Annotated in this window: 57 protein-coding genes and 1 pseudogene (2 of these 58 cut by a window edge); 30 read left to right on the forward strand and 28 right to left on the reverse strand. The window is 70.3% G+C overall.

Annotated elements, in window-relative coordinates; translation table 11 throughout:
• Positions 1–159: the final stretch of a hemolysin family protein gene (locus ACFYXH_RS26055; RefSeq protein WP_389567453.1), read on the forward strand. The gene continues 1,179 nt to the left of window position 1, outside the view; the window shows 159 of its 1,338 coding nt (coding positions 1,180–1,338); its start codon lies off the left edge, out of view; its stop codon occupies positions 157–159.
• Positions 156–1,169: a hemolysin family protein gene (locus ACFYXH_RS26060; protein WP_389567456.1), complete on the forward strand. Its 1,014-nt coding sequence runs from the start codon at positions 156–158 to the stop codon at positions 1,167–1,169. The genes ACFYXH_RS26055 and ACFYXH_RS26060 overlap by 4 nt, the downstream gene beginning before the upstream one ends.
• Here the strand turns inward: ACFYXH_RS26060 and ACFYXH_RS26065 are convergent.
• Entirely contained in the window at positions 1,166–1,417 is a 252-nt protein-coding gene (locus tag ACFYXH_RS26065) for a holin (RefSeq protein WP_327322066.1), read from the reverse strand. The genes ACFYXH_RS26060 and ACFYXH_RS26065 overlap by 4 nt on opposite strands.
• Before the next feature lie 50 nt (positions 1,418–1,467).
• Positions 1,468–2,472, reverse strand: a complete 1,005-nt coding sequence (locus ACFYXH_RS26070) for a maleylpyruvate isomerase family mycothiol-dependent enzyme (RefSeq protein ID WP_389567459.1) — start codon at positions 2,470–2,472, stop codon at positions 1,468–1,470.
• 58 nt (positions 2,473–2,530) lie between these two features.
• Between ACFYXH_RS26070 and ACFYXH_RS26075 the strand changes: the two genes are divergently transcribed.
• From ACFYXH_RS26075 to mug, 3 genes are read left to right on the forward strand one after another with little or no spacing between them, the layout of a single operon-like run.
• Complete coding sequence (locus ACFYXH_RS26075) at positions 2,531–3,310, forward strand: SGNH/GDSL hydrolase family protein (protein ID WP_389567462.1); 780 nt, start codon at positions 2,531–2,533, stop codon at positions 3,308–3,310.
• A 59-nt stretch (positions 3,311–3,369) separates the two neighbouring features.
• Positions 3,370–4,812, forward strand: coding sequence for an adenylosuccinate lyase (gene purB, locus ACFYXH_RS26080; RefSeq protein WP_389567465.1), 1,443 nt, complete (start codon positions 3,370–3,372; stop codon positions 4,810–4,812).
• Positions 4,809–5,348 (forward strand): G/U mismatch-specific DNA glycosylase, encoded by a 540-nt coding sequence (mug, locus tag ACFYXH_RS26085; RefSeq protein WP_389567745.1) that lies wholly within the window; start codon positions 4,809–4,811, stop codon positions 5,346–5,348. Before purB ends, mug begins: the two co-directional genes overlap by 4 nt.
• Here the strand turns inward: mug and ACFYXH_RS26090 are convergent.
• On the reverse strand, positions 5,345–5,776 hold the full coding sequence (locus ACFYXH_RS26090) for a hypothetical protein (protein WP_389567468.1): 432 nt from the start codon (positions 5,774–5,776) through the stop codon (positions 5,345–5,347). The genes mug and ACFYXH_RS26090 overlap by 4 nt on opposite strands.
• A 209-nt stretch (positions 5,777–5,985) precedes the next feature.
• On the opposite strand from ACFYXH_RS26090, the gene ACFYXH_RS26095 reads away from it, so the two are divergent.
• Positions 5,986–7,275 carry an ATP-binding protein gene (locus ACFYXH_RS26095; RefSeq protein ID WP_389567471.1) on the forward strand — a complete coding sequence of 430 codons (1,290 nt, stop codon included), beginning with the start codon at positions 5,986–5,988 and terminating at the stop codon, positions 7,273–7,275.
• A 91-nt stretch (positions 7,276–7,366) separates the two neighbouring features.
• On the forward strand, positions 7,367–8,524 hold the full coding sequence (locus ACFYXH_RS26100) for an ROK family protein (RefSeq protein ID WP_362685570.1): 1,158 nt from the start codon (positions 7,367–7,369) through the stop codon (positions 8,522–8,524).
• A gap of 87 nt (positions 8,525–8,611) precedes the next feature.
• On the opposite strand, the gene ACFYXH_RS26105 is transcribed toward ACFYXH_RS26100, so the two are convergent.
• Positions 8,612–9,376 carry a GntR family transcriptional regulator gene (locus ACFYXH_RS26105; protein WP_327322072.1) on the reverse strand — a complete coding sequence of 255 codons (765 nt, stop codon included), beginning with the start codon at positions 9,374–9,376 and terminating at the stop codon, positions 8,612–8,614.
• Between the two features lie 249 nt (positions 9,377–9,625).
• The gene (locus ACFYXH_RS26110) at positions 9,626–10,510 is read right to left on the reverse strand and encodes an RNA polymerase sigma-70 factor (protein ID WP_389567477.1); all 885 of its coding nucleotides are present in this window, start codon (positions 10,508–10,510) and stop codon (positions 9,626–9,628) included.
• A 170-nt stretch (positions 10,511–10,680) separates the two neighbouring features.
• Between ACFYXH_RS26110 and ACFYXH_RS26115 the strand changes: the two genes are divergently transcribed.
• On the forward strand, positions 10,681–11,511 hold the full coding sequence (locus tag ACFYXH_RS26115) for an alpha/beta fold hydrolase (protein WP_389567480.1): 831 nt from the start codon (positions 10,681–10,683) through the stop codon (positions 11,509–11,511).
• A gap of 36 nt (positions 11,512–11,547) precedes the next feature.
• Here the strand turns inward: ACFYXH_RS26115 and ACFYXH_RS26120 are convergent.
• Positions 11,548–12,387: pseudogene (locus ACFYXH_RS26120) on the reverse strand (DMT family transporter); the annotation flags it as partial.
• A 47-nt stretch (positions 12,388–12,434) separates the two neighbouring features.
• Between ACFYXH_RS26120 and ACFYXH_RS26125 the strand changes: the two are divergent.
• The 5 genes from ACFYXH_RS26125 (at position 12,435) to ACFYXH_RS26145 (ending at position 18,169) form a co-directional block, all read left to right on the forward strand.
• Positions 12,435–13,889, forward strand: coding sequence for a PLP-dependent aminotransferase family protein (locus ACFYXH_RS26125; protein WP_389567483.1), 1,455 nt, complete (start codon positions 12,435–12,437; stop codon positions 13,887–13,889).
• 161 nt (positions 13,890–14,050) lie between these two features.
• A complete protein-coding gene (locus tag ACFYXH_RS26130; protein ID WP_389567486.1) occupies positions 14,051–15,628 on the forward strand; it encodes an alkaline phosphatase D family protein in 1,578 nt (525 codons plus the stop codon).
• 56 nt (positions 15,629–15,684) lie between these two features.
• Positions 15,685–16,107 carry a hypothetical protein gene (locus tag ACFYXH_RS26135; protein WP_389567489.1) on the forward strand — a complete coding sequence of 141 codons (423 nt, stop codon included), beginning with the start codon at positions 15,685–15,687 and terminating at the stop codon, positions 16,105–16,107.
• The gene (locus ACFYXH_RS26140; RefSeq protein WP_389567492.1) at positions 16,104–16,460 is read left to right on the forward strand and encodes a winged helix-turn-helix domain-containing protein; all 357 of its coding nucleotides are present in this window, start codon (positions 16,104–16,106) and stop codon (positions 16,458–16,460) included. The genes ACFYXH_RS26135 and ACFYXH_RS26140 overlap by 4 nt, the downstream gene beginning before the upstream one ends.
• Positions 16,461–16,768: 308 nt before the next feature.
• On the forward strand, positions 16,769–18,169 hold the full coding sequence (locus tag ACFYXH_RS26145; RefSeq protein WP_389567495.1) for a GNAT family N-acetyltransferase: 1,401 nt from the start codon (positions 16,769–16,771) through the stop codon (positions 18,167–18,169).
• Here ACFYXH_RS26145 and ACFYXH_RS26150 read toward each other — a convergent pair.
• Positions 18,105–19,304, reverse strand: a complete 1,200-nt coding sequence (locus tag ACFYXH_RS26150) for a trans-sulfuration enzyme family protein (protein WP_389567498.1) — start codon at positions 19,302–19,304, stop codon at positions 18,105–18,107. The genes ACFYXH_RS26145 and ACFYXH_RS26150 overlap by 65 nt on opposite strands.
• Positions 19,305–19,363: 59 nt before the next feature.
• Here ACFYXH_RS26150 and ACFYXH_RS26155 point away from each other — a divergent pair, with 59 nt between their 5' ends.
• Positions 19,364–19,858: an Lrp/AsnC family transcriptional regulator gene (locus tag ACFYXH_RS26155; protein ID WP_389567500.1), complete on the forward strand. Its 495-nt coding sequence runs from the start codon at positions 19,364–19,366 to the stop codon at positions 19,856–19,858.
• A 70-nt stretch (positions 19,859–19,928) separates the two neighbouring features.
• The gene (locus ACFYXH_RS26160; RefSeq protein WP_389567503.1) at positions 19,929–21,611 is read left to right on the forward strand and encodes a DUF885 domain-containing protein; all 1,683 of its coding nucleotides are present in this window, start codon (positions 19,929–19,931) and stop codon (positions 21,609–21,611) included.
• A gap of 446 nt (positions 21,612–22,057) precedes the next feature.
• On the opposite strand, the gene ACFYXH_RS26165 is transcribed toward ACFYXH_RS26160, so the two are convergent.
• Complete coding sequence (locus tag ACFYXH_RS26165) at positions 22,058–22,540, reverse strand: rhodanese-like domain-containing protein (protein WP_389567506.1); 483 nt, start codon at positions 22,538–22,540, stop codon at positions 22,058–22,060.
• 94 nt (positions 22,541–22,634) lie between these two features.
• Between ACFYXH_RS26165 and ACFYXH_RS26170 the strand changes: the two genes are divergently transcribed.
• Positions 22,635–23,081, forward strand: coding sequence for an Lrp/AsnC family transcriptional regulator (locus ACFYXH_RS26170; RefSeq protein WP_389567509.1), 447 nt, complete (start codon positions 22,635–22,637; stop codon positions 23,079–23,081).
• On the opposite strand, the gene ACFYXH_RS26175 is transcribed toward ACFYXH_RS26170, so the two are convergent.
• The 3 genes from ACFYXH_RS26175 to ACFYXH_RS26185 are packed head-to-tail and all read right to left on the reverse strand — an operon-like array spanning position 23,071 to position 28,157.
• Positions 23,071–26,325: an AAA family ATPase gene (locus ACFYXH_RS26175; protein ID WP_389567511.1), complete on the reverse strand. Its 3,255-nt coding sequence runs from the start codon at positions 26,323–26,325 to the stop codon at positions 23,071–23,073. The two genes, ACFYXH_RS26170 and ACFYXH_RS26175, sit on opposite strands and share 11 nt — an antisense overlap.
• Positions 26,322–27,488, reverse strand: coding sequence for an exonuclease SbcCD subunit D (locus ACFYXH_RS26180; RefSeq protein ID WP_389567514.1), 1,167 nt, complete (start codon positions 27,486–27,488; stop codon positions 26,322–26,324). The genes ACFYXH_RS26175 and ACFYXH_RS26180 overlap by 4 nt, the downstream gene beginning before the upstream one ends.
• Before the next feature lie 42 nt (positions 27,489–27,530).
• Complete coding sequence (locus tag ACFYXH_RS26185; protein WP_389567516.1) at positions 27,531–28,157, reverse strand: YigZ family protein; 627 nt, start codon at positions 28,155–28,157, stop codon at positions 27,531–27,533.
• Between the two features lie 62 nt (positions 28,158–28,219).
• Between ACFYXH_RS26185 and ACFYXH_RS26190 the strand changes: the two genes are divergently transcribed.
• Positions 28,220–28,627, forward strand: coding sequence for a CoA-binding protein (locus ACFYXH_RS26190; protein ID WP_389567519.1), 408 nt, complete (start codon positions 28,220–28,222; stop codon positions 28,625–28,627).
• Positions 28,516–29,286, forward strand: coding sequence for an aminoglycoside N(3)-acetyltransferase (locus tag ACFYXH_RS26195; protein WP_389567748.1), 771 nt, complete (start codon positions 28,516–28,518; stop codon positions 29,284–29,286). The genes ACFYXH_RS26190 and ACFYXH_RS26195 overlap by 112 nt, the downstream gene beginning before the upstream one ends.
• Before the next feature lie 19 nt (positions 29,287–29,305).
• Here ACFYXH_RS26195 and ACFYXH_RS26200 read toward each other — a convergent pair whose 3' ends face one another.
• Together ACFYXH_RS26200 and ACFYXH_RS26205 are read right to left on the reverse strand one after the other, a co-directional pair.
• Positions 29,306–29,869 (reverse strand): YbaK/EbsC family protein, encoded by a 564-nt coding sequence (locus tag ACFYXH_RS26200; protein WP_389567522.1) that lies wholly within the window; start codon positions 29,867–29,869, stop codon positions 29,306–29,308.
• A 44-nt stretch (positions 29,870–29,913) separates the two neighbouring features.
• Positions 29,914–30,486, reverse strand: a complete 573-nt coding sequence (locus ACFYXH_RS26205) for a helix-turn-helix domain-containing protein (protein WP_389567525.1) — start codon at positions 30,484–30,486, stop codon at positions 29,914–29,916.
• A gap of 93 nt (positions 30,487–30,579) precedes the next feature.
• On the opposite strand from ACFYXH_RS26205, the gene ACFYXH_RS26210 reads away from it, so the two are divergent.
• Entirely contained in the window at positions 30,580–31,446 is an 867-nt protein-coding gene (locus ACFYXH_RS26210; protein WP_327322091.1) for a DMT family transporter, read from the forward strand.
• Positions 31,447–31,454: 8 nt separating this feature from the next.
• Here the strand turns inward: ACFYXH_RS26210 and ACFYXH_RS26215 are convergent, their stop codons facing one another.
• On the reverse strand, positions 31,455–32,195 hold the full coding sequence (locus ACFYXH_RS26215) for an acyltransferase (protein ID WP_389567529.1): 741 nt from the start codon (positions 32,193–32,195) through the stop codon (positions 31,455–31,457).
• Between the two features lie 221 nt (positions 32,196–32,416).
• Between ACFYXH_RS26215 and ACFYXH_RS26220 the strand changes: the two genes are divergently transcribed.
• Positions 32,417–32,947: a gamma carbonic anhydrase family protein gene (locus tag ACFYXH_RS26220; RefSeq protein WP_389567532.1), complete on the forward strand. Its 531-nt coding sequence runs from the start codon at positions 32,417–32,419 to the stop codon at positions 32,945–32,947.
• Between the two features lie 22 nt (positions 32,948–32,969).
• Here ACFYXH_RS26220 and ACFYXH_RS26225 read toward each other — a convergent pair whose 3' ends face one another.
• Positions 32,970–33,632: a DedA family protein gene (locus ACFYXH_RS26225; RefSeq protein WP_389567535.1), complete on the reverse strand. Its 663-nt coding sequence runs from the start codon at positions 33,630–33,632 to the stop codon at positions 32,970–32,972.
• Positions 33,633–33,727: 95 nt separating this feature from the next.
• Positions 33,728–34,165 carry a DUF4442 domain-containing protein gene (locus ACFYXH_RS26230; protein ID WP_327328217.1) on the reverse strand — a complete coding sequence of 146 codons (438 nt, stop codon included), beginning with the start codon at positions 34,163–34,165 and terminating at the stop codon, positions 33,728–33,730.
• A 110-nt stretch (positions 34,166–34,275) separates the two neighbouring features.
• On the opposite strand from ACFYXH_RS26230, the gene ACFYXH_RS26235 reads away from it, so the two are divergent.
• Entirely contained in the window at positions 34,276–35,289 is a 1,014-nt protein-coding gene (locus tag ACFYXH_RS26235) for a hypothetical protein (RefSeq protein WP_389567538.1), read from the forward strand.
• A gap of 672 nt (positions 35,290–35,961) precedes the next feature.
• On the opposite strand, the gene ACFYXH_RS26240 is transcribed toward ACFYXH_RS26235, so the two are convergent.
• From ACFYXH_RS26240 to tuf, 5 genes are all read right to left on the reverse strand, one after another.
• Positions 35,962–36,189, reverse strand: a complete 228-nt coding sequence (locus ACFYXH_RS26240; protein WP_389567541.1) for a hypothetical protein — start codon at positions 36,187–36,189, stop codon at positions 35,962–35,964.
• A 21-nt stretch (positions 36,190–36,210) separates the two neighbouring features.
• Positions 36,211–37,140 (reverse strand): trypsin-like serine peptidase, encoded by a 930-nt coding sequence (locus tag ACFYXH_RS26245; protein WP_389567544.1) that lies wholly within the window; start codon positions 37,138–37,140, stop codon positions 36,211–36,213.
• A gap of 656 nt (positions 37,141–37,796) precedes the next feature.
• Positions 37,797–38,642, reverse strand: coding sequence for a spermidine synthase (locus ACFYXH_RS26250; RefSeq protein ID WP_389567547.1), 846 nt, complete (start codon positions 38,640–38,642; stop codon positions 37,797–37,799).
• 4 nt (positions 38,643–38,646) lie between these two features.
• Positions 38,647–39,486, reverse strand: coding sequence for a patatin-like phospholipase family protein (locus ACFYXH_RS26255; RefSeq protein WP_389567549.1), 840 nt, complete (start codon positions 39,484–39,486; stop codon positions 38,647–38,649).
• Positions 39,487–39,551: 65 nt separating this feature from the next.
• Entirely contained in the window at positions 39,552–40,721 is a 1,170-nt protein-coding gene (gene tuf / locus ACFYXH_RS26260) for an elongation factor Tu (protein WP_389567552.1), read from the reverse strand.
• Positions 40,722–41,257: 536 nt separating this feature from the next.
• Here tuf and ACFYXH_RS26265 point away from each other — a divergent pair.
• The 5 genes from ACFYXH_RS26265 to ACFYXH_RS26285 all read left to right on the forward strand — a co-directional run bounded on the left by ACFYXH_RS26265 (position 41,258) and on the right by ACFYXH_RS26285 (position 44,739).
• Positions 41,258–42,037 carry a TVP38/TMEM64 family protein gene (locus ACFYXH_RS26265; RefSeq protein WP_389567555.1) on the forward strand — a complete coding sequence of 260 codons (780 nt, stop codon included), beginning with the start codon at positions 41,258–41,260 and terminating at the stop codon, positions 42,035–42,037.
• A 139-nt stretch (positions 42,038–42,176) separates the two neighbouring features.
• Entirely contained in the window at positions 42,177–43,052 is an 876-nt protein-coding gene (locus ACFYXH_RS26270) for an undecaprenyl-diphosphate phosphatase (protein WP_389567558.1), read from the forward strand.
• A gap of 54 nt (positions 43,053–43,106) precedes the next feature.
• Positions 43,107–43,280 (forward strand): hypothetical protein, encoded by a 174-nt coding sequence (locus tag ACFYXH_RS26275; RefSeq protein ID WP_389567560.1) that lies wholly within the window; start codon positions 43,107–43,109, stop codon positions 43,278–43,280.
• 57 nt (positions 43,281–43,337) lie between these two features.
• Positions 43,338–43,553: a hypothetical protein gene (locus ACFYXH_RS26280; RefSeq protein ID WP_385311026.1), complete on the forward strand. Its 216-nt coding sequence runs from the start codon at positions 43,338–43,340 to the stop codon at positions 43,551–43,553.
• A gap of 28 nt (positions 43,554–43,581) precedes the next feature.
• Entirely contained in the window at positions 43,582–44,739 is a 1,158-nt protein-coding gene (locus ACFYXH_RS26285) for a methyltransferase (protein WP_389567563.1), read from the forward strand.
• An 18-nt stretch (positions 44,740–44,757) separates the two neighbouring features.
• Here ACFYXH_RS26285 and ACFYXH_RS26290 read toward each other — a convergent pair whose 3' ends face one another.
• Positions 44,758–45,372: a flavin reductase family protein gene (locus ACFYXH_RS26290; RefSeq protein ID WP_389567566.1), complete on the reverse strand. Its 615-nt coding sequence runs from the start codon at positions 45,370–45,372 to the stop codon at positions 44,758–44,760.
• A 145-nt stretch (positions 45,373–45,517) separates the two neighbouring features.
• On the opposite strand from ACFYXH_RS26290, the gene ACFYXH_RS26295 reads away from it, so the two are divergent.
• A complete protein-coding gene (locus tag ACFYXH_RS26295) occupies positions 45,518–45,976 on the forward strand; it encodes a nuclear transport factor 2 family protein (RefSeq protein WP_327322130.1) in 459 nt (152 codons plus the stop codon).
• A gap of 94 nt (positions 45,977–46,070) precedes the next feature.
• The gene (lnt, locus tag ACFYXH_RS26300; RefSeq protein WP_389567569.1) at positions 46,071–47,708 is read left to right on the forward strand and encodes an apolipoprotein N-acyltransferase; all 1,638 of its coding nucleotides are present in this window, start codon (positions 46,071–46,073) and stop codon (positions 47,706–47,708) included.
• Here lnt and ACFYXH_RS26305 read toward each other — a convergent pair.
• Positions 47,632–48,537, reverse strand: coding sequence for a Gfo/Idh/MocA family protein (locus ACFYXH_RS26305; RefSeq protein WP_389567572.1), 906 nt, complete (start codon positions 48,535–48,537; stop codon positions 47,632–47,634). The genes lnt and ACFYXH_RS26305 overlap by 77 nt on opposite strands.
• On the reverse strand, positions 48,534–49,769 hold the full coding sequence (locus ACFYXH_RS26310) for an FAD-dependent monooxygenase (RefSeq protein WP_389567575.1): 1,236 nt from the start codon (positions 49,767–49,769) through the stop codon (positions 48,534–48,536). Before ACFYXH_RS26310 ends, ACFYXH_RS26305 begins: the two co-directional genes overlap by 4 nt.
• A 114-nt stretch (positions 49,770–49,883) precedes the next feature.
• Between ACFYXH_RS26310 and ACFYXH_RS26315 the strand changes: the two genes are divergently transcribed.
• Together ACFYXH_RS26315 and ACFYXH_RS26320 are read left to right on the forward strand one after the other, a co-directional pair.
• Complete coding sequence (locus ACFYXH_RS26315; RefSeq protein ID WP_389567577.1) at positions 49,884–50,477, forward strand: TetR/AcrR family transcriptional regulator; 594 nt, start codon at positions 49,884–49,886, stop codon at positions 50,475–50,477.
• 40 nt (positions 50,478–50,517) lie between these two features.
• The gene (locus tag ACFYXH_RS26320) at positions 50,518–51,027 is read left to right on the forward strand and encodes a DinB family protein (protein ID WP_389567579.1); all 510 of its coding nucleotides are present in this window, start codon (positions 50,518–50,520) and stop codon (positions 51,025–51,027) included.
• Between the two features lie 551 nt (positions 51,028–51,578).
• Here the strand turns inward: ACFYXH_RS26320 and ACFYXH_RS26325 are convergent.
• The 4 genes from ACFYXH_RS26325 to ACFYXH_RS26340 all read right to left on the reverse strand — a co-directional run.
• On the reverse strand, positions 51,579–52,052 hold the full coding sequence (locus ACFYXH_RS26325) for a hypothetical protein (protein WP_389567581.1): 474 nt from the start codon (positions 52,050–52,052) through the stop codon (positions 51,579–51,581).
• A 149-nt stretch (positions 52,053–52,201) separates the two neighbouring features.
• Complete coding sequence (locus ACFYXH_RS26330; RefSeq protein WP_389567583.1) at positions 52,202–52,885, reverse strand: uracil-DNA glycosylase; 684 nt, start codon at positions 52,883–52,885, stop codon at positions 52,202–52,204.
• Positions 52,886–52,953: 68 nt separating this feature from the next.
• Positions 52,954–54,534: an ABC transporter substrate-binding protein gene (locus ACFYXH_RS26335; protein ID WP_389567586.1), complete on the reverse strand. Its 1,581-nt coding sequence runs from the start codon at positions 54,532–54,534 to the stop codon at positions 52,954–52,956.
• 127 nt (positions 54,535–54,661) lie between these two features.
• On the reverse strand, positions 54,662–55,027 hold the end of the coding sequence (locus tag ACFYXH_RS26340) for an SDR family oxidoreductase (protein ID WP_389567588.1). The gene runs 396 nt beyond the window's last position; only the last 366 of its 762 coding nucleotides appear in the window; the start codon falls outside the window, past its right edge — the gene reads right to left on this strand; the stop codon is at positions 54,662–54,664.

Raw genomic sequence — 55,027 nt, forward strand, 5'->3', positions numbered from 1 at the left:
ATCGCCACCGAGCTGGGGCGCATCCCCGCCGAGGGCGACCGGATCGATCTGGAGGGCTGGCGGCTCGACGTCGTCGACGCCTCCGGGCGGCGGGCAGCACGCGTGCTGCTGCACGCGCCGCTCCCGTCGGCCGACGGGACAGAGGAGGCCGGACGATGACCGCGATCCAGCTCCTCATCGGCCTGCTGACCCTGGTGGTCAACGCCTTCTTCGTCGGCGCCGAGTTCGCCCTGATCTCGGTGCGCCGCAGCCAGATCGAGCCGGCGGCAGAGTCCGGGGACCGGCGGGCGCGCAGCGTCATCTGGGGCCTGGAGCATGTCTCGGCGCTGCTGGCGGCGGCCCAGCTCGGCATCACGCTCTGCACCCTGGTGCTCGGCATCGTCGCCGAGCCCGCCATCGCGAATCTGCTGGAGCCGGTGTTCAACGCGGTGGGTGTGCCGCACGGCCTGGTCCACCCCATCTCATTCGTGATCGCGCTGACCGTGGCGACGTATCTGCACATGCTCCTGGGCGAGATGGTGCCGAAGAACATCGCACTGGCCGAGCCCACGCGGTCCGCGCTGCTGCTCGGCCCGCCGCTGGTCACGCTGGCCCGGACACTGCGCCCGGTGATCTTCACCATCAACGCCTTCGCCAACGGTCTGCTGAAGCTGCTGCGGGTCGAGGCCAAGGGCGAGGTGGCCGCCACCTACTCGGACGCCGAGCTGGCACGGCTGGTGCGCGACGCCGGCGATGCCGGGCTGCTCGACGACCGCTCGGCCGAACGGCTGCGCGATGCGCTGGAGCTGGGGCGCAGGCCGGTGCGGGACGTCGTGGTACCGGTGGAGCAGGTGGTGTACGCCCGGGTCGGGACCACGCCCGAGCAGCTGGAGCGGCTGGCGGCGGAGTCCGGGTTCTCCCGTTTCCCTGTGGTGGACTCGAACAACCGGATCCTCGGCTATCTCCATGTGAAGGACGCGCTGGACGCGACGCCGCGCGACCAGCCGTTTCCGGTCACGGCGATGCGTCCGATCGCGCGGGTGCGGGCGACGACGCCGCTCGACGATGTGCTGACCGCGATGCGGCGCAGCCGTACCCACCTGGCGGCCGTCGTGGACGACAACGGCACACCCGTGGGGCTGGTGACGATGGAGGACGTACTGCGCGAGCTGGTCGGCCGGCCTCGCTAGCGCGCCTCTGTGGCCTTGACGGCCCGCTCCGTGGTCTCGGTGAGACCCGGGCCGGGCCGTCCTGCTGTGGCGGCGCCGATCGCGGTGAGGACAGCGAGGAGGGTGGCCAGCCCCGCGGTGGCGAGGGCGGCGAGCCAGTCGACGTCGAAGAGGTTCGTCGCACCGGCCGTCAGGACGGCGACAAGGGACTGGGCGAAGGTGCGGACGGCGCGTTCCGCCGTGGCCTTCCAGAAGTCTGCAGTGAACATGCTCTGGACATACTGCGGAACGCACCGTGCCGACAGCCCTCGCGTCAGATCTAGAGCGCGGTCGCGCCCAGCCAGGCGTCCAGAACCGCTCGATCGCCCAAGACACCAAAGCGCTCGTCGTCCGCGCGGAGGCGCCCGTGGACGAGCAGCAGAAGATCGTCCGCCGCCGCCTCGACGCCGACGGCGGCCTCCGCCGCGTTCTTCGTCCAGCCGAAACCGGCCTGCCCGAAGGTGATCGTCCAGCTGGCGCCGGTGTCCGTGGCCGACAGCCGGACCGAGCCGTCCGCCAGGACGCCGACGGGCCCGGCGAGCCAGGAGAAGTACGGCAGATTCTCCAGGAACTCTTCTATGCCGTCGGCCGCCGTGCCCGCCGGGATGCGAGGTTCGAGGCCCAGGGCCAGTTCGGCGTCGGCGAGATGGACGACGGCCTCGAAGTGCAGCCGGCGCGGGAAGAAGCGCACACGCTGGTCGGCGCCGTGGGACCACATCGGCGTCTCGGGATCGACGGTACGCAGAGTGCGCAGCGTGGCCTCGGCGCTGCGGGCCAGCCACTGCGGGTAAGCCTTCGGGTCGTCGGGAAGCTCGAGTGGCACATCCCGCGACCAGACGCGCTCGGCGGCGCGGGTCCGTACGAGATGTTCCATCCAGCGGTGCGTGGTGCCGTGGTGCCTGACGAGGTCGGCGAAGGTCCAGCCGGGGCAGCTGGGCACGGGCGTGGCGGGGTCCACGTCCCGTACGGTCTCGACGAACCGGCGCACCAGCTGTTCGATGGCGTCGCAGTACAGCTCGTGCTGATCGTCGTCGAGGCCGAATCCCTCGGGTATCCGCAGCAGATCCTCCCGCCAGGCCCCGTCGGGCTGCCGCGCTGCCGCGCGGCGCAGGAGTGCGGAGAGGGCACGGCGGTCGGCGGGCGAGAGCCGGTCGAGCAGATACCCGGTCGTCTCCAGCCATTTCACCGCGGTGTCCGGGTCGAGCACATCCTCGTCGCAGGTGTCGATCGTGGTCACAACGTCGGCCAGCGCCTCGGCCAGCGCGTTCAGCAGCGCGTCACTCACGGGGCTCCCTCCTGGTACGGAACCGGGGGACCTTACCGCGCGGTAGGATCACTCCGCCATGGAGATGAATGCCAACTACACCAGTTTTGTCGCGATAGGCGATTCCTTTACCGAGGGCATGTCCGACCTGTTGCCCGACGGCTCGTACCGTGGCTGGGCGGATCTCCTCGCGGGCCGGCTTGCGGCACGCGGCCCTGGTTTCCGCTACGCGAATCTCGCCGTGCGCGGAAAGCTCATCGGGCAGATCGTCGACGAGCAGGTCGACGTGGCGGCCGCGATGCAGGCGGACGTGGTCACGCTGGTGGGCGGGCTCAATGACACGCTGCGGCCCAAGTACGACATGGGACGGGTGCACGGGCTCCTGGAGGAGGCCGTGGAGAAGCTCGCGCCGTCCTGCAAGCAGCTGGTGCTGATGCGCAGCCCCGGCCGCAACGGGCCGGTGATGGAACGGTTCCGCCCCCGCATGGAGGAGCTGTTCACGTACGTCGACGAGCTGGCCGCCCGGCACGGTGCGCTGGTGGTGGATCTGTACGGGTCCGAGGTGCTCGGCGATCAGCGGCTGTGGGACGTGGACCGGCTGCATCTGACGGCCGAGGGGCACCGGCGGGTCGCCGAGGCCGTCTGGCAGAAGCTGGGCCTGGAGGCGGAGGACGACTGGCAGGCTCTGCTGCCGCCCGTGGTGCGGACCGGCTGGGCCTCGCGGCGGGTCGGCGATCTTCGGTTCGCGCGCCAGTACTTGGGGCCGTGGATCGGGCGGCGGCTGACAGGGCGCTCCTCGGGTGACGGCCGGCCGGCGAAGCGGCCCGAGCTGCTGCCGTACGAGCCGCCGCTCTCGTAGCAACCTACAACCGGGACCGCGGCGCTGGCCTGCAGAAACCGCCAGTAGAATCTGGTTACGTGACTGCTGTGTCTGCGAAGCCTCGCATCCCCAATGTCCTGGCCGGCCGCTATGCCTCTGCGGAGCTGGCCGTCCTGTGGTCCCCCGAGCAGAAGGTGAAACTGGAGCGTCAGCTCTGGCTCGCGGTGCTGCGCGCCCAGAAGGACCTCGGCATCGAGGTGCCCGAGGCCGCGCTCGCCGACTACGAGCGTGTGCTCGACCAGGTCGACCTGGCGTCGATCGCCGAGCGCGAGAAGGTCACCCGCCACGATGTGAAGGCGCGGATCGAGGAGTTCAACGCGCTCGCGGGCCATGAGCAGGTCCACAAGGGCATGACCTCCCGCGATCTGACCGAGAACGTCGAGCAGCTGCAGATCCGGCTCTCGCTCGAGCTGATGCGCGACCGCACCGTCGCGGTGCTGGCGCGCCTGGGCAAGCTTGCCGGTGAGTACGCCGAGCTGGTCATGGCCGGGCGCTCGCACAATGTCGCCGCGCAGGCCACGACGCTCGGAAAGCGCTTCGCGACCGCGGCCGACGAGCTGCTGGTGGCGTACGGACGGCTCGAGGACCTGCTCGGCCGCTACCCGCTGCGCGGCATCAAGGGCCCGGTCGGCACCGCGCAGGACATGCTCGACCTGCTGGGCGGGGACGCCGCGAAGCTCGCGGAGCTCGAGCAGCGCATCGCCGGGCATCTGGGCTTCGCCCACGCCTTCACCTCGGTCGGCCAGGTCTACCCCCGCTCGCTCGACTACGACGTCGTCTCCGCACTGGTGCAGCTGGCCGCCGCGCCGTCCTCCATCGCCAAGACGATCCGGCTGATGGCCGGGCACGAGCTGGTCACCGAGGGCTTCAAGCCCGGCCAGGTCGGCTCCTCCGCGATGCCGCACAAGATGAACACCCGCTCCTGCGAGCGCGTCAACGGCCTGATGGTCATCCTGCGCGGCTACGCGTCGATGACGGGCGAGCTGGCGGGCGACCAGTGGAACGAGGGCGACGTCTCCTGCTCGGTGGTGCGCCGGGTGGCGCTGCCCGACGCGTTCTTCGCCTTCGACGGGCTGCTGGAGACGTTCCTGACGGTGCTCGACGAGTTCGGCGCGTTCCCCGCCGTCATCGCCCGTGAGCTGGACCGGTACCTCCCGTTCCTCGCCACGACCAAGGTCCTGATGGCCGCGGTGCGGGCCGGGGTGGGCCGCGAGGTGGCACACGAGGCCATCAAGGAGAACGCGGTCGCCTCGGCGCTGGCGATGCGCGAGCAGGGCGCCGAGCGCAACGAGCTGCTCGACAAGCTCGCCGCTGACGAGCGGATCCCGCTGGACCGCGCGCAGCTGGACGATTTGATGGCCGACAAGCTGTCGTTCACCGGCGCGGCCGGCAATCAGGTGACGGCGGTGGTCTCCCGTATCGAGGAGATCGTCAAGCAGCACCCGGAGGCCGCCGGTTACACCCCGGGGTCGATCCTCTGACCCCCGACGAGCTCGAGGCCGCCCGCGACCGCATCGTTCCGGATGTGGTCGCGGGCGGCCTGTCCGTGCTCTTCTGCGGCATCAACCCCGGCCTGATGACGGCGGCGACGGGCCATCACTTCGCCCGGCCCGGCAACCGGTTCTGGCCGGTGCTGCATCTGTCGGGGTTCACGCCGTATCAGTTCAGGCCCGCGGAGCAGGAGAAGCTGCTCGACCACCGTCTCGGCATCACCAATGTCGTCGCGCGGGCAACGGCGCGCGCCGACGAGCTGAGCGACGAGGAGTTCCGCGAGGGCGGGCGGCTGCTCACCGCCAAGGTGGAGCGGCTGCGGCCGCGGTGGCTGGCGGTCGTCGGCGTCACGGCCTACCGCACGGCTTTCGGCGACAAGAAGGCACAGATCGGGCGGCAGGAGCGCACTATCGGTGGGACGAGGATCTGGGCGCTGCCCAACCCGAGCGGGCTCAATGCCCACTGGACCGCGCAGACGATGGCCGAGGAGTTCGGCAGGCTGCGGTCTGCCGCCGAGGCATCCTAGAGCGGATCTGTCGCGGTCACGACCGCCAGCAGTTGAGTCTCGGAGGCGCCTATCGCGATCCAGCGGTCGTCGATCCGCCACAGATGCAGATACGACAGCAGCGCACTCAGCCGGAGCCACGGTTCCGGCACATCCTCGTCCGCGTCGGCGCGCAACCCAGTACCGGTGAGACTGAAGTAGTCGGGCTCGCCCCAGCGTTGCGTGAGCGCGTCCAGCAAGGCCTCGTGTTCGGCCGCGCGCTGCTCCGCGTCCGTCTCCGCGTCCGTCTCCCCATCCGCGTCGCTGTCCGCGCCCTGTCCGACATGCCCGTTCAGCTCCGCGATATGGAATCCCGGACCTTCGGTGCCGACGTCCGACGGGCCGGGCTCCGCGGGGAACCCCCGGGAGCGCAGCAAGTCGATCGTGTCGAGGTGCTGTGCCGTGGTCATGCCTCCAGTAAACCGGCAGGCACTGACAACTGGCAGTCCGTCAGGCCGCCGCAACGGGCCTACGGCGCAGGATCCGGCCACCAACGGGTGCGGCCCCGGCCAGAGACGGAACGTCGAGTTTCCCGCCCGGGTTTGTGCACAGTGGCGCAGGACCCGCCGCATCATCGCCCCTAGCCTCACCGGAACAGCACGAACGAGGGGCGGTACCGATGAACTGGCTCATCCACGACTACCGCGAGAGCGATCTCGCGGCAGTGGTCCACCTGATCGACACCACGGCCGAACTCGGCCAGGAGTCCGTCTTCTCACTCGCCGAATGCATCGGTGCGCTCACCTCCCGGCAGCCCGCCGTCGTCGCCGTTCACCAGGGCGTCCCCATCGGGGCGGCGCTCGCCTGTGTGGCCGGTGAGCGTGCCTGGGTGATGCGCATCGCCATTTCCTCGGCCTGGCGCGGCCGTGGACTGGCCAGCGCACTCCTGGTGGAGCTGGAGCGGCGGCTCGTCGCCGCCCGGGTGGGCCGTATCGCCTATGTGCTGCCCGAGGAGGAGCTCCTCGGCGAGGGGCTGCTCAACGCGGGCTACACGCGGCAGCCCGCCGTGGCCTACTTCGAGAAGGTGGAGCCGCTGCACGGCCCCGCAGCCAGTCTGCTGGAGGACCTCGGCGGACGGTTCCTGCCGAACGACCTGTGGGCCAAGGTGGCCGGCATGGAGGCGGAGAAGGACCTGATCGAGCGACGCGTCGTCCTGCCGCTGGCGGAGCCGGAGCGAGCCGCGCGGCACGGGGTGCGGCCGCCGCGGGCCATCGCGCTGTTCGGTCCGCCCGGGACCGGGAAGACCACGTTCGCCCGGGGCATCGCCTCCAAGCTCGGCTGGCCGTTCGTGGAACTGCTGCCTTCCCGGCTGGCCGACGAGGGCAATCTCGCGGCGGCGCTGCGCAGCGCGTTCGCACGGATCGCGGAGCTCGAGCGGGTGCTCGTCTTCATCGACGAGGTCGAGGAGATCGCACCGGTCCGCACGGAGCCCGCACAGCCCGGCGGGATGCACGGTGTGACCAATGAACTGCTCAAGCTCATACCGGGCTTCCGGGAACGGGACGAGCGTCTGCTGGTGTGCGCCACCAACTCCATCCGCACCCTCGACCCGGCCTTCCTGCGGCCCGGCAGGTTCGACTATCTGATCCCGATCGGCACCCCGGACGAGGCGGCGCGGGCGGCGATCTGGTCCCGGTACACGGACGGCCGGTCCGACGTGGATGTGACGGTACTGGTGGCGGCGACCGACCTGTTCACTCCGGCGGACATCGAGCATGCGGCCCGGATCGCCGCCCAGTGCGCGTTCGAGCGGGATCTGGAGACGATCGGCAGGGGTACGGGCGATCAACGGGCGCTCGGCGCGAGCACAAAGGACTATCTGGCGGCCATCGCCCAGTGCCGGCCGACCGTGACGCCCGCGATGATCGAGCAGTTCGGCGCCGACATCAGCGCCCACGCCCGGTTCTGAGGCGAGTCAGCCGCCCCGTACACCACTCGCCGCCTCTGCTGTCAACGAGTACGATCCGGCCAGACACGTGCTCGGGCTGGGAGGACACACGGTGGGGCGGCTGACCGGCGGAGATCCGTCGCTGCTGCGGCGAATCAACTCCGCGGTGGTACTCCATGCACTGCGGGGCGCTGACTGCCCCACGCTCACAGATCTGACCCGCATCACAGGCCTTTCCCGGCCAACGGTCGAAGGTGTCGTCGAGGGCCTCATGGAGACCGGACTGGTCGTCGAGAGCGTCCTCGAGGAGGGTGGCGCGCGCCGTCAGGGACGTCCGGCCCGGCGGTTCAGGTTCCGCGCCGAGGCCGGTCATCTGCTGGGCGTCGAAATCGGATCGCACCGGGTGGCGGCACTGCTGTCGGGTCTGGACGGGCGCGTCATCGGCGCCGGGTCCCGGGATGTGTCCGAGACGGCCTCCGAGGACGAACGGCTGGAACGGGTGCGGCTGGTCGTCGCCGATGTACTGCGGCGCGCCGGTGTCGCGCGCAGCAGCCTGCGCGCGGTCGGGGTCGGCTCCCCGGGCATCGTGGAGGCCGACGGCACCGTACGGCTGGGGACCGCGCTGCCGGGCTGGACCGGCCTGGCGCTGGGCGAGCGGCTGCGCAGGTCGTTCCGCTGTCCGGTGCTGGTGGAGAACGACGCCAATGCCGCCGCGGTCGCCGAGCACTGGAAGGGAGCCGCGACCGAGTCCGACGACATCGTCTTCGTGCTGGCGGGGCTCAGCCCGGGCGCCGGTTCGCTGATCGGCGGACGGCTGCACCGCGGCTTCGGCGGCGCGGCCGGCGAGATCGGGGCGCTGCATCTGCTGGGCCGCGAAGTGACCCCGGAGAAGCTCCTGTCCACGACGGACGAGCCGCTGCATCCCCTCGACGAGCAGGCCGTGGCCGATGTCTTCGCCCTGGCCAAGCGGGGCGATTCCCGCGCGCAGGCCGCGGTCCAGCGGTTCATCCAGCGTCTGGTGCACGATGTGGCGGCGCTGGTGCTGGCGCTCGATCCGGAGCTGGTGGTGATCGGCGGCTGGGCGGCCGGACTCGACGGCGTACTCGATCCACTGCGCGACGAGCTGTCCCGCTACTGTCTGCGCCCGCCGCGGGTGACGCTCTCACTGCTCGGCGAGGCGGCCGTGGCGACCGGCGCACTGCGCCTGGCGCTGGACCATGTCGAGGAGCAGCTCTTCGCCGTCGAGGGAACGGTGACGGCCCGCCGCTGAGCGCGAACTCGGGCGACGGGCCGTATGAAGACGGGCGTACGAAGCGACGGGCCGTATGAAGCAACGGGCCGTATGCAGAGGTGAGACTCAGGAAGCGCGGCGTTCCTGCTCGTGGTGGCTGATCTCCAGATCGCCGGAGTCCCCGAAGGTGAGCCGGCAGGTGTCGGCCCGGTAAGTGGCCACCGAGACGGCCGCGGTCCTGCCCTCGGAGAAGTAGCGGGTGGTGACGACCAGGACGGGCGCGCCCGGCAGCCGGTCGAGCTCCTTGGCGTCGTCGGCGCGCGCCGAGCCCAGTTCCACCGCGCGGTCCTGGCCCTCGAGCTCGAGGCGCTGGAGTTCACGCAGTACGCCACGGGCGCGGGCGGGTCCGGACGGCGCGTCGATCGCCGAGAGCTCGGGCACGGACGAGACCGGCACATACAGCAGCTCGGCCGCGACGGACTGGCCACGGCTGACGCGCAGCCTGCGCACCGTGTACGTCTCTTCGCCGGTGTCCGTCTCGAGCAGACGCGCCACCGCCTGGGGCGGCACCACTGTCGTGCAGTCGACGGACTGCCAGGCGTCCTGGCCGGTGCTGGGCCAGGCGGGCTCGGTGGTGGAGACGTCGACGCCCATGCGCGGCGGTGCGACGGTCGTGCCGACGCCCCGGCGTCGCTGCAACCGGCCTTCCAGCTCGAGCTGTTCGAGCGCCTGCCGGAGTGTGGCGCGGGCGACTCCGAAGCGAGCGGCGAGATCACGCTCGTTCGGAAGGATCTCACCGACCTCGAAGTCCGAGTCGAGCGCTTCGCCGAGCACGGTCTTGAGGTGCCAGTACTTAGGCTCCGGCACTGTTTCCAGCTGCGTGGTCCCCACCCTGATCCTCCGCAATCGCTGTGTCAGCAGCGGCTATTCCGCGCCCTTGTTTATTAAAGGTTCCTGCACTATCCCTGCGACCATAGGACGGCGCACCCCCTTGGTCAAGACCAATCCTGCGCCGGTTACGCAGTGGAACGAACCGGATTCGCAGAGCGTTCACAGGGTGTTCGTCGCCCTGTGAAACGCAGGCAGCACAAGACCCCGCGTCCGATACGGACACGGGGTCTGACGTGCGACGCGACGGTTCTACGCAGAAACGAGCGAGACGAGTTTGTCAGGGTTGCGCTGGATGTAGACGCATTGGATCCGTCCGTCCAGAACTTCCAACTGGAGGACGGTGTCCGGCTTTCCGGCGGACAGGACGAGAAGCGCCGGGCCTCCGTTGAGCTCGACGAAGCGGAGCTCCATGTCCTGGATCGGTTGCTGCGCGACGGCGAAGAGGAAGCGTCCGACCTTGTCCACGCTCTGCATGACGCGCAGCGGTGCCTTGGACTTGCCGCCGCTGTCGCCGACCAGCCGCACATCGGGCGCCAGCAGGGACAGCAGCGCCTTCAGATCACCGCCTGACGCGGCGTCCAGGAAGCGCTCGGTGAGATCGCGGCGTTCGGTGGGGTCGACGTCGTAGCGGGGCTTGCGCTCCTCGACATGCTTACGCGCCCGGCCGGCGAGCTGCCGTACCGCCGCCTCGGTCCGGTCGAGGGTGGTCGCAATCTCGCCGTAAGGGAATCCGAAGGCCTCGCGCAGCACGAAGACCGCGCGCTCCAGCGGCGACAGCGCCTCCAGGACGACCAGGACGGCAAGTGATACGGATTCGGCGAGGACGGCCCGCTCGGCGGTGTCGGGGACCGTGTACCCGAAGTCGGTGGCGATCGGCTCCGGCAGCCAGGGGCCGACGTACGCCTCCCGCCGCGACCGGACGTGCCGCAGCCGGTCGATGGCGAGGCGGGTGGTGATCCTCACGAGATAGCCGCGTGGCTCCAGGACGTCGCCGCGCCCCTCGGCCGACCAGCGCAGCCAGGCCTCCTGCACCACATCCTCGGCGTCGGCCACCCGGCCGAGCATGCGGTACGCCACGCCGGTCAGAACGGGCCGGTGCTCTTCGAATACGTCAGTCACGATGTCTGCTGCCACCCGTCCATCCCAACCGACCTCGCACCGGCTGTCCAGGCAGTTCAGGTGCGTCGCACGGCACAGTCCCCGGTCGGCCCCGCCTGCCCACTTGAACTCGAAGCTACTGAGCGGTAATTGTTACTGACGGGCTGTCTAAAACAGGCGACCGGGCGACAACAGGGAGCAGCAGCATGGCCGCAGAGATCTCGTTCTCCATCAAGTCCCCCCGGGGCAGCCGCACGCTGTCCGTCGCGTACGAGCGTGCCGGGGCGGGTGAGCCGCTGCTGCTGCTCCACGGCATCGGGCACCACTGGCAGGCCTGGGAGCCGGTGCTGGGGATCCTGGCGGCCGAACGCGATGTCATCGCCGTCGACCTGCCCGGCTTCGGCACCTCCCCGGCACTGCCCGACGGCGTGTCCTACGATCTCACCACCGTGGGCTCGGTGCTCGGCTCGCTCTGCGAGGAGCTGAAGATCGAGCGTCCGCATGTCGTGGGAAACTCCCTCGGCGGGCTGCTCGCCCTGGAGTTGGGGCGCGAGAAGCTCGTACGGTCGGTGACGGCGCTCTCGCCCGCCGGCTTCTGGACCGAGGCGGAGCGGCGCTACGCCTTCACGACGCTGCGCGCGATGCGGCTCGGCGCACGGTCGATGCCGCTGCCGCTGATCGAGCGGCTGTCCCGGACGGCCGCCGGGCGGGCGGCGCTGACCAGCAGCATCTATGCCCGGCCCGGCCGGCGCTCACCCGAGGCGGCCGTCGCCGAGACTCTCGCGCTCCGCGACGCCACCGGCTTTCATCAGACACTCGCCGCCGGCCGCTACGTCCTGTTCACCGACGATGTGCCCGACGTGCCGGTCACCATCGGCTGGGGAACGAAGGACCGGCTGCTGCTGCGCCGCCAGGGCATCAGGGCCAAGCAGGCCATCCCGGGGGCGCGGCTCGTGCGGCTGCCCGGCTGCGGCCATGTCCCCATGAACGACGACCCCGCGCTCGTCGCGCGCGTCATCCTGGACGGCAGCCGCTGACCGCCCCCTGAACACGCCCGAGCCGAGCGCAGCGCCCGCTCCGACCAGCACACCGCCCGCCGCCTGGGCCGGGCCGAACGTCCCCGTACCGACCAGGGGCGCGGTCAGCGCGGCGGATACGGGGATCAGTCCGGAGAAGAGCGTGGCGCGTTCGGTGCCGATGCGCTGCACGCCCATGTACCACCAGACAAAGCCGACGACGGTGACGACGGCCGCCTGCCACAGCAGCGCCAGGGTCTCCGCCTGAGTGGGCGTGCGCAGAAAGCCCGAGCCGTCGAGGACGAGGCCGAAGACCGTGGACTCGACGGCAGCGATGCCACAGACGGTGGCGGTGAGCAGTTTGGGACCGAGCGTTCGCAGCACGGGTCCGGCCAGCACGGCGAAGCCGACCTCGCCGGCCAGCGCGCCTACCGACCAGGCGATTCCGGCCGGTCCTGTACGGCCCCACCCCTGGACGGCGAAGGCGCCGGCCGCGACGAACAGGGCTCCGTACAGCACGGGGCGAGCGGGCCGACGGCCGTCCAGGAGCGGTACGAGTACGGCGACGATGACGGGGGCGCAGCCGACGAACACACCGGGAACGGCGGGTTCCGAGGTGCGTTCCGCCGCCAGGATCGCCAGGTTGAAACCGACCATGCCGACGGCGGCGAGCAGAGCGAGCCGTCCCCACTGCGGCAGGCGGAGGGCACGCAGCGGCAACACGCCCGCCCGGCCGCCGAGCAACGGCAGCAGGAGCAGGCAGGCGAGGGCGTAGCGCAGCGCCTGGCCACCCGCGTAGGGATAGTCGCCAAGGATGCTGTTGGCGGTGAAGGAGGCGCCGACGAGGAGGTAGGCCAAGGTGACGAGAAGCGCCGCGCGCAGGGAGTTCACTTTCATAGGGGCGACGCTAGGCAGCGATGCGGTCCGGTTTAAGGTCCACTTTCATGACGCCATCGGGGACCAATCCGGCGACGGGCGAGCCGTCCCGAGGTGACTCGTGGAACGCCGCCTGGGAACTGCTGCTGCCCGCGGCCGCCGCTCCGGCCCGGCAGCGCGGACGCGCTTTGCAGTCGGCGCTGCGCGAGGCGGTCAGGTCGGGACGGCTGGGCGCGGGAACGCGGCTGCCCTCCAGCCGTGAGCTCGCCACCGATCTGGGCGTCTCGCGCGGTCTGGTCACCGAGGCCTACGAGCAGCTGACGGCGGAGGGCTACCTGCGCAGCGGCCGGGGCGCCGGAACCTGGGTCGGGGGCGCGGCGCGGCCCGCCGTGCGCGGGGTGGGGGACCTGGCGCCACGCGCTCCCGGCGCGCGCGTGGACTTCCGCCCCGGGACGCCCGATCTCTCGCTCTTCCCGCGCGCCGCGTGGGCCGCCGCGCACAAGTCCGTGCTCGCGCGGCTGCCGCATCGCGCGCTGGGCTATCCCGATCCGCGCGGGCTGCCGGAGCTGCGCACCGCGCTGGCCTCGTTGCTCACCCGGCGGCGCGGCGTCGTCGCCGATCCGGAATGCCTGGTGGTGTGTTCGGGCGTGGCGCAGGCGATGACGCTGCTCGGTTTCGTACTGCATGGGCACGGACTGCGGACGGTGGGGGTCGAGGACCCCGGGAGCCACGAGCACGGAGCGCTGTTCTCTGCGGCCGGTCTGGACATGACCGCGTTGCCGCTCGACGGCGAAGGGCTGGCGACCGGGCCGCTCCAGGGCTCCGGTGTACGTGCGGTGGTGACGACACCTGCCCACCAGTTCCCGACCGGAATCGCCTACTCCGCGCAGCGTCGCACCGAACTCCTCGATTGGGCGCGCGCCGTGGACGGTCTGATCGTGGAGGACGACTACGACGGCGACTTCCGCTACGACCGGGCTCCCGTCGGCGCGCTGCAGGGTCTCGACCCGGAGCGCGTCGCGTACACCGGGTCGGTGAGCAAGTCGCTCGCACCGGGGCTGCGGCTGGGCTGGCTGCTCGTACCCTCCCGTCTGGCGGACGAGGTCGTCGAACGCAAACGCACCATGGATCTCGGCAACCCGGCCCTGGACCAGGCGCTCCTTGCCGACTTCATCGACCACGGCGGTTACGACCGGCAGCTCCGTCGCTGCCAGCGTGCCTACCGGGAGCGGCGCGACGCGCTCGTCGGCGCCCTCACGGACCACTTCCCCGGCACCGAGGTCAGCGGTATCGCCGCCGGTCTGCACATCATCGCGCGGCTGCCCGAGCGGTACGGCCCCGAGCCGCGATTCCTGGACTCGGCGGCACGGTCCGGGGTGGCGGTACGCCCGCTGGCCGACTACATGGCGGCCGACGAGGGGGACGCCGGAGTGCGGCTGGTCCTCGGGTACGCGCATCTGGCGCCGACCGACATCGAGCGCGGCGTGCGGCTGATGGCGGAGGCGGTGCGGAAGGCGCTGTGAAGTGCCTCGGGCTGTGAAGTGCCTCGGTCCTGCGGGGCCGTTGGACTGTCCTCGTACGCCGCGCAGGGCCGGTTGTTCACCCGGGGTTCGCGTGGCGGCCGCAGCCGGGCAGTAGGCATGGCACGGCACACCGGCCCGAGCCCTGCCCTGGAGGCACAGCGATGTCACACAGCCCGCGGATACCCTCCCCCGACCGCCGTTCCGTTCTGCGCGGCACGGTCGCCGCCTCGGCGGCACTGGCTCTGCCCGCGATGGGAGCGGCGCCTGCGCTCGCGCTGTCCGGCCGCCCGCGCGCCGCATGGGGTGTGCAGACCGGCGATGTGACCTCCTCGTCCGGTCTGGTGTGGGTCCGCTCCGACCGGCCCGCCAGGATGATCGTGGAGACGTCCGCGACTGAGTCCTTCCGGCACACGCACAGATGGCACGGTCCGCTGGTCGAGGCCGACACGGACTTCACGGGACGGACCGCGCTGCGCGGACTGCCCGCCGGTGAGCAGGTGCACTACCGGGTCACGCTCGCCGACCCGGAAGACCCCCGCCGCACCGGGGAGCCGGTCTACGGGACCTTCCGTACGGCGCCCGCCAAGCGCCGTGAAGGAGTGCGCTTTCTGTGGTCGGGCGATATCGCGGGGCAGGGCTGGGGCATCAACCCGGACATCGGCGGCTATCGCGCATACGACGAGATGCGCCGTCTCGACCCGGATTTCTTCCTCTGCAGTGGGGACACGATCTACGCGGACGGCGTGATCGAGCCGAGCGTGACGCTGCCGGACGGCCGGATCTGGCGGAACATCACCACCGAGGAGAAGTCCAAGGTGGCGCAGACGCTGGCGGATTTCCGCGGGAACTTCCGCTACAACCTGCTCGACGAGAACGTCCGGCGCTTCAACGCGCAAGTGCCCACGGTCGTGCAGTGGGACGACCACGAGGTGCGCAACAACTGGTACCCGGGCCAGATCCTCGACGACCCGCGCTACACCGAGAAGAACGTGGATGTGCTGGCGGAGCGCTCGAGCCGTGCCTTCAGCGAGTACTTCCCCGTCTCGACGCTCGCCGCCCCCGGGCGCGACGGCCGTGTGCACCGGGTGGTGCGCTACGGACCGCTGCTCGATGTGTTCGTCCTCGACATGCGCTCGTACCGCAATGCCAACTCCCCCGGCCGGCAGCCCGACGACGCACAGGGCATCCTCGGCGCCGAGCAGCTCGCCTGGCTCAAGCGTGAGCTGTCGCGGTCGCGCGCGGTGTGGAAGGTGATCGCCTCGGACATGCCGCTCGGGCTGGTCGTGGCGGACGGGACGGCGAACTTCGAGGCCGTCGCACAGGGGGATCCGGGAGCGCCGCTCGGGCGTGAGCTGCAGATCGCCGAGCTGCTGCGGTACATCAAGCAGCGCCGGATCACGGGCACTGTGTGGCTCACCGCGGATGTGCACTACACCTCGGCGCAGCACTACGACCCGTCGCGGGCGGCTTTCAAGGACTTCGCGCCCTTCTGGGAGTTCGTCTCGGGGCCGCTGGCCGCCGGCGGCTTCCCGGCCAACGCGCTCGACGCCACCTTCGGTCCTGAGCGGGTCTTCGTCCGGGCGCCGGAGCGGGCCAATGTCTCGCCGATGGAGTCGCCGCAGTACTTCGGCGAGGTCGACATCGACGGCGGCAGTGGTGAGTTGACGGTCCGGCTGCGGGCAGAGGGCGGAACGGTCCTGTTCAGCAAGGTGCTTCAGCCCGGGCGTGTGGGGCAGTAGGACACGCGCCCAGCACTTACTTGCCACTTTGGAAAGTAAGTGCCATTCTCACAAGTATGAGTGAACAGACGGATGCCGCGGCGGCGTTGAAGCGCGCGAACCTCGCGGAGAGCGCCACACGCCGCCGCGGCAGCGGTTGGTACGCGCGGTATCTCGTCGTCTTCGCCGCCGGTCAACTGGTACTGGTACCGATGGCGGTGCTGTGGCAAGGGCGGTCCGCGGCACTCGTCTTCGCGGTCATCAATGCCGTGCTCGTCGGGGGGCTCAGCATGTACGCAGCCCGGCAGCGCGTCATCCGCCGGGGGTTCGGCGCCCGGCACGGCGCGCTGATCGGCTCCTGGGCGGTGGCCTACTCCCTCACCGTCGCGCTCAGCGTCTCCGCCTTCGAGGGCAGCGTGGTCTTCGCGGTGATCGGAGCCCTGTGGTGCGCGCTGCCGCCGGCGGTCGGTGCCTGGCAGGAGACACGGCGGTCGGCATGACGAAGAGAACGCAGCGGACCGGGAACGACGGGAAGGCCGAGAACGCCGGGAAGGAGACGGGTACGCATCCGCGCCACGCGCTCGCCCCGCTGCTCACCTCGCCCGTCCGGCTGTCGATCGTGGCGGCCCTGGCACCGCTGGACAAGGCCGAGTTCGGGTTTGTGCGCGACCTGGTCGAGGTCACCGACTCAGCACTGTCCAAGCAGGTCGCGGCTCTCGAGGAAGCCGGCTGGGTCGGGGTGGACAAGGGCAGGGTGGGGCGGCGGGCGCGGACCTGGCTGTCTCTGACGAACGAGGGACGCGCCGTATACCGGCGGCATCTGGAGGCGCTACGGGCCATAGCCGGCTCCTGACCGATCGCCCCGGCCCAAGGAGGTGGCGGCAGACTGCGCCGAGCGCTGCGGCGCGGCGGTCACGACGACAGCGGGGCCGGCCGGCGGCGGAACGGCAGAGATACTTGGGCTCTCGGCCCTCGCCGGTCGCGGTGGCTCATCCCAGCTGGTCACCGGCGCATCCCAGCTGGTGGCCGCGTTGCGACAGGGAAGCGATCACTCCACGCCAGGAACGGCGAAAATCAGCCTATAGCCGTCCAGATTGATGCTTAACCCGTCAGTCACAAAGCGTTCGTGATCACGCAACACCGTTCGGTCACAGTGATGGCATGACAGATGTGACTTCTGCGAAGAGTGCCCGCCGCCCACACCACTGGCGGCGGGATCTCGTCGAACTGGCAGCCATGTTCACCGCCGTCGCGGTCGCCGACGCCATCGCGAACATGATCGGGCACGGGCCGGACGGCCCGTTCCTGCTCATCGCCTCAGCCGTGGCCCTCGTCGCCACGGCCGCTTTCCACACATGGTGGGCACGACACCACAGTCATGCCCCTCCGGCGGACAGCATCGACGTCACCGGAGATGCCGGGATGGCGGTGTCCTCCGCGACCGGGGCCGCGGCACGGGGCGAGCTGTACGAGACGGCGCTGTGGCGGATGCGGACCACTGTGCGGGACACACCCGGCAGCCTGGCCGCGTTGTGCATCGCCCTCGCACAGCACCGGGTCGACATCCTCACCCTCCAGACCCATCCGCTGGCCGAGGGCACGGTGGACGAGTTTCTGCTGCGCGCCCCCGCGTCCCTGCAGGCGCAGCAGCTCACCCGGGAGATCTCCGGGGCGGGCGGCAGCAACACCTGGATCGAGCGGGCCGACGCCCACGATCTCGTCGACACCCCCACCCGGGTGCTGGGCCTCGCCACCCGTACCGCCCTTGACGCGGCCGAACTGCCGCTGGCACTGCGCCAGTTGCTCGGCCGCTGCACGATCCACTCGCTGCCCCCGGTCTCGCTGACGGGCCGGCCCACCGGAGAGATCCCGCCGGTGGAAGGCGTGCTGGAGGAGACGGTGATGCGGCTGCGCGACCCGAACGGTGGAGCCATCACCGTCGAACGGCCCTATCTTCCGTTCACGCCCACCGAGTTCGCGCGGGCCCGCGCCCTGGTGGAACTGGACGCGCGCCTCGGCCCCCGTATCCCGCGCAGCCAGGACGTCCTCACCCTCCCCGAGGGCAACGAGATCACCGTGCGCCGCGTCGACCAGGGCGACGTCGAAGCCGCCGTGGCCATGCACGACCGCTGCTCCGAGCGCACCCTGAGCATGCGCTACCACGGCCCGGTCGGCGACGCCGACCGCTACCTCAACCACCTGCTCAGCCCGCGTTTCGGCCGCACCCTCGCCGTCCAGACCGCCTCTGGCCGTCTCGTCGCCCTCGGACATCTCCTCTGGGACGGGGACGAGACCGAGGTCGCGCTGCTCGTCGAGGACGAATGGCAGGGCCGCGGCATCGGCTCGGAGCTGCTCGGCCGACTGGTCACCCTCGCTGTCGAGGCGGGCTGCGGAAACGTCTACGCCGTCACCCGTTCCTCCAACACCGCGATGGTGGCAGCCATGCGCGCCCTGAACCTGCCGCTCGACTACCAGATCGAGGAGGGCACGCTGGTCATCACCGCCCGACTTGACGCGACTCCCGTACGCGCGCTGTTTCCGTACGAACAGGCTGAGCGCTGAGGGCCTCGGTCAGATCACGCCATAGATCCTCCACGTCCTCAAGACCGACCGACATCCGCAGCAGCCGGTCGCTGACGCCCGCCGAGCGCCGGTCTCCCTCAGCCACGATGCGGTGGCTGATGGAGGCCGGGTGCTGGATCAGGCTGTCGACGCTGCCGAGACTGACCGCCGGCGTGATCAGCCGCACGGCCGCGATCACGCTCCGCGGGTCCCCGTACACCTCGAAAGAGACCATCGCCCCGCCCACGCTCGGATAGTGGACCCGGGCGATCCGGGGGTCGGCGGCCAGCCGGCCGGCCAGGTCGGCCGCCGTGGCGGAGGCGGCCCGTACCCGTACCGGCAGCGTGGACAGTCCACGCAGCAGCAGATATCCGGCCATCGGATGCAGGACGCCGCCGGTCGCGAACCGCACCTGCCGGAGGCTGCGGGCGAACTCCTCGTCGCAGGCCACCACTCCGCCCATCACATCGCCGTGCCCGCCCAGGTACTTGGTCGCGCTGTGCAGCACGATCCGCGCCCCGTGCTCCACCGGCCGCTGCAGTACAGGCGTGGCGAAGGTGTTGTCGACGAGCAGCGGCACGGAGCCGCAGGCGTGCCGAACGGCTCGCAGATCGACCTCGGCGAGCGTCGGGTTGGCGGGCGTCTCCACCATCACAAGGCCGGTTTCCGGCCGGATCGCCTCCGCGATGCCCGCGGGGTCGGTCCAGGTCACCTCGGTCCCGAGCAGCCCCGCGTTCAGCAGATGGTCGCTGCACCCGTACAACGGCCGGACGGCGACCACGTGACGCAGCCCCATGCTCGCCCGTACCAGCAGTACGGCGGTGAGCGCGGCCATCCCGCTGGCGAACGCGACCGCGCTCTCGGCTCCTTCCAGCCTGGCGAGCGCTGTCTCGAAACGGGCCGTGGTCGGGTTGTCGAGCCGGGCGTAGACCGGCGGTCCCTCCAGGCGCGCGCCGGTGGCGGCGAAGCCGTCGATACGCTCGGCCTCACCTGCGGCGTCGTACGACGGGTAGGTGGTGGACAGGTCCAGCGGTGGGGCGTGCACGCCGAGCTCTGCGAGGTCCTCGCGTCCGGCGTGTACTGCTTCGGTGGCCAGGGCCCGGGGTGCGGGGGTGACCGAGGCTGCGTTCTCCATGCCCGCACTCTGAACACCTACCGGGAGGTAATGGCCAAAGGTCGTGTTACGTTCGGCGAATGGCTGAATCTGTCGCACTCGACCCGGTGGATCTGCACATACTCCGTCTGCTGCAGAACGACGCCCGGACCACCTATCGCGAGCTGGCTGCGGAGGTCGGAGTGGCGCCGTCCACCTGCCTGGACCGGGTGACCAGGCTGCGCCGCTCAGGCGTGATCCTCGGGCATCGGCTGGCCCTGGATCCCGCCCGGCTGGGGCGTGGGCTGCAGGCACTCCTCTCCGTGCAGGTCCGGCCGCACCGGCGGGAACTGATCGGTCCGTTCGTGGAGCGGATCCGCGCGCTGCCCGAGTCCCGAGCGCTGTTCCATCTCACCGGTCCCGACGACTATCTGGTGCATGTGGCCGTGACGGACACGGCCGATCTGCAGCGTCTCGTGGTGGACGAGTTCACCTCACGGCGAGAAGTCGCCAGGGTCGAGACGCGACTGATCTTCCAGCAGTGGGACTGCGGCCCGCTGCTGCCTCCGACGCCGGTCGGCGTCCAGGATCGTTGACAGGCCACTGACAGGCGACTGAGATCCAATGATGGTGACGCGGAGGCCTCAGTCGTATGAGGATGTGCGCATGCCAGTCACTTCCAGCAGCGCGCTGCCACGACAGGTCGCCGACTCCTACGTCGACGCACTCATCGAACTCGACCCGACCATCGGCACGTATCTGGGACTCAAGGAGAGCTCGGGCCTCCTTCCCGACTACTCACCAGCCGGTCAGGAGGCTTTCGCCGAACTCGCTCGCGAGACACTCGCCAGGCTGGACGATGCCGAGAAGCTGCCGGCCGCGGAGAGCGATGCGGAACGGCGCTGCGGCCGGCTGTTGCGAGAGCGTCTGACAGCGGAACTCGCCGTGCACGAAACCGATGAGGCTCTGCGCACGGTGAGCAATATGCGCTCGCCGGTGCACACGGTGCGCGAGGTGTTCACCGTGACGCCGACGCAGACCGATGAGGACTGGGCGGCCGTGGCGCAGCGGCTGCGGGCGGTGCCGCGCGCCCTGGAGGGCTACCGCGCCTCGCTGGCGCTGGGACTCGAGCGGAAGCTGCTGGGCGGCCCCCGTGCGACCCGGACCAATATCGACCAGATGACCGAGTGGCTCGGCACGGATCGCAGCTGGTTCGAGGAGTTCGCGGCGGGCGGCCCCCTCACGCTCCGCACCGAGCTCGACGAGGCGGCCCGCAGTGCGACCGGGGCACTTGCGGAACTGCGCGACTGGATGCGCGATGTCTACGCCCCCGCCGTGGCGGACGCGCCCGACACGGTGGGCCGCGAGCGCTACGCCCGCTGGTCGCGCTACTTCAACGGCACCGACCTCGACCTCGACGAGGCCTACGCATACGGCTGGTCCGAGTATCACCGGCTGCTGGCCGAGATGAAGACCGAGGCGGACAAGATCCTTCCGGGCGCAGGGCCCTGGGAGGCGCTTGCGCACCTCGACGAGCACGGTGAGCACATCGAGGGCGTCGAGGAGGTGCGGGCCTGGCTGCAGAAGATCATGGACGAGGCGATCGAGGCGCTGGACGGCACGCACTTCGAACTGGCCGAGCGGGTACGGAAGGTGGAGTCCCGGATCGCTCCGCCGGGCGGCGCGGCGGCGCCGTACTACACCGGCCCGTCCGAAGACTTCAGCCGCCCCGGCTGTACCTGGCTGCCGACCATGGGCGCCACGCGTTTCCCGGTGTACGACCTGGTGTCGACCTGGTACCACGAGGGCGTTCCCGGCCACCATCTGCAGATCGCGCAGTGGGTGCATGTCGCGGACCAGCTCTCCCGCTACCAGGCGACGATCGGCGGGGTCAGCGCCAACGCCGAGGGCTGGGCGCTCTACGCGGAGCGGCTGATGGACGAACTGGGCTTCCTGCCCGACCCGGAGCGCAGGCTGGGCTATCTGGACGCGCAGATGATGCGGGCATGCCGGGTGATCGTGGACATCGGCATGCATCTGGAGCTGGAGATCCCGGCGGACTCGCCGTTCCACCCGGGCGAGCGCTGGACACCGGCTCTGGGGCAGGAGTTCTTCGGCAGCCACAGCGGACGGCCGGCGGACTTCGTGGAGAGCGAGCTGACGCGGTATCTGTCCGTTCCGGCACAGGCGATCGGCTACAAGCTGGGTGAGCGGGCGTGGCTGCTGGGCCGGGAGAACGCGCGCAAGGCACATGGCGACGCGTTCGACGCGAAGGCCTGGCACATGGCGGCCCTGTCGCAGGGCTCGCTGGGCCTGGACGATCTGGTCGACGAGCTGTCGAAGCTCTGACAGCGGACGACCGGAGTCGGGAACGGCCCGCCGCGGCGGCCGGGCTCAGCCGAATGGCAAGAGCCCGGCCACCGTCGGCCCGCGCGGCGACGACGGGGAGCCGGTACGCGGTGTGCGCATCGCTGGACGTGGCGCCGCCGGCGGACACCCCGCGCCCGGGCGAGGTGCTGGAGTTCGCCGCGCGTCCGGAGGCGGCGGACCTGCCGAGCGCGATCGTGGTCGACGTCGCGGGACCGTGCGGACGGCGACAGCGGCGGCGACGGTCGGGCGGTCGTCGAGGGCGATACGGCCTGGGCGAGCGGGCATTGCGCATACGACAGCGACGCCGTACTCGATGTCGTCCTGCGGGCGGCGCGTCCGGTCCGGACTCCAGCGCATCGGACGCGCCGTTCCTGCGCCCGTACCCGTCCGTCGTGCGGTAGCGGATTGCGGGTGGCGGGTCCGGATCAGCAGCCGCAGTCGTCCGAGTCGAGAGGCGCGGTCAGCGGGTCGGCGTCGCGCTTGCGGCTGCCCTCCCAGGTCTCGAACTCGAAGCCCTCACGCGCCCAGTACTCGAAACCACCGAGCATCTCCTTCACCTGGTAGCCGAGTTCGGCGAGGGCCAGAGCCGCGCGCGTCGCTCCGTTGCAGCCGGGGCCCCAGCAGTACGTGACGACCGGCACCGACTTGTCCAGCAGCTGGTCGGCCTGTTCGGCGATCAGCGCGGTCGGCAGATGGACCGCACCGGGTACGTGCCCCTGGTCCCAGGACTCGGTGGAGCGGGAGTCGAGGATCACGAAACCCGGGTCGCCGCCGGCCGCCAGCGCCGAGGCGACATCGGAGACATCGGTGTGAAAGGCCAGGTCGGCCCCGAAGTAGGCGGCGGCCGCCGCGGGCGAGGCCGGCGGCACGCGGAGGACGGGGTTCGTGGCGAGCTGCGTCGTAGTCATGACCGAAAATCTACGGTCGGGGATCGTTTCCCTGAAGTGAGATTTCCCGGAACTTGTCTTGATCGGCCGGGGATTTCCCTGCTATCTCTCGAGCATGACCGGATATTCACCGGACGCCACGGACTGGCGCATCCTCGAAGCCCTGCAGAGCCGGGGCCGGGCCAGCTTCGCCGAGCTGGCCAGGGTCGTCTCCATGTCGTCGAGCGCCGTGACCGAGCGGATCCGCAGGCTGGAGGAGGCCGGGGTGATATCCGGATACACCGCGGTGGTGGAGCAGGAGCGGCTCGGGCTCCCCATCCTCGCGTTCGTACGACTGCGCTATCCGAACGGCAATTACAAGCCGTTCCACGATCTGCTGGAGACCACACCCGAGATCCTCGAGGCCCATCATGTGACGGGCGACGACTGCTTCGTACTCAAGGTCGCCACCCGGTCGATGAAGCACCTCGAGGAGGTCTCCGGGAAGATCGGCGCACTCGGCTCGGTGACGACGAGCGTCGTCTACTCCTCACCGCTGCCGCGCCGGGCGATCAGCCGCTGAGCGGCGCGGCACGCAGCCGCACCGCCGAGCCGTGCCGTTCCTTGACGACCTCCAGCTGGGCGGGGATCCGTCGGCGCAGATCGGCGACATGGCTGACGATGCCGACGCTGCGATCCCGCTCGCGCAGTGAGTCGAGCACGTCGAGCACCTCGTCCAGGGTCTGGTCGTCCAGGCTGCCGAAGCCCTCGTCGATGAAGAGGGTGTCCAGCTGGACGCCGCCGGCCTCGCCGGTGACGACGTCGGCGAGACCGAGCGCGAGCGCGAGCGAGGCGAAGAAGGTCTCGCCGCCGGAGAGGGTCGCCGTGTCACGCTCACTGCCGGTCCAGGCGTCGACGACATGCAGTCCGAGCCCGGAACGCTTGCCGCCGGCCCGGGCGTCGGAGTGCACCAGGGTGTAGCGGCCGGACGACATGCGCTGCAGCCGTACGGTGGCGGCGGCCGCGACCTGTTCGAGGCGGGCCGCCAGGACGTACGACTCGAGGCGCATCTTGCGCTCATTGTCTGCGGAGGTGCCCGCGGTGAGTCCGGCGAGGCGGGCCACCCGGTCGTACTCCTCGCGCAGCGGGCCGAGCCTGCGGACTTCCAGCACTGCCTGCCGGGAGAGCCGGGCGAGCTCCGCGCACCGGTCGCGGGCCGCGGCGAGCCCGGACGCGGCGTCGCGCAGAGCACGCTCGGCGGCGTCATGGGCGGCCAGAGCGGCTTCGGGGTCGGCGGCGCCGTGCTCGGCGGCGCTCCGGGTGTCCGCTTCGGCCAGCCGGTCGGCGACCGCGGCGGCCTCGGTCTGCCAGGCGTCGATCCGATGCTGGAGGTCACGCTGCTGCGCGTCGCCGAGCAGCGTGGCTGCCGCGGCGCTCGGTGTGTCGAACCCGGCCCGGAACGCCGCGTCGGCCAGCCGGTCGTCGGCCTCCTTCAGTCGCCGCTCGGTGGCGTCGGCAGACCGTACGGCCTCGGCCGCCTCGACGAGCAGCCGCACCCGGCGCTCCAGCAGCGCGGAGTGCTCGGCGACGCTGCGCGCGCCGCCTCTGGCCCGGGCCAGTTCGCTTTCCAGCGCGGCCTGTTCGCGGTCGAGGGCTTCCCGCTGCGAAGTCCGCGCGGCGGCGCGCCGCTCGGCCTGCTGCTGCGCGCCAAGCCGCTCCTCACGCTCCCGCTCGGCCCGGTCGAGCGCCTCGCGGGCGGCGTGCATACCGGAGGCGAGGCTGTGCGCGTCCCGGTGCTCGCGCTCCAACTGTTCGACGAACAAGCGCAGTTCACCTGCGTCGGGGTCGTCGCCATCGGCCGCCACGCCGGAACGCCACACAGAGCTGCCGACCGTGTCCCGCCCATCAACGGTCGCGGCCTCGGCACGCCCCACCCCGCCGCTCGTCGCATCGAGCTCCACGTCGCCAGACCTTGGTTCGGCCTTCGCCCGGTCGAGCGCGTCACCGGACCTCACCTCCGGGCCCTCCGGCTCCCCGGCCGCGGAAGTCCTGCTCCCCGCGTCGCCCCGCGTCCCAGCCCCCGTCGGCGTGAGCCGCGCCGCCTCCCGCGCCGTCGTGAACGCCTCGCGTACCACCGCCAGTTCACGTTCGGCGTCCGCCTTCGCCCCGTCCGCCCGTGCTGAGTCCTGGTACGCCGCTTCCTCCGCCGTACGGTCGACATGCCCGTCCCCGGCGCGGGCCGGCGCAGGGTGTTCCGCCGAGCCGCAGACCGCGCACGGCCGGCCCGGCACCAGCCCGGCTGCCAACTCCGCCGCGATGCCCCGCAGTCGGCGCTCCTTCAGGTCTAGCCAGCTCTCGCGCGCGCTGTTCGCGCGGTCCCGGGCTGTACGCAGCTGCTCCTCGGCCTGCTCGGTGCGCGCCCTGAGCCGGTCCCGTTCACTTGCCGCCCGCAGCCTTCGGCGGGCCGGTTCGAGCTGTCCGGTCAGGTTCTCGGCACGGGTGGCCGCCTCCTGCGACGCCACGATCCGCTCCTGGTGGCTTCGCCGGACACCCTCCCAGCCGGACAGCCAGCCCGCCGCGTCCTGGATGATGTCGTCGTCCGCCCGGGCCTGACGGTCCAGGTCCGCGCGTTCGCGGGCAATCTCCGCGCTGCGGCCCTCCGCGCGCCGGGCGGCTTCGAGGCCGCCCAGGTCCTGGCGCAGTTTGCGTTCGAGCCCCGCCAGCTGTTCCGCGCCGGCCTCCGCGAGGTCCGGCGGAAGTACGGACCGCGCACGCTCCCTTTCGGCGTCGGCGCTGCGGTGCTCACGTTCGGCGTCGTCGCGCAGCCTCAGCGCGGGCCCCACCAGCTCCGCCTTGCGGGCCCGCTCCAGCCGCGCCTGCAGTTCTTCGCGTTCGGGGCGCCGCGCTTCGAGCGCCTCGGCCCGCTGCCGTGCGTCCCCGTACCGCTGCTGCAGCCGGGCGAGTTCACGCTCGGCGTCCAGGGCGTGCCGGGCGGCGGCCTGCCGGCTCTCCGTCGCGGCCAGCGCGCAGTCGGCGATGTCCAGCATTTCCCGCGCGCCCGCGCGGGCGACGGCCGCCCAGGCGAGGACGGCCGCGGCGAGCCCGGGGTCGCCCGGCTGCTGTTGGGGCAGCGGCCAGTCGCCGGCCGTCGCGCCCGCGGCCTGTTCCATCCGGTGGGCGATCGCGAGCAGCCGCTCGTCACCGGCGCGTACCTGCTGCTCGGCCACGCGCCGCTGTTCGGCGAGGCGTTCCTCGACGGCGGCGAAGCGGCGGGTGTCGAAGAGCCGTCCAAGTAGTTTGCCGCGCGCCTCGGCGTCGGCGCGCAGGAAGCGCGCGAAGTCTCCCTGGGGCAGCAGCACCACCTGGCAGAACTGGTCGCGGCTCATCCCGACCAGCTGAGTGATCTCCTCGCCGATCTCCTGGTGGGAGCGGCTCAGCGACTGCCACTCGCCCATCCCGGCGTCGTACTCGCGCAGCCAGCTCTGGGCCCGTTCGGTGGTGAAGCCCTTGCCGTTCTTCTTGCGACGCGGCTGGGCCGGACGGCGTCTGATCTCCAGTCGCCGTCCGCCCACGGTCAGTTCGAGGCACACCTCGGTGGGGGTGCCGGCCGGGGCGTGGTCGCTGCGCAGCGACGCTCCAGGGCTCTGTCGTGCGCCCGGCACCGCCCCGTACAGCGCGAAGCAGACCGCGTCGAGGACGAAGGTCTTGCCGGCGCCGGTCGGTCCGTGCAGGAGGAAGATCCCGGCGGTGGACAGCGCGTCGAAGTCGATCTGCTGGCCGGCGCCGAAGGGGCCGAAGGCGGTGACAGTCAGCTGATGCAGTCTCACCGGGCCACCTCGCGTACACCCTCGTCCACCCGTACGTGGTCGAAGGCTCCGCGCAGCACGGTGCGTTCCCGGTCGTCGGGCCCGCTGCCGCCGCGCACATGAGCCACGAAGTCCTCAGCGATCTGCTGGTCGCTGCGTCCCTTCAGCCGCTGTGCGTACGAGGTGGCGGTGTCCTCGCCGGGGCGCTCCGGCTCGAAGACGAGGCTCAGGGTGTGCGGGAACCGCTCGGTGAGGCGCGCCATCGGTTCGGCCGGGCGCACCGGATCGGTGAGGGTCGCCTCGACGAACGACTGCTCGTGCCGGACCAGCGCCGGATCGTCGAGCAGTCCGTCGAGCGTGCCGCGCAGCCGGGCGAGAGCGCGCGGCACGGGGCAGTCGATGCGCTCGGCGGTGAGTTCGCCCCGCGCCCCGAGGTCGATGAGCCACATCGTCTTGCGGTGATGGGCCTCCGAGAAGGAGTAGGCGAGCGGTGATCCGGAGTAGCGCACGCGCTCCGTGATGGTCTGGCAGCCGTGCAGATGTCCGAGTGCGGCATAGTCGACACCGCGGAACACGGCGGAGGGCACGGCGGAGACTCCTCCGACGGTGATGTCCCGCTCGCTGTCGCTCTCTTCGCCGCCCGCGACGAACGCATGCGCGAGGACGACGGACCGGGTGCCCTCCTCACGCGTCGCGAGATCGGCCCGTACGCGCTCCATCGCCGCGCCGAGTACGGCTTCGTGGCGCGCCTTCTCCGTCTTGAACTCGCTCTTCACCAGGGAGGGTTCGAGATACGGCAGCCCGTAGCAGGCCACCGCGCCGTGCGCGTCGCTCAGCAGCACGGGCGTGCCGCACGCCGCCGGATCGGTGCGCAGATGTATGCCGGCGCGCTCGATCAGCCCCGCGCCGACGCCGAGCCTGCGCGCCGAGTCGTGGTTCCCGGAGATCATCACGGTCGGCACGCCTGCGGCGGCCAGCCGGTGCAGCGCCTCGTCGAAGAGCTCAACTGCCGCCAGCGGCGGCACCGCCCGGTCATAGACATCTCCTGCGACCAGCACCGCGTCCACGTCGCGCTCGCGCACCGTCGCCACCAGGTGGTCGAGGAACGCGGCCTGGGCGTCGAGCATGCTCACCCGGTGGAACGACCGCCCCAGGTGCCAGTCCGACGTATGCAGGAATCTCATGATCCTCGAGAGTAACGGTGGGGTCGGACATCACAGGCGGCTTCAGGCATCTCCGTACGCTTCACCGCCGAGTTCCAGTCCCGCCGTCCCCGCCGTCGCGTCGGCCAGCCAGGAACGGAAGTCGTCGATGTCGGCGTCCGGCAGCCCGATCTCCATGGTGACGGACTCCGCGTACCGCACCTCGCGCACATCCCGCCCTGTCGCCCGCAGATCGTTCTCCAGCTTGCCCGCCCGCTGGTGGTCGACGGTGACGGTGGCCAGCCGGAAGCGCTGCCTGGTGAGAGTGCCGAGCGCGTCCAGGGCTTCGCCGACCGCTCCCCCGTACGCCCTGATCAGCCCGCCCGCCCCGAGTTTCACGCCGCCGTAGTAGCGGGTGACGACAGCGACGACATAACGGACTTCTCGCCGCATCAGCATCTGCAGCATGGGTACGCCCGCCGTACCGCCCGGTTCACCGTCGTCGCTCGCCTTCTGCACGGATGCGTCGGCACCGATGACGTACGCGAAGCAGTTGTGGGTGGCGGTCGGGTGCTCCTTGCGGATGCGTGCGACGAAGGCCTGCGCCTCCTCCTCGGTGGCGGCGGGGGCGAGCGCGCAGATGAAGCGCGATCTGTTGATCTCGGTCTCGTGCACGCCCTCGCGGGCGACCGTCCGGTACTGCTCCTGCATTCCGCCACCCTATGCGCCGCCCGGAGGGGAATGCTCCGCGCCGGCCGCCCGTTGTCCCGGGCATGCACGCAGACGCAGAGACGATCCGCAGGATCCTGACCTCGACGGGTGACACCTGGGCGATGGTCGGCCTGTCCAACAACGAGACGCGGGCCGCGCACGGCGTCGCCGATGTCCTCCAGCGCTATGGCAAGCGCATCGTGCCGGTGCACCCCAAGGCCGAGACGGTCCATGGCGAGCAGGGTTACGCCACGCTCGCCGACATCCCCTTCGAGGTCGATGTGGTCGATGTCTTCGTCAATTCCGGCCTGGCGGGGCCGGTCGCGGACGAGGCCGCCGCGATCGGCGCGAAGGCGGTCTGGTTCCAGCTGGGTGTGATCGACGAGGATGCCTACGAGCGCACCCGCGCGGCCGGTCTCGACATGGTCATGGACCGCTGCCCGGCCATCGAGATCCCACGGCTCGGCTGAGAGTCCACCAGCGGGGGGAGCCGCCCTCCTTCACCCCGGAGAACTCCGACACCTCCCCCAGCTACCGGGACCGGGTGCGCGGTCTCGGCGACAAGGACCGGGCGGCCGTACGGGCGAGCATGCCGCCGTTCGACAGGGCGACGACCCCCGCACCCTCGATGGGCGCACTGGCCGAGACGGTCCGGCTGTCTCCCGGGGCGCTTCGCAGCGGCCATCCGCAGACGTCGTTCGCGGCGCTCGGACCACGCGCCGGGCGGATCGTCGCGGACCACAGCGCCGACTGCCATCTCGGCGAACGATCGCCACCGGCCCGGCTGTACGAGCTGCGGGCCCAAGTGCTGCTCCTGGGTACGGGATTCGACACCTGCACCGCGTTTCATCTCGGCGAGTACCGGGTGCCGGGACCGCCGAGGCGCCGCTACCGCTGTGTGGTGTCCGCGAACGGCGGACGTCGGTGGTGGGAGTACGAGGACGTGAATCTGTACGACAGTGATTTCGCCGCTCTCGGGGCGGACTTCGAACGCGGCGCGAGCTGCGGAGGTGTACGGACGTGTCCGGTGGGTTCGGCGCACAGCCGACTGCTGGGGCTGGTCGACGCCGTCGACTTCGCGCGGGGGTGGCTGCGGGAGCACCGGACGTCGCGGGCGGTGCCGGAGTGAACGCTGCCGCGCCGGGGCTTCAAGAGAGCCCGACTCCCAGTCCCTCGACGAGGACGGCGTTCGGCAGCCCGGCGAAGGCCTTGCCCGGAAGGATCAGTTTTCCGCGCCGCCGCCCACTGCCGATCAGGACCCACTCCGTGTCGACGACGGCGGAGTCCACCAGGAGTGGCCAGTCGGCCGGCAGCCCGATCGGCGTGATCCCGCCGTACTCCATACCGGTCTCGCCGGTCGCTGTGTCCATGGAGGCGAACGAGGCTTTGCGCGCGCCCAGTTGCCGGCGTACGACGCCGTTGACGTCGATCCGCGTGCTGGAGAGGACGACGCAGGCGGCCAGCGTGGACTCGCCTCCCCGCTTGCCCGCGACGACCACACAGTTCGCCGACTCGTCGAGCAGCTCCTGCCCGTAGTGCTCCACAAAGACCGCCGTGTCCGCGATCTCCGGGTCGGTGTCGACGTAGATCAGCTGCTCGACGGAGACATCGCCGCGCCGGCCGCGGACCGCGTCGGCGACCGGCGGGGGCAGTAGGCCGAGGCAGTCGACGGCGGGCCGGGCGTCGTCGAAGTTCCCGATGGGGGCGCGCATGCGCGCAACGCTAACAGCCGTGCCCTCGCCCGCGATTGATCGTCTCAGCGTACGGGCGGGATGGAGACCGCCATGGTCATTTCGACCGTCTCGTCGCCGTCGTTGCGATAGGCGTGCGGGACGTTCGCCTCGAAGGTCGCGGAGGTCCCGGCCGGTACGGAGTGAGGCTCGCCGTCGACGACGAGGGTGAGCTCGCCCGCGGTGACATGGAGCAGCTCGACGGTCCCGTCGGGGTGCGGGTCGGAGGCGCTTTCGTCGCCCGGCATCAGCCGCCAGCCCCACAGTTCGAGCGGCCCACGGCGCTCGGTGCCGACCAGCAGCGTGGTGTAGCTGCCGGTCGAGGTGGACCACATGCGTACGGCCTGCTCCGGAGGTACGAGGCGGACCTGCGGCCCCTGCTCGTAGTCGAGGAGCGTGGTGATGCTGACGCCGAGAGCGTCGGCGAGCTTCACTGTCGTCCCGACACTCGGATTTGTACGCGCCTGCTCGATCTGAATGATCATGCCGCGACTGACCCCCGCCCGAGCGGCGAGAGCGTCGAGCGTGAACCCCCGCTCGCCGCGCCAGCGTTTGAGATTACGGGCGAGCGACTGCGTGAGCTGGTCGAGGTCCGACACATTCCGTCCAATATTTTGGATGACAGAGTTCAATAGACTGCACTACCGTGTGGTGCACCCAAACGTTCACTGCACTGTACTGCGAGGCTCGTCATGACCGCACTGTTCGCCCTGGCCACCAGCTTCCTCTGGGGGCTGGCCGACTTCGGCGGCGGACTGCTGACGCGACGTACCCCGGCACTCACGGTCGTCGTCGCCTCGCAGTCGATCGCGGTCGTGGTGCTGGGTTCGATCGTCCTCGCGACCGGCGGCTGGCAGGAGGCAGGTCCACAGCTCTGGTACGCCGTCGCGGCGGGCACGGTCGGCCCGGTGGCGATGCTGAGCTTCTACAAGGCACTCGCGCTGGGCCCGATGGGCGTGGTCTCGCCGCTCGGATCACTGGGCGTCGCCGTGCCCGTCAGCCTCGGGCTGATCATCGGCGAGCGGCCGGGACTGCTCCAGTTCGCCGGTATCGCGGTGGCCGTGGCCGGCATCGTGCTGGCGGGCGGACCCCAGCTGCGCGGTGCGCCGGTGCAGCGGCAGGCGATCCTGCTGACGCTGCTCGCCGCCTTCGGTTTCGGCGCGGTGATGTCCCTGATCGCGGAGGCCTCGACCACCATCACCGGGCTCTTCCTCGCGCTCTTCGTCCAGCGCGTCACCAATGTGACGGTCGGCGGCGCGGCGCTGTACGTATCGGTGAAGCGCGGCGCCCGGGCGCTGCCGGAGGACGGCGGGATGCGGGTCATCCGGTCCTCGCTGCCCGCTCTCGCCTTTGTGGGACTCGCCGACGTCGCGGCCAACGGCACCTACTCCATCGCCGCGCAGCACGGCCCCGTCACCATCGCCGCCGTACTCGCGAACCTCTACCCGGTGGTCACGGTGCTCGCCGCACTTGTGATCCTCAAGGAGCGGCTGCGCCTGGTCCAGGCGACCGGCGCCGGTCTCGCACTGGTGGGCACGGTGCTGCTAGCGAGCGGCTGAAACAGGCCCTAGGAGTCCGGCTCCAGGTCTGCGAGCGCCACCAGCTGCTCCGGAGTGACGCCTTCCGGAATCGGTACGGGAGCGGGCGTACGCAGCGGAGGCTCCCAGCCGCGGACCGGATCCCAGCTCCGTACCACCCGGGCGGGGGCCCCGGCCACCACCGAGTGGTCGGGCACCTCTCCTCGTACCACCGCGCCTGCGGCCACCACCACATTGCGGCCGAGCCGCGCGCCGGGCAGGACCACCGCGCCGGTCCCCAGCCAGCATCCGGGACCGATCTCCACCGGCTCGGTGCGGGGCCACTGCTTGCCGACCGGCTGGTGCGGGTCGTCGTAGCTGTGGTTGGTCGAGGTGATGTAGACGTACGGACCGCAGTACGTGTCCGAGCCGATGGTCACCCTGGTGTCGGCGATGACATGGCTGCCGCGGCCCAGGACCACACCGTTGCCCAGGGTCAGAATCGGGTCGGACCCCAGGTCCAGGCCCGGCATCATCCCGGCGGTGAGGGTGACCTGCTCGCCGATGATGCAGTGGTCGCCGAGTTCGATCCAGGCCTCACCGAAGACGGTGCCCTGCGGGAAGGCGAGCCGGGTGCCGGAGCCGAGCCGGCGGAAACGCAGCCGTCCGGGGTGCTCGGCGGTGACGGCTCCCGCCTCCTGCACCCAGTGCCAGCCTCGGTGGACGGCGGACGCGAGGACGCGCCTCCGCCAGGCGGTGAGCGATGAGAACGTGTTTCTGTTCTTCGGCACCCGCATACGGTAGTCGGCCGCACCTGGGTTGATCATCGCGGTGTGCTGTGATGTTCGCCCCACCCGTCGTCCGACGTGGCGGACGGCCCAATCGGGTGCCCTCGCGCCAAGGCGTACGCGAGTGCCGGCCGAGCACCGGCCGAGCACCCCTCCCGTGAGTCCCGCCCGGCCGGTCGCCTACGGTTCACCTACGCGCGACCGGTGAGCACCGAGGAGAAGGCATGGCGGAGCGGGCTTTGATTTCAGGCGTGGGCGGCAGGACCCCGAAGGTCGACCCCGGGTCGTTCACCGCGCCGACGTCCGTGGTCGTCGGCGATGTCACCCTGGCTGCCGGGTCGAGCGTCTGGTACCAGACCGTGCTCCGCGCCGACTGCGGGCCGATCGTCATCGGCGCCGACAGCAACATTCAGGACAACTGCACCGTGCATGTCGACCCTGGCTTCCCCGTCACCGTCGGCGAGCGCGTCTCGGTCGGCCACAACGCCGTACTGCACGGCTGCACCGTCGAGGACGACGTACTGGTCGGCATGGGCGCCACCGTCCTGAACGGCGCCCACATCGGTGCCGGTTCGCTGATCGCGGCTCAGGCGCTGGTGCCGCAGGGGATGCGCGTCCCGCCAGGATCGCTGGTCGCGGGCGTACCCGCGAAGGTCAGGCGGGAGCTGAGCGAGGAAGAGCTCGAGGGCATCAAGCTCAACGCCGCGGTCTATGTGGATCTCGCCAAGGAGCACCGCGCGGCGCACGAAGCCTGACCGGTCCGGCCGTGAGAGCAGCTCAGTCGGCGGTGGGGACGGGCTCCGGCTCGGTCCCCGCCGGCTGGGTCTGCGACTGCGCGGCGGCCTTCTTGGCGCGGCTCTTCAGGATGAGCATCGAAGTGAGCCCGATCAGGACCGCGAGGACCAGCCCCAGCCAGGAGAACCTCTTGAGCCAGGCTTCCGCGACGACGCCGACGGAGTAGATGACGGCGGTCGTGCCGCCGGCCCAGAGGATCCCGCCGAGGACATTGGCGATGAGGAATTTCCAGTACGGCATGCGCAGTACGCCCGCGAGCGGCCCCGCGAAGATGCGCAGCAGTGCGACGAAGCGGCCGAAGAAGACGGCCCACATGCCCCACTTCTCGAACGAGCGCTCCGCCATGGCGATCTGGGCCTCGCCGAAGTGCTTGGGGAACTTCCCGCCCAGCCAGGCCAGCAGAGGCCTTCCGCCCTTACGGCCGATGGCGTACCCGATGGAGTCACCGATGATCGCGCCGGCCGACGCGCAGCCGCCGAGGATGTACGGATTGATGTGGCCGTGCTGGGAGGCGAGCAGCGCCGAGCTGACAAGGACGATCTCGCCCGGCAGCGGGATGCCCAGGCTCTCGAGGCCGATGACCACCCCCACCAGGAGATAGACGCTCACCGCAGGGACGGTCTCCAGCCACTCCTGGACGTGCAACGCCGGTTCCTCCCGAGTTCGCGGGGCATCAGCTGCCCGGCGTGCGCCCCGTCGGCGCACGCCGGGCAGCTTACCTGGTCAGCCCGTTTCCGGTTTCAGGCGTTGGGGCGCAGCGTCCAGACAATGGTCATCTCACCGGTCACCGCGCCGTCCTCGCGCTGGATGGCGATGACGACCGGGAACTCGGGGCGTTCGCCCGCGTCCAGTTCGGCGACGACGTCCGCGATGGGGCGGCCGAGGGTGGCGGTCGCCGTGACGACGCCCATCGCCAGCTTCTTGTAGCCGATCTCCGCTTTGACAGCGAGCGGTACGGCGCGGGTCATCTGGTCGCCGAAGGCGGCGATGACGATGGCTCCGCTCGCGGTCTCGGCGAGCGTGAACATCGCTCCGGCGTGCGGTCCGCCGACGTGGTTGTGGAAATCGGCCTGGTCCGGCATACGGACGACGGCACGCTCGGCGGTGGTCTCGAGGAACTCCAGGTTCAGGGTCCTGGCCATGGGAACCGTGGCGGCGAGCATCTCGCCGACGGACATCTGATCAGTGCTCATGGACCGTGATGTTACCCACGAGTAGCACGGCTTGGCCATCCCCTGTCGGGGGTGGACGTGGCAGCGGTGAGGCGGCACCTCTATCGTTGCTCGCCATGTGGCCAGGACAGCAGCCGCCCGGGGGCGAGCAGAACCCGCAGGACCAGAACCCGTACCAGCAGCCGGGGTACCAACAGCCGAATCCGTATCAGCAGGCGGGATACCAGCAGCCCAACCCGTACCAGCAGCCGACCGCGCCGCAGTACGCCGTGCCCGGGCAGCCGTCCGGTGGGCCGCAGCCGCCGCAGGACAACAAGAAGACGACGACGATCGTCGCGATCGTCGCGGCCACCGCCGTCGTCGCGGCCGCGGTGATCACCGGTGTCCTCGTGCTGAACGACGAGGACGAGGGCACGACCGACGAGAGCGGCAAGGAGGCCGGCGCCTCCAAGACGCCGGGGTCGCAGAAGCCCAGCCAGGCTCCCGCTTCGCCGACCGAGAATCCGCGCGGCGGTGAGGACGCCAAGCCCACCATCGCGGGTTGGAAGGTCGTCACCAACCCCAAGCACGGTACGCAGTTCGACGTCCCAGCCGGTTGGGAGGTGGCCGGATCCGGCGTAGGCGTGGGATTCGAGGATGAGAAGAAAGGCGACGGCTCACCGGTCGCCTTCATGACGGCCCCAGCGCACTACAAGAGCAAGTGGTGCACCTTCGACAGCGACAAGGACGGCAAGGTCGAGGACTGGGGCTTGAGCACGGCCGGAACCAAGGGAGCCAGTGGCGCGAAAGATGCTGCCACGGCCGCCTACAACGAGGCGGGTACCTGGGCCTGGGCCGGTTATGCCCAGACCGAACCCAAGGGAACGGTCAAAATCGCCAAGCCGAAAGCGTACACCACCAAGTCCGGCCTCACGGGTAGCGTTGCGACCGCCACTGCTCTCGGCGTGAAGAAGTCGAACAAGTGCGACACGGACGGGAAGGCAATCGCCTTTTCCTTCAAGGACGCCGCGGGCGACTACAAGACATGGATCCTCTACGCCAACACGGGTATTTCGGATGAAGTCTCGGACGCGACCATCCAGCAGATCCTGAGCACGGTACGACTCGCCGACAAGAGCGCCGCCTCATAGGACGCAACTAGAGGCCCGGAAACACACATGTCGGCTGCGGTGGCGGAGGCCCTCCGCCACCGCAGCCGACATGATTACGGAACCCACCCGGGCGCGAGCCGCAGCTAGCTAACGACGTACCATCCCGTTTCCAGTTCTATTTCATTGCTCTTCTGGATGTGGACGCACCTGCCTTCCCACCTCGCATGCAGCATGCAGGTCGACTTGGCGACAGGACCGAGGATAATCTTCCCCGCAGGTATGGCAGTTGCAGGTCCCGCCAAGGTCAACACGGCGGCGGCAGCCGCTCCCGCGACAGCGAACGCACGCACCCTTTTGCCCATGATGCTATTCCTCCCGTTTCCTGGAACATCGAACGCCTATACGTAGGTCACGCGTTCGATATCGGTACACTACCAGGTGGCGAAAGGTGCCTAGCTGCGCGGATTGCCCCCCAGAGGTGGCGAGTTGGCCATGGTGTCGGTGCAATTGACCGGCAGCGGAGCAGGGGTTCCGCTATCAGTTGCGGTTGAGCGAGAAGACCGAGGTCCCGGACCGGATCGATATGTGGCAGCAACTGATGGTGGCGAAAACAGAGCCGGCGTCGGCCTGAGGTCCGAACGGGCGCGGGGGCCACGGGACTTGCCCGCACCACCCGCGCCCGGCCCGGCCCGACCGGTCCGGCTCGCCGCTTCAGCCGTCTTCCGGCATCGGTGCAGGCCGGGCCTCCTTCGTCCGTTCCGGCGTCCAGTAGTCACGTACCTCGTCGGGGCTCTGCCGCACATCGCTGCCGGTGGTCCCCGAGTCCGGCTGCGGCTCGGGGGCCGGGGCGGTCGCGGCGGTACGCCATGCGGCCACCGCCACGACAACGGCGAGCAGAGCAGCGGCGGTTCCCCATCGGCTCAAACTACTGCGACGCACTGGACTGCTCCTGTCGGTTTGTCAGGTGACGCCGCCCTGGGCGTCGAACATCGCCTTGACCGCGTCATCGAAGTACGAGCTCCGGTTCCAGCCGCCTGCGGCGAGCGTGCTCATCGCCCCGTTGACGGACCCCAGGCCGGTGGCATCGTTGAACTCCCGCAGCCACGGCCCGCCACTCGATCCGCCGCCGAAGTCACACTGGATCTCAATACGGCCGTCGCTGACCGCTCGCGTGGTGCCCTGGCAGGCCCACTGGAGCTCGCCGTTGTCGCGGTTGCCCGGGTAGCCCATCACGGTCACGGCCTGGGTGCGCGAGAAGTTCCAGCTCAGTCCGTGACCGCCGGTGACATTGACGATCTTGTTGCCGTTGAGCGGCCAGGTGGTCACCATCGCCACGTCCCGGCCGAGGTCGCTGCTGCTGATCCAGGTGTTGAAAGTGCGGAACTGCTTGGCGGCGAAGGTGCCGAAGGGACGGGCACCGGAGCGGTAGCGCGGCGCATAGGTCCAGTTTGTCATCCACGTGCCACCGCTGCCCCCGTGTACACAGTGCCCGGCGGTGATCAGCATCTGCTTGGAGGCGCTGTTGAGTGCACTGGCCGAGCAGGTGTAGTTGAGTCCGTTGCTGGGGTTGGTGAAGAACACCTTGCCCACCGCGGCGGATTCGTTGATCAGCGGCCTGACCGTGTCCGACCTTCCCTTGGCGGGCGGGGTCGATCCCGGCCGGCCGGTGGATCCGGCCTTGCTCTGGGCGGCGCGCGGCGACCCGGCCACCCGGTCGAGCGAGATGGCTGTCCTCATCCGCTCCGGTGTCCAGTAGCGAGCCAGCGCGGCGGCGGCGGCCGGCGAGTCGACCGGCGCACCGCCGGCGAGCCGCGCGGTGGAGGTGGCAGTCGTCGCGGCTGCGACGGGGACGGCAGCGGATCCGGGCCCGGCGGGGGCGGGTTCCGCCATGGTGGGACCCGCCCCGGCCAATGCCAGCAATGCGGCAGTGGCCAGCGGTAGAAGTGCGTGTCTCAGACTTCGCACGAGTGATACCCCCAATGGTCGATTCGGACGCACATTGCTGGAATTCGCCAGTCAACGCGCGGAGCAGTAGCGACCGTAGGTCTGGCAAGTACCCAAGGGATAGTCAGAAATCAGTCCCTCCGCTATTTGTAGCCGTGTTGCGCATTTCAGTCAGTCCGGGTCCACCGCTTGTTTGCCGAATACTTGTGTGCGGGGTGTTGACGAGTGCGGGTGGCGTATGGGGCCTTGACACGGCATCTGCAGGCGGGGCGGGCGAACTCGCCTGCCTTCGCCGCACCTTGTGAAATACGGCAGCCCTTGCGGGGAATTCCTGTGATGCGCCGCCGGGCGCCGCGCCCGGCGGGACGCAGAAAAATTGTCTGCATCTCCGCCGGAAAGCGAGACACTTTTCCTGCGGAGTGATTAGGCACCACGCGGCCTTTGATCAGCCCCGCGCTATTCAACCTTGAGCCACTCAATTGATCATCGCCGCGGGCCCGGCCGCGCCGTGCCCAGGTGCGGCTCCTCGACGGGCCTTGGGGGCTTCATGCCCCGGCATGCCTCATCGTCGAAGCAGGGTCGCAGCGGCAGCACCGACGCCCTCAGCCGATACTGAAGGCGCCGTCGGGCGGCTCGGGTGAGGCCACCGCGTCGGCGTCCCGTACCGCCGTCGCGTCCCCGATGAGCCGCTTCAGCGACGGGCCGTGCTCGACCCGGGCCGGGAAGGCGTCGGAAGCGGTACGGCGCGCCAGGTCCGCCGTGTCGATGGGAGCGTGCGAGGCGAGCAGCACAGCGTTGCCGAAGCGGCGGCCGCGAAGTACGGCCGGTTCGGCGATCAGCGCGAGCTCCTCGAACACGGCTGCGAAGGTGGCCAGTTGGGAGCGGAGGAAGGCAAAGGGTGCGCCGTCGGCGAGGTTGGCGGCGTAGATACCGTCCGGCCGCAGCACCCGTTCCGCCGCGCGCGCGTACTCGACCGAGGTGAGATGGGCGGGCACCCGGGAACCGCCGAAGACATCGGCGATCAGCACATCCGCCGAGTCCTCAGGAGCCGCTTCGACCCAGGTGCGCGCGTCCGCCCCGTGCACCTCGATACCCGATCCTTCCGGCAGCGGCAGCCGCTCTGCGACCAGCGCCAGCAGCCCATGGTCGGCCTCCACCACGTGCTGGCGCGAGCCGGGCCGGGCCCCGGCCACATAGCGGGGCAGGGTCAGTGCCCCGCCTCCCAGGTGGAGCAGATCGAGCGGAACTCCGTCGTCCGCGACGGAGTCGACGACATGGGCGAGCCGCCGTACGTACTCGAACTCCAGATGCGTGGGCGCGTCCAGGTCGACGTAGGACTGGGGCGCGCCGTCGACGGTCAGCAGCCAGGCCCGTTCCCGGTCCACATCGGGCATGAGCCTGGCGGTGCCTCCGTCGACATCGCGGATGACGGGTATCTGCTCGTTCACACTCTCATTGTGCCCAGAGTGCGGCGACGGCCTCGACGTGCGCGGCGGCCTGGGCCAGCCCCGCGCGGGCGGCGGGCGCCCGGAGAGCGGGGTCGCTCAGGTGACGCCCGAAGACCTTCCTGGCAGCGGCGTCCGGGGTGATGACCTCGACACGGGCGCCGGCGGCGGCGAGCCGGGCGGCCTGGGCGCGCGGCGAGACGACCACCTTGTTGCCGGAGGCGATGGGCGCGATGACGACGACCCGCTCGTATCCGGCGGCGAGATGCGCGTTCGCCGTGGAATGCACTCCCCCGTCGATCCACCTGCGGCCGTCGATGGTCACGGGCGGCCAGACACCGGGGATGGCGCAGCTGGCCGCAACAGCGTCCACCAGCGGCACACCGCTCTCCTTGTCGTAGGCCCTCAGCTCGCCCGTGACGGCATCGACCGCGGTCACGAGCAGTCGGCGCCCGGGCCATGCGTGCGAGACGAGCCGCCCGGCGATCACCTCGCGCCGCGCGGCTTCGTCGACGGTGTCGGCGGCGAGCGCCGTCCGGCCGAGCTTTCGGCCGTACGCCTCGGGCGTACGGGAGGTGAGGATGGCCAGGACGTACGTGAGCAGCGGCAGAGCGAGCCGGCCGCCGATCTCCCCGTCAGGGGCGGCGAGTTGACGCTCGTACAGCTCGGCGATGCCCAGTTTCCCGGACATGAGCTGCGCGCCGACGACCGAACCGGCAGAGCTGCCGATGACGAGGTCGGCGGTGGAGAGGTCCACTCCCGCCTCGGCGAGTCCGTGCAGAATCCCGAACTCCCAGCCCACGCCGGTGATTCCGCCCGCTCCGAGTACCAGTGCCGTGTCTGCCATCCGGTCAGTCTGGCGCACAGCACCGTGCCCGCCTCCCGTGGGTTACGGGAGGCGGGCACGGCAGGTCAGACCAGCTCGGTCACCGTGCCGGCGCCGACGGTGCGGCCGCCCTCGCGGATCGCGAAGCCGAGCCCGGCCTCCAGCGGCACGTCACGGCCCAGCTCGACGGTCATGGTGACCGTGTCGCCGGGACGCGCGACGGCCGTCTCGCCGAGGTCGACATCGCCGACGACGTCCGCCGTGCGGATGTAGAACTGCGGCCGATAGCCGGTGGAGACCGGCGTGGTGCGGCCGCCTTCCCGCGCCGACAGCACGTACACCTGCGCGGTGAAGCGGCGGCTCGGTACGACGCTGCCGGGCGCGGCCACCACATGGCCGCGGCGCACCGCGTCCCGTGGCATCCCGCGCAGCAGCAGCGCGACGTTGTCGCCTGCCTCCGCCGACTCCATCGGCTTGCCGAAGGTCTCGAGCCCGGTGACCACCGTCTCTGTGTCCGCGCCGAGTACCTGTACCCGGTCGCCGACGCGGACGGTGCCGCGCTCGACGGCCCCGGTGACGACCGTGCCTCGCCCGGTGATGGTGAGGACGTTCTCCACCGGGAGCAGGAACGGCGCGTCCGTGTACCTGACGGGCATCGGCACATAGGTGTCGACGGCGTCGAGCAGCGCATCGACGGCGGCGGTCCAGCGGGGGTCGCCCTCCAGCGCCTTCAGCCCGGAGACCCTGACGACCGGTGCGGCGTCACCTCCGTAGCCATTGGCCGTCAGCAGCTCGCGGACCTCCAGCTCCACCAGGTCGGTGAGCTCGTCGTCGCCCGCGTCCGCCTTGTTGAGGGCGACGACGATGTGGTCGACGCCCACCTGGCGGGCGAGCAGGACATGCTCGGCGGTCTGCGGCATGACGCCGTCGAGCGCGGAGACGACGAGGATCGCCCCGTCCAGCTGGGCGGCTCCCGTCACCATGTTCTTGACGTAGTCGGCATGGCCGGGCATGTCCACATGCGCGTAGTGCCGGGTGTCGGTCTCGTACTCGACGTGCGCGATGTTGATGGTGATGCCGCGCAGGGCCTCCTCGGGGGCCCGGTCGATCCGGTCGAAGGGCACGAAGGTGCCGGTCCCGCGCTCGGCGAGGACCTTGGTGATGGCGGCGGTCAGCGTGGTCTTGCCGTGGTCGACGTGGCCCATGGTGCCGATGTTGAGGTGCGGCTTGGTGCGTACGTATGCCGTCTTGGGCATGGCTGATTCCCTCGGTCTTCCTCGGAACTCGAAGCGTGAATGGGACCCCTTGGCCTTGCCGACCCTCCCCCTGTGGGGTCCGCCGGACGATCCGGGAAGGGTCAGCTTCGGGCGCCGTCGAGGGGCGCTGCGGCAGCGGCTGCGACCGCTGCGGGGAATGCGGCAGCCTTCGGCGCGTCCGCGACTGCGGACGGCGCTGCGAGGAAGGCGTACCGGAACATGTCGTTGATATTCGCCTACGGCCGTGGCCGCGTCGAATGGTTTTCCGCGTACGGGAGTTCAGCAGGTCACAGGTGCTTCGTGGCTTCTCGGACAGACAGTGGCGAGAGCCGGTCGCGGGCGCCGTGGACGAAGTCGCTCACCGCGTCCGGATCACCGGCGGGCCGACGACGTGCGAGGCGGGCGCGTCGACGGTGTCCCACCGGGTGACTGTGACGACGGGCCGGCGGACGACCGGCAGCAAGCCGGACGAGCAGCCCGGGCTCATCAGGCTCACATTACGGCGATCACATCCCTGTGTCGGTTAGTCTCCCCGGATGCTCGAGCCCGTCCCCAGGCCGTCCGCCGGCCTCGCCATCCGCTGTACCAGGGCGCTGTTCTCGCCGTGGTCGCGGCTGTCGCTGCTCGTGGCCGTACTGGCCGCGGCGGCGGTGACGGTGGTGCTGTACGAGCCGCAGCGGCTGCTCTCGGCAGGCTGGCCGCCGCAGGTGAGCGGCGGCGCCGCGGTCGTGATGTTCGGTGTCGCGTACGGGGCGTGCACGGCGGCGTTCGTACCGAGGCCGCTGCTGAACCTTGCGGCGGGAGCGCTCTTCGGCTCGCAGGCCGGTTTCGTCTCGGCGCTGGCCGGGACGGTGCTGGGGGCAGGTATCGCGTTCACGCTCGGCCGGGTGCTGGGCCAGGACGCGCTGCGGCCGCTGCTGCGGGGCCGCTGGCTGAAGGCTGCCGACAGTCAACTGAGCCGGCACGGCTTCCGTTCGATGCTGGCGCTGAGGCTCTTCCCGGGTGTGCCGTTCGCCGCGGCCAACTACTGCGCGGCCGTGTCCCGCATGGGCTACATGCCTTTCCTGCTGGCGACGGGCCTTGGCTCGGTCCCGAACACAGCGGCGTATGTGGTGGCGGGCAGCCGGGCGGGTTCGCCGACGTCACCGGCGTTCCTGATCGCGATGGGTTTCATCGTGCTGACCGGGGCGGGCGCGGCCGTGGTCGCCTGGCGCAAGCGCCACGGGCTGCGTGGCACGGCTACCGCTGAAGACCACCGAGCCACGGGCGAAGCCGCCCCGGAAGCGTCGCTGCGGACGGGGCCGGGCGCCAACTGAGGGTGCCCCCACTGGGATCCCACAGGGGCTGCGGCATTCCGGTTCACCCGAGGACGCTACGCTGCCTCACAACTGGCGCATGATCGGGAACGCTACGCGCCGTCTGACTGTGATCATTTCTTGGGTGGCGTAGTTTTCGATGTCTTGGTTCGAATCATTCATCCTCGGGCTCGTCCAGGGGCTGACCGAGTTCCTTCCGATCTCCTCCAGCGCGCATCTGCGGCTCACGGCCGCGTTCGCCGGCTGGCACGACCCGGGCGCGGCGTTCACGGCCATCACCCAGATCGGCACGGAGACTGCTGTCCTCATCTACTTCCGCAAGGACATCGTCCGGATCATCTCCGCCTGGTCCCGTTCGCTGATGAACAAAGAGATGCGCAGTGATCACGACGCCCAGATGGGCTGGCTCGTCATCGTCGGCTCGATCCCGATCGGTGTGCTCGGCGTCACATTCAAGGACCAGATCGAGGGCCCTTTCCGTGATCTGCGGCTGATCGCAACGACCCTGATCGTGATGGGCATCGTCCTCGGCATCGCCGACCGTCTGGCCGCCCGTGACGAGGCGGGCGGCAAGCACCGCGCCAGCAAGGAGCGCAAGACCCTCCAGGAGCTGAGCGTCAAGGACGGTCTGATCTACGGCGTCTGCCAGGCGATGGCCCTGATCCCCGGCGTCTCCCGCTCGGGCGCCACGATCAGCGGTGGTCTGCTGATGGGCTACACCCGTGAGGCGGCGGCACGCTATTCGTTCCTGCTGGCCATCCCGGCCGTCCTGGCCTCCGGCGTCTTCGAGCTGAAGGACGCGAGCCAGGGCGGGCATGTGTCCTGGCCGCAGACGATCTTCGCGACGATCATTGCCTTCGCGGTGGGCTACGCGGTGATCGCGTGGTTCATGAAGTTCATCACTACGAAGAGTTTCATGCCGTTCGTGATCTACCGGATCCTGCTGGGAATCGTGCTGTTCATCCTGGTCGGCACGGATACGCTGAGCCCGCACGCGGGTGAGTCGGCCGGTTGACGCCTCCGGTCGCGGTGAAGACGGCTGTCATACCGAGGCCGTACCTTGGTGGGCATGTCCCCCTCTCCCCGCGAGTCGGAAACTGCGATGTCCGCCACCGAGCTGAACACCCGGATCCGTGAGCTGTGGGCGGACGGGGAGCTCCCCGACGACCGGCGGCAGGAGTACGAGGCACTCGTGGTGGAGTGGGCCGCGGCGGCGCTCGAGGACGTCCAGCCCGCCGCCTGAATGCGGACCCGTACCCCTCGACCTGCGGTCCCGGCGGCACCGGGGCACTCTGGGGACATGGCCTGGCAGGCACCGATCGTCGTGGATCCGCCCTCTCCCGGAGGCGGGCGGCGTGTCACCGTGCGCGGAGAGATCGTCGGCCTCGCACACAGCGACAAGGACCTCATCGAGTTCCTGCGGCGGGCCGGGCTCGAGGACGCGGACATGATCCTCGACGACCCCCACCTCGTCGAATGGCGCGGCGGCCGCGCGCACCAGGGGTACGCGGCTTGAGGAATCACTCGGCTAGCCTGAGCGCACAATGAACCGTTTGACGACGTCATGGGGCGAGTTCGACGTCGCCCGCTTTCCCGAGGATCCTCGCGACCAGCTCCGGGCCTGGTCCGCGGCCGATGAGTACCTTCTCCGGCGGCTCAAGGGGATCGACGACGCCGGGCCCACGGACCTCTCCGGCACCGTGGTCGTCGTCGGCGACCGGTGGGGCGCCCTGGTCACCTCGCTCGCGGAGCACCGTCCCGTACAGATCACCGACTCCTTCCTCGGCCAGCAGGCGACCCGGGCGAATCTGGCGCGTAACGGAATCGACCCGGACTCGGTGCGGCTGCTGTCGGTCAGGGAGCTGCCGCCGGAGCGGATCGACGTACTGCTGATCCGGGTGCCCAAGAGTCTCGCGCTGCTGGAGGACCAGCTGCACCGTCTCGCGCCCGCTGTCCACCCGGACACCGTCGTCATCGGTACGGGGATGGTCGCCGAGATCCACACCTCCACGCTGAAGCTCTTCGAGCGGATCCTCGGTCCGACCCGGACATCACTGGCGGTGAAGAAAGCGCGGCTGATCTTCTGTACGCCCGATCCGCAGCTCGCCCGGGTCCCCAGCCCCTGGCCGCTGCAGTACGCGCTGCCCGCCGATGTCGGCGCGCTCGCGGGCCGGAAGGTCACCAACCACGCGGGCATCTTCTGCGCCGAGCGCCTCGACATCGGTACGAGATTCTTTCTCCGCAGCCTGCCGGAGCGCCGCGGCGCCGAGCGGGTTGTGGATCTGGGCTGCGGCAACGGGGTGATCGGCACGGCCGCCGCGCTGGCCAATCCGGAGGCCGCGGTGACGTTCGTAGACGAGTCGTTCTCCGCGGTGGCCTCGGCCGAGGCCACCTACCGGGAGAACATTGCTTCGGACGCCAAGGCGGAGTTCGTGGTGGGCGACGGGCTCTGCGGTGTGCCGGACGGGACCGTGGACCTGGTGCTGAACAATCCGCCGTTCCACTCGCACCAGGCGACGACGGACGCGACGGCCCGCCGGATGTTCGGCGGATCGCGCCGTGTGCTGCGTCCAGGAGGGGAGCTGTGGGTCATCGGCAACCGCCACCTCGGCTACCACGCGAAGCTGCGCCGCCTCTTCGGCAACTGCGAAGTCGTCGCGAGCGACCCGAAGTTCGTCGTCCTGCGAGCGGTCAAACGCTGACGGACGCGGTCGGCCCGGTCATCGGGCCGCGTCCTCCTGCCACTGCTCGTAGGGGACACGGGCGATCTCGCGTACGCCGCCGAACGTGCCCCACTCGTTCTTGCCCAGCCGGGTGAGCGGCGCGAGCCTCGTCACCTCCGGGTGCCCGTCCGCCATGACGTCCTCGCTGATCGCCGCGTGCACCACCCGGCCGAAGACGACGGTCGAGTCGCCCAGCAGTACGGTGCTGTGCAGCTCGCACTCGAGCGCCACCGGTGAGGCCGCGACGCGCGGCGGCTTCACGCGCAGGCTCGCCTCCCGGGCGACGCCGACCGCGTCGAACTCGCTGATACCGCGCGGGAAGTCGGTGGCCGTCGCATTGATCTGCTCGAAGAGCGGTTCGGGCGCGAAGTTGACCACGAAGGCGCCGGTGTCCTCGATATTGCGCAGCGAGTCCTTACGGCCGACCGAGGTGAACTGCACGACCGGCGGCGATACGCAGGAGATGGTGAAGAACGAGTGCGGGGCGAGGTTGTCGGTTCCCTCCGCGGACGTGGTGGAGACCCAGGCGATCGGCCTCGGGACGACGGTGGCGGTGAGCAGCCGGTAGAACGTGTCGCGGTCGCACTGGGCAGGGTCGTAGTCGATGCGCATGGCGGCAGTATGGCGGGCGACGCGAGGATCCGTGGGTCCGCGAGGGTCCGCCGAACTGACGGAGATCGACCGTTTGCTGACCAAGAGCGGGTGACTGGCGTGCACAGCCCTTGGCGTAAGGCCCGCGCTGCCCGAAACTGACCGGATGACGCAGCGCGTGGATCTCGCGACCGTGATGGACCGGCTGACCATCGATGAATTGATCACCAGTTACGCGGTGGCCGTGGACGATGCCGACTGGGGTGCCTACCGGGCTCTGTTCACACACGAAGGGCGCGCGGACTACCGCAGCTCGGGCGGTATCGAGGGCCCGGCCGCCGAGGTCGCCGACTGGATGGCGGAGACAATGCGGCTCTTTCCCGTACGCCAGCACCTCATCGTCAACCGGCGGCTGCACATCCAGGACCTGGGCGGCTATCCGGGCGACCGTGCCGAGGTGCAGGCCGACTATGTGAACCCGATGCGGCTGGAGTCGGGCGACGACTTCGTCTCCGGCGGACGGTATGCCTTCAGCCTGCTGCGTACGGACGCAGGCTGGCGGCTGCGCACCGTGGTGATCCACGAGAAGTGGCGGCGGGCCGTCGGGGCACTCGCCGGGAGCTGACACACCGTGGCGCACTGTCGGTGCCGGTCCCGCTCCCGCACACTGGAGGGGACACTGCCCGCGGGCCCTTCGAGGCAGGACGAGGAGGCGCGGCATGCGGATTCCGGGCGCCCGGCGGGAGCTGTGCGACGGGCGCGATCGGTGGGAGCGCCCGCGGCAGAAGCTGTCGTCTCGCTGGTGGCGCGGCGCGGCCGCGGTGGCGGCCGGGGCACTGCCGGTGCTCGCCTTCCCTGAGCCGTCCCTGTGGTGGTTCGCGTATATCGCGCTGGTGCCGTGGATGCTCCTCGTCCGGTCCGCGCCCACAGCTCGCCGTGCGGCGGTCGACGGTTGGCTGGGCGGCATCGGTTTCATGATTGCCGTGCACCACTGGCTGGTGCCGAGTCTGCATGTGTTCATCGTGGTGCTGGCGGCGCTGCTCGGGCTGATGTGGGCGCCGTGGGGGTGGCTGGTGCAGCGGCTGCTCGGCGGGACGCCGTCGCCGGCCCGCGCAGCCGCTGCCCTCGCCGCTGTCCCCTCGGGCTGGCTCATGATCGAACTGGCCCGGTCCTGGGAGGGTTTGGGCGGCCCCTGGGGTCTGCTTGGAGCCAGTCAGTGGGAGGTATCTCCTGCTCTACGGCTCGCGTCGGTGGGTGGCGTGTGGCTGGTGAGCCTGTTGGTGCTCGCGGTGAATACGGCGTTCACCGTGCTGGTGGCGGTGCCGAAGGCCCGTACGGCGGCGGTGGGCGGAGGCGTCGTCTGCGCGCTCACCACAACCGCGGTCTGGATGTGGGCCCCGCACCCGGAGCAGTCGGGCCGGGCCCGGATCGCGATCGTGCAGCCGGGGGTCGTCGACGGCATCGGCAGCGTCGACCGACGCTTCGCCCGCAGCGAGGAGCTCACCCGTCAACTGGCGGGCCAGGACGTCGATCTGGTGGTCTGGGGCGAGAGCAGTGTCGGCGCGGATCTGCGCGAACGTCCCGATCTCGCGGCACGGATCGCCGTGCTCTCGCGCGCCGTCGGCGCCGACGTGCTGGTCAATGTGGACGCCCGGCGCGAGGATCCCTCGGGCCGGGCCGGAATCTTCAAGAGCTCTGTCCTCGTCGGTCCGCAGGGTCCGACGGGCGACCGCTACGACAAGATGCGGCTGGTCCCCTTCGGTGAGTACATACCGGCCCGTACGCTGCTGGGCTGGGCGACCTCGGTGGGCAAGGCCGCGGGCGAGGACCGGCTGCGCGGCAGCCGCCCGGTGGTGATGGTGCTGCCGGGCGCCGGGGAGGGCGGACTGCGGCTCGGGCCGCTGGTCTGCTTCGAGTCGGCGTTCCCCGATATGAGCCGGCGGCTCACCCGGGACGGCGCGCAGCTGCTGATCGCGCAGTCGGCGACCTCGTCGTTCCAGGGGAGTTGGGCGCCGGAACAGCACGCCTCGCTGGCGGCGCTGCGGGCGGCGGAGAGCGGGCGTCCGATGGTTCATGCGACGCTCACCGGCGTCAGTGCGGTGTACGGTCCCGGCGGCGACCGGGTCGGCGGCCTGATCGGTACGGACAGCAGCACCAGCGCCTTCTACGACGTCCCGCTGGCGGGCGGCACGACGCTGTATGTCAGGTTCGGCGACTGGCCGGTCTACGCAGCGCTCGCCGTCCTCGCGGCCGTGTGCGCCACCGAGGGTACGCGGGCCCTCAGGCGGCCTGCTCCAGGGCTTGCCGCACCACCCGTTCACACAGCTCATGAGTCCGCAGCGCATCGTGCGCGGTGAGCAGTTTTCCGGCCCGTACGGCGTCGAGGAAGGAGAACACCGACTGCTCGATGCCGCGCTGCCTGGCGACGGGCACCCAGTCGCCGCGCCGCCGTACGCTCGGCTGACCCTTGTGGTCGACGATCTCCGCGAGGTTGCGGACCTCCCGCTTGGTGTCCTGTCCCGACACCTCGAGGATCTCCTCGGTGGAGCCGCTCTTACGGTTCATCGTCCCGATGGCGGTGAATCCGTCGCCGGACAGCTGCAGCACGACATGGTGCATCAGTCCGTCGACGATCCGCGCCCTTACGTCGGTGTGGTCGACCGGTCCCGGGACCAGGAAGCGCAGTGTGTCGACGACATGGATGAAGTCGTCGAGGACGAGGGTGCGCGGGTCCTCGGCGAGGCCGACACGGTTCTTCTGCATCAGGATCAGCTCGCGCGGGTGCTCCAGGCACTGGGCGTAGCCGGGCGCGAGACGGCGGTTGAAGCCGACGGCCAGGCTGGTGCCGCGCTCCTCGGCGAGGCCCACCAGGCGCTCGGAGTCGGCCAGTTCGTACGCGAGCGGTTTGTCGACGTATGTCGCCACGCCGGCCTCCAGGAGCCGGGTGACGATCTCGGCGTGGGTGGAGGTCGGAGCGTGCACGAAGGCGGCGTCCAGGTCCTCGGCGAGGAGGGAGCCGAGGTCCGTGTGGCACCGCTCGGCGGGGATGTGATGGGTCTCGGCGACCCGTGACAGGGTGGCCGGTGTGCGGGTCTGCAGATGCAGTTCCACCCCGGGCAGGGTGGTGAGAACCGGCAGATAGGCCTTCTGCGCGATGTCGCCGAGCCCGATGCAGCCGACCTTCACAGGGGCCTCCCTTGGCGCTGTGCCGATTGTGCTTCTGGTACGTCCTGTGCTCCGGCAGCATACGTGCGCTGCGGCGGCTGCCAGTCGGCGATGCCGTCGAAAGTCCGCAGGACGAGGCCCGGGCCGAGCCGGGAGACCGCGGACATCAGGGTGTTGCGCACCGCGACGGCCGGAGTGCTGGTCAGGGACATCAGCCTGGCGATCTGCGCGGACTTGCGGACGACGGCGGCGGTGCGCGGCAGCCGCTCGGCGCTGTATGCGGCGAGGCCGGCGGCCAGGTCGCCCTCGGGCGCCACGTGGTGGGCGAGGACGATGCCGTCCTCGATGGCCTGGTTGCCGCCCTGACCGAGGGTGGGGGCCATGGCGTGGGCGGCGTCTCCCAGGAGCACGGTGCGGCCCCGGTGGAAGGCCGGCAACGGCTCGATGAGGTGGTGGACGTCGTTGCGCAGTACGAGGTCGGGTTCGGCGGCCGTGATGATCGCGGGGATCGGGTCGTGCCAGGAGCCGAAGCGGCGCAGCAGCTCGGCCTTCTCGTCGTCCGCCGCGCGGGCTCCGGCAGGGGCGACAGCCGCCGCGTACGCGTAGATCCGGCCGTCCTTGAGCGGCTGGGTGCCCCAGAGTGCGCCGGATCCCCAGGTCTCGTGGGGTGCGAAGGGCAGGTCGGGCGCGGGGACGACCACGCGCCAGGTGGTGAATCCGGAGTACGAAGGTCCGGGGTGCTCGGGGAAGAGGACCCGGCGTACGGCGGAGTTGATGCCCTCGGCACCGACGACCAGGTCGGCCTCGATCTCTCCACCTGGCGTGGTGACCCGGGCCGGGCGGCCGCCGACGACTCCCGGGTCGGCGAGCGCGGCGGGACTGCCGGTGCGCACAGCGTCGGCGGGCAACCGGGAGGCGATCCGCTCGATCAGGGTGGCGCGGTGGACCAGGACCAGTGGTCCGCCGAAGCGTTCGGCCGCGGCGGCGCTGTTCGTACGCGAGAGCCAGCGGCCGCCCGGATCACGCATACCTCCGTCGCCCTGCCAGGCGGCCATGTCACGGATGTCGTCGCCGAGGCCGATGACGTCGAGGGCGCGCTGGGCGTTGGGGGCGAGGCCGATGCCGGCGCCGACCGGTTCAAGGGATGCGGCGCGCTCCAGGACGGTGACCTGCCAGCCGGACAGGCGCAGGGCCACGGCGGCGGTCAGTCCGCCGATTCCGCTTCCGATGACAACGGCTCGTGGTCCGGGCATGACGCCTCCTCGATGCGTTGAAGCACTGCCGCACGTGCCACCTGATGCGGTCACTACATCTGTAGTAACACGCTCACCGTACTACAGATGTAGTTGAAGCGGTAGGTTGAGCTCATGGCCGCACGCACCCCCACGAGCACCTCCCGTGCCGAACTGATCGCCGACGCCGCGCTGAGACTGCTCGCCGAGCGCGGGATGCGCGGGCTCACCCACCGGGCGGTGGACGAGGCCGCCGGGCTCCCGCAGGGCTCGACGTCCAACTACGCGCGCACCCGGCAGGCGCTCCTCGAAACCGCGGTACGACGGCTGGCGGAGCGTGAGGCGGCCGTCCTGACCCCGGACGGCTTGCCTGTACCGGACGGCGGCATGGACGGCCTGGTCGACGCACTCGCGCTCGCACTGCACCGTTATCTGACCCGCCATCGCGAACTGCTCGTCTCCCGCTACGAACTGGCCCTCGAGGCCACCCGCCGGCCGGAGCTGCGAGAGTTCTACGACGCGACCGGCAGCCAGTTCCGCGAGCCGCTCAAAGCGCTGATGGCCGCGGCAGGCTCCACCGAACCGGAGCGCCACGCACTGTCGTTGGCGGCCTGGTGCGAGGGGTTGATGTTCTCCTGCGCGGCGGGGTCGTACCACGCGGCCGTCCCGGAACCGGCGGAGCTGCGCACCGGATTCCGTGAGCAACTGCGGGGGATGCTCGGCGGATAAGCCCTGGCGGCACCGCGTCGCGTGGTTCAGGATGATCGCCATGACGACACCTGAACGCACCGAACCGTCCACCACCGCGGGCGAGCGAGACATGTTGGAGGGCTGGCTCGAATACCACCGCGAGACCCTGGAAATGAAGTGCGCCGGCCTGAACGACGAGCAGCTGCGGCAGCTGTCCGTGCCGCCCTCCGAGATCTCGCTGCTCGGACTCGTACGGCACATGGCGGAGGTCGAGCGGGGCTGGTTCCGCAACATCCTGGCCGGGGAAGGCGTCGAGTACCTCTACTCCAACGACGACCGCGACGGCGACTTCCACGCCACGGAGCAGGACACCTATGCCGAGGCGCACGCGGCCTGGCAGGCCGAGATCGTACGGGCCCGTGAGCTCGCCGCCTCCCGGACGCTCGACGATGTGGGTACGGGCAAGCACCGCAGTGGGGAGACCTTCAACCTGCGGTGGATCATGACGCACATGATCGAGGAGTACGCGCGCCACAACGGCCACGCCGACCTTCTCCGCGAGCGGATCGACGGCGCGACCGGCGAATAACAGCGAAGAACGCCGGCCGACGGCACATCACCGGCAACTGACCGGCGTCACCCGTGCGGGCCATTATGTGCCGGTACGCCGGTGAACGTGCCCCCGCGCACAGCAGAGTTGCGCGGGTGCACCGAACAAGAACCGCCGCAAAGGTCCTGGTAGGAGTGGCCGCCTGGGCCGTCACCGGCTGTGTTGCCGTCGAGCCGCCGCGCCCGCCCGCACCCCCGCCTGCGCCGGTCGGCCGCCCGGCGCAGGTCGTGGAGCCGCAGATTGTGCAGGGCCCGGCCCGCGAGGTCCTTGAGCCCCCTTCTGCGGCCGGGTCGCCTCCGGCCGGGACCACCGCTCCCCCGTCGCCGCCCGCCATCGGACATGTGCCGCGCGTGCGGCCAAGGCCGCGGCCGCCGAAACCCCGGACCGTGAAGCCGCCCGCCCCGGCGCCTGTACCACCGGTCCTGCCGGCCGCCCGGCCCGACATCTGCGCCTTGGGCCAGGAGTACGGCCGGTTGCCGCCCGACAGCCCGCAGGCCCGGATCTGCCGCGAGATGTACGGGAATTGAGCCTCACTCGCCGCGCAGTCCGCGCTCCAGCCGGTCGATAGCGGCACGGACGCCGTTTTCGTATCCGTCGTCCCCCAGAGCATCCGTCGCCGCGCGCGCCCGGTCGAGATGGACCCGCGCGGCCTCGGGGCGCTGCAGCTTCACATAGTCGGCCGCGAGATTGAGATGCAGCGAGGGAAAGAAGGCCCGCACCGCGAGCGCCTCCTGGCGCTGGGCCAGCCGCTCGTCGCTCAGACCCTCGGCCGCCGACAGCGCCCGCAGGTCCCAGGCGAGCTCGTCGCCGGGGTCGTCCTGGGTGTCCGCCATGTAGTGCGCGAGCGTGCAGCGGTGGAGTGGATCACCGGCCTCGCCGATCTCCGACCAGAGCGCGCCGAAACGATTGCGTGCCTCCTCGCGGTCCCCGCCGTGCAGCAGCATGATCGCTTGCCCGATCCGGGTCATGACGGCGTCCCCCGACGCCTCCTGCTGCTCCATCACTGCGGCCTCCCACGTCCGTGCGGCGAATTGCGACCCGCGGCGTCAGCCGCTTGCGCTGACGCCACAGATCACGACGCTAGCCGCCGCCACTGACATTGCCGCACAGGCTCGGGCACCCGCCCGAGCCTGTCAGCCGGGTGCGCGAACGCTCAGCCGAGGTCCGGGATCCGCCAGTCGATGGGCTCGTGTCCCTGGGCCGCGACCGCCTCATTGATCTGCGTGAACGGACGGGAGCCGAAGAACTTCTTCGCGGACAGAGGCGAGGGGTGCGCACCCTTCACCACCACATGCCGCTCCTCGTCGATCAGCGGCAGCTTCTTCTGCGCGTAGTTGCCCCAGAGGACGAACACTGCCGGGTCGGGCCGGGAGGCAACGGCGCTGATCACCGCGTCCGTCACCTTCTCCCACCCCTTGCCCTTGTGGGAGTTGGCCTCGCCGGCCCGCACCGTCAGCACCGCGTTGAGCAGCAGAACACCCTGCTCGGCCCACGGCATCAGGTAGCCGTTGTCCGGGATGGGGTGGCCCAGCTCCTCCTTCATCTCCTTATAGATGTTCCGCAGGGAGGGCGGGGTCTTGACGCCCGGCCGCACGGAGAAGCAGAGGCCGTGCCCCTGCCCTTCTCCGTGGTACGGATCCTGGCCGAGGACCAGGACCTTGACGCGGTCGTACGGCGTCGCGTCGAGGGCGGCGAAGACCTCCTCGCGCGGCGGATAGACCGGCCCCTTGGCCCGCTCCTCCTCGACGAACTCGGTGAGCTCCTTGAAGTACGGCTTCTCCAGCTCTTCGCCGAGGACGCCGCGCCAGGACTCGGGCAGCATGTCGGTGTCGGTCACGTCAACAACCTCCGGAATGCGATCAGTTCTCGACCACAGAACCTACCGGGGGCCACTGACAACGGGGTCTACCAGCTGGCCTTGCGGTACAGCTGCCACATCTGCATGAACGTCTGCGGGTTGATCGCGAGTTCGCCGCCGCCGATCTCCTCGCTGGAGGCGACGTACATCTTGCCCTGCCACAGCGGCAGCAGCCGAACATCGTCGCCGAAGATCTCCTGCGCCCGCTCGAACTCCTTGGTCACCGCACCGCGGTCACTCTCGCGCCGGGACGCGGGCAGCAGCTGGTCGGTGATCTCGGGGCTCTGGTACGGAATGCTGAGCGCGTTCTTCTCGCCGACGAACGGCGCCACAAAGTTGTCGGGGTCCGGGAAGTCGGGGAACCAGCCGCGTCCGAAGACGGGGTACTCGCCGGCCTTGTAGGCCTTCTGGAAGTCCTTCTCGGGTTTGCCCTCCACCGTGATCTTGAACAGGCCGGAGGCGTCGAGCTGCCGCTTGAGCTCGGCGAACTCGGGCTTGGAGGCGGAGCCGTAACGGTCGGAGGAGTACCCGAACGTCAGCGGCACCGGCTTGGTGATGCCGGCGTCCTTGAGGATGGCCCGCGCCTTGTTCACATCCGGCTCGCCATAGCGGTCGAACAACTCGGTGGTGTGGCCGAAAATGCCCTTGGGGACCATGGAGTACAGCGGCTCGGCCGTGCCCTGGTAGACCTTGGCGACCAGCGCGTCGCGGTCGATGACCTGGGCGATCGCACGGCGTACGGCGAGCTTGCCCGCCATGGGGTCCTTGGAGTTGAAGACGAGGTAGCGGATGTCGGCGCCGACCGTCTCGACGAGCTGGAGGCGGTCGTACTCCGGCTGCTTCGTCTGAAACTTGACGACCTCCGCCGCGGTCAGACCACGGTAGATCGCGTCGATCTCCTTCTTCTTGAGGGCTCCGACCATCACGTCGGAGTCCTGGAAGTAGCGGATGTCGACGGCGTCGTTCTTGAGCTTGGCGAACCCTTTGTACTCGGAGTTCTTCGTCAGCTCTGCCCGGTCGCCCTTCTTGTACGAATTCAGGACGTACGGCCCCGAACCGGTCAGCCCGCCGTCCTCGCGGAGCTTGTCCGCCGGGTACTCCTTGGGCGGGACGATGGACATGGCGGGCGTGGCCAGGATGAACGGGAACGTGGCGTCCGCCGTCTTGAGGCTGAACTTCACGATGCGGTCGCCGGCGGTCTCGACCTTGCCGAGAGAGCCGAGCAAACCGTTGGGGCCACCCTTCGCATCGATCTTCTGGATCCGCTCGATGGAATACTTGACCGCCGCCGCGTCGAGCTTGTCACCGTTGGAGAAGGCAAGGCCGGGCTTCAGCTCGCACTCGAAGACCTTGTTGCTGGGGTTGGTGAAGCGGCAGGATTGCGCGGCGTCGGGCTGCGGCGTTGTGACGCCGGACGGGAAGCTGACCAGCGTCTGGAAGACATTGCTCAGCAATTCCCATGAGCCGTCCCAGGCTGCGGCCGGATCGAGAGTGGTGGGCTCACTCATCGTACCGACCGTAATCTTCTGCTCGCGCTCGGTGCTCTCACCCGAAAACAGGCTGCATCCGGCCAGCAGAGATATGGACGCTAGGGCTGCAGCGGCCTGCAGACAGGTCCGGTAGAACACGTGCACGCTCCTCGTTCAGCCATGGGTCGGCCGACCATACCGCAGCGCCCCGCCGGGTCAACCTGGTGGCCCGGCGGGGCACTTGGCTCAATCAGGAACAAACCGGCTCAGTGCGCCTCTGTGTGCGTCAGTGCACACCGGCATTCAGGAAGATACCCCCATCGACCACCAGTGTCTGCCCTGTAATCCAGTCCGACTGTTCGGAGGTGAGGAAAGCGGCCGCTCCGCCGATGTCCTCCGGCACTCCGAGCCGGCCCAGCGGGTAGGCCGCGGCCGCCTCCGCCTCACGGCCCTCGTAGAGCGCCTGGGCGAACTTGGTCTTGATCACTGCGGGCGCGATCGCGTTGACCCGTACGACCGGGGCGAACTCGTGCGCGAGCTGCAGGGTCAGATTGACCATGGCCGCCTTGCTCATGCCGTACGCGCCGATGAAGGGCGAGGCGGAGATGCCGGCGACCGAGGCGATGTTCACGATCGCACCGCCGTTCTCCTT

This window comes from Streptomyces sp. NPDC002730, from assembly GCF_042888805.1.
GTDB lineage: Bacteria > Actinomycetota > Actinomycetes > Streptomycetales > Streptomycetaceae > Streptomyces.

Bases quoted from the DNA above. Each gene is read 5' to 3' on its own strand.
- ACFYXH_RS26180 (WP_389567514.1), bottom strand. From the start codon at position 27,488: ATGAGATTCCTGCATACGTCGGACTGGCACCTGGGGCGGTCGTTCCAC.
- ACFYXH_RS26310 (WP_389567575.1), bottom strand. From the start codon at position 49,769: ATGCCCGGACCACGAGCCGTTGTCATCGGAAGCGGAATCGGCGGACTG.
- ACFYXH_RS26145 (WP_389567495.1), top strand. From the start codon at position 16,769: ATGACAGATGTGACTTCTGCGAAGAGTGCCCGCCGCCCACACCACTGG.
- ACFYXH_RS26245 (WP_389567544.1), bottom strand. From the start codon at position 37,140: ATGGCGGAACCCGCCCCCGCCGGGCCCGGATCCGCTGCCGTCCCCGTC.
- ACFYXH_RS26115 (WP_389567480.1), top strand. From the start codon at position 10,681: ATGGCCGCAGAGATCTCGTTCTCCATCAAGTCCCCCCGGGGCAGCCGC.
- ACFYXH_RS26265 (WP_389567555.1), top strand. From the start codon at position 41,258: ATGCTCGAGCCCGTCCCCAGGCCGTCCGCCGGCCTCGCCATCCGCTGT.
- ACFYXH_RS26200 (WP_389567522.1), bottom strand. From the start codon at position 29,869: ATGCGCGCCCCCATCGGGAACTTCGACGACGCCCGGCCCGCCGTCGAC.
- ACFYXH_RS26155 (WP_389567500.1), top strand. From the start codon at position 19,364: ATGGCTGAATCTGTCGCACTCGACCCGGTGGATCTGCACATACTCCGT.
- ACFYXH_RS26135 (WP_389567489.1), top strand. From the start codon at position 15,685: ATGAGTGAACAGACGGATGCCGCGGCGGCGTTGAAGCGCGCGAACCTC.
- ACFYXH_RS26160 (WP_389567503.1), top strand. From the start codon at position 19,929: ATGCCAGTCACTTCCAGCAGCGCGCTGCCACGACAGGTCGCCGACTCC.
- ACFYXH_RS26060 (WP_389567456.1), top strand. From the start codon at position 156: ATGACCGCGATCCAGCTCCTCATCGGCCTGCTGACCCTGGTGGTCAAC.
- ACFYXH_RS26130 (WP_389567486.1), top strand. From the start codon at position 14,051: ATGTCACACAGCCCGCGGATACCCTCCCCCGACCGCCGTTCCGTTCTG.
- ACFYXH_RS26150 (WP_389567498.1), bottom strand. From the start codon at position 19,304: ATGGAGAACGCAGCCTCGGTCACCCCCGCACCCCGGGCCCTGGCCACC.
- tuf (WP_389567552.1), bottom strand. From the start codon at position 40,721: ATGCCCAAGACGGCATACGTACGCACCAAGCCGCACCTCAACATCGGC.
- ACFYXH_RS26140 (WP_389567492.1), top strand. From the start codon at position 16,104: ATGACGAAGAGAACGCAGCGGACCGGGAACGACGGGAAGGCCGAGAAC.
- ACFYXH_RS26190 (WP_389567519.1), top strand. From the start codon at position 28,220: ATGCACGCAGACGCAGAGACGATCCGCAGGATCCTGACCTCGACGGGT.
- ACFYXH_RS26075 (WP_389567462.1), top strand. From the start codon at position 2,531: ATGGAGATGAATGCCAACTACACCAGTTTTGTCGCGATAGGCGATTCC.
- ACFYXH_RS26235 (WP_389567538.1), top strand. From the start codon at position 34,276: ATGTGGCCAGGACAGCAGCCGCCCGGGGGCGAGCAGAACCCGCAGGAC.
- ACFYXH_RS26270 (WP_389567558.1), top strand. From the start codon at position 42,177: ATGTCTTGGTTCGAATCATTCATCCTCGGGCTCGTCCAGGGGCTGACC.
- ACFYXH_RS26220 (WP_389567532.1), top strand. From the start codon at position 32,417: ATGGCGGAGCGGGCTTTGATTTCAGGCGTGGGCGGCAGGACCCCGAAG.
- ACFYXH_RS26165 (WP_389567506.1), bottom strand. From the start codon at position 22,540: ATGACTACGACGCAGCTCGCCACGAACCCCGTCCTCCGCGTGCCGCCG.
- ACFYXH_RS26275 (WP_389567560.1), top strand. From the start codon at position 43,107: ATGTCCCCCTCTCCCCGCGAGTCGGAAACTGCGATGTCCGCCACCGAG.
- lnt (WP_389567569.1), top strand. From the start codon at position 46,071: ATGCGGATTCCGGGCGCCCGGCGGGAGCTGTGCGACGGGCGCGATCGG.
- ACFYXH_RS26090 (WP_389567468.1), bottom strand. From the start codon at position 5,776: ATGACCACGGCACAGCACCTCGACACGATCGACTTGCTGCGCTCCCGG.
- ACFYXH_RS26125 (WP_389567483.1), top strand. From the start codon at position 12,435: ATGACGCCATCGGGGACCAATCCGGCGACGGGCGAGCCGTCCCGAGGT.
- ACFYXH_RS26315 (WP_389567577.1), top strand. From the start codon at position 49,884: ATGGCCGCACGCACCCCCACGAGCACCTCCCGTGCCGAACTGATCGCC.
- ACFYXH_RS26170 (WP_389567509.1), top strand. From the start codon at position 22,635: ATGACCGGATATTCACCGGACGCCACGGACTGGCGCATCCTCGAAGCC.
- ACFYXH_RS26210 (WP_327322091.1), top strand. From the start codon at position 30,580: ATGACCGCACTGTTCGCCCTGGCCACCAGCTTCCTCTGGGGGCTGGCC.
- ACFYXH_RS26285 (WP_389567563.1), top strand. From the start codon at position 43,582: ATGAACCGTTTGACGACGTCATGGGGCGAGTTCGACGTCGCCCGCTTT.
- ACFYXH_RS26320 (WP_389567579.1), top strand. From the start codon at position 50,518: ATGACGACACCTGAACGCACCGAACCGTCCACCACCGCGGGCGAGCGA.
- ACFYXH_RS26290 (WP_389567566.1), bottom strand. From the start codon at position 45,372: ATGCGCATCGACTACGACCCTGCCCAGTGCGACCGCGACACGTTCTAC.
- ACFYXH_RS26095 (WP_389567471.1), top strand. From the start codon at position 5,986: ATGAACTGGCTCATCCACGACTACCGCGAGAGCGATCTCGCGGCAGTG.
- ACFYXH_RS26255 (WP_389567549.1), bottom strand. From the start codon at position 39,486: ATGGCAGACACGGCACTGGTACTCGGAGCGGGCGGAATCACCGGCGTG.
- ACFYXH_RS26230 (WP_327328217.1), bottom strand. From the start codon at position 34,165: ATGTCCGTCGGCGAGATGCTCGCCGCCACGGTTCCCATGGCCAGGACC.
- ACFYXH_RS26280 (WP_385311026.1), top strand. From the start codon at position 43,338: ATGGCCTGGCAGGCACCGATCGTCGTGGATCCGCCCTCTCCCGGAGGC.
- ACFYXH_RS26065 (WP_327322066.1), bottom strand. From the start codon at position 1,417: ATGTTCACTGCAGACTTCTGGAAGGCCACGGCGGAACGCGCCGTCCGC.
- ACFYXH_RS26295 (WP_327322130.1), top strand. From the start codon at position 45,518: ATGACGCAGCGCGTGGATCTCGCGACCGTGATGGACCGGCTGACCATC.
- ACFYXH_RS26185 (WP_389567516.1), bottom strand. From the start codon at position 28,157: ATGCAGGAGCAGTACCGGACGGTCGCCCGCGAGGGCGTGCACGAGACC.